This is a genomic window from Paraburkholderia lycopersici, from assembly GCF_900096975.1.
Lineage (GTDB): Bacteria > Pseudomonadota > Gammaproteobacteria > Burkholderiales > Burkholderiaceae > Paraburkholderia > Paraburkholderia lycopersici.
Window position 1 is genome coordinate 1 of sequence record NZ_FMYQ01000033.1, and the last position, 56,719, is coordinate 56,719.

At 64.3% G+C, this 56,719-nt stretch carries 51 protein-coding genes and 1 tRNA gene (1 of these 52 cut by a window edge); 19 read left to right on the plus strand and 33 right to left on the minus strand.

Going from position 1 to position 56,719, the window contains the following annotated elements; translation table 11 throughout:
- Nucleotides 1–224 precede the first annotated feature (224 nt).
- The 5 genes from BLU17_RS33355 to BLU17_RS27270 all read right to left on the minus strand — a co-directional run bounded on the left by BLU17_RS33355 (nt 225) and on the right by BLU17_RS27270 (nt 4,821).
- A complete protein-coding gene (locus BLU17_RS33355; protein ID WP_176929211.1) occupies nt 225–398 on the minus strand; it encodes a hypothetical protein in 174 nt (57 codons plus the stop codon).
- A gap of 331 nt (nt 399–729) precedes the next feature.
- Nucleotides 730–2,082 carry an MATE family efflux transporter gene (locus BLU17_RS27255; RefSeq protein WP_245747033.1) on the minus strand — a complete coding sequence of 451 codons (1,353 nt, stop codon included), beginning with the start codon at nt 2,080–2,082 and terminating at the stop codon, nt 730–732.
- The gene (locus BLU17_RS34015; protein ID WP_245747034.1) at nt 2,079–2,387 is read right to left on the minus strand and encodes a DUF2288 domain-containing protein; all 309 of its coding nucleotides are present in this window, start codon (nt 2,385–2,387) and stop codon (nt 2,079–2,081) included. The genes BLU17_RS27255 and BLU17_RS34015 overlap by 4 nt, the downstream gene beginning before the upstream one ends.
- Before the next feature lie 661 nt (nt 2,388–3,048).
- Nucleotides 3,049–3,759, minus strand: a complete 711-nt coding sequence (locus tag BLU17_RS27265; protein ID WP_092004130.1) for a peptidoglycan DD-metalloendopeptidase family protein — start codon at nt 3,757–3,759, stop codon at nt 3,049–3,051.
- Between the two features lie 147 nt (nt 3,760–3,906).
- Nucleotides 3,907–4,821, minus strand: coding sequence for an aldose epimerase family protein (locus BLU17_RS27270; RefSeq protein WP_092004133.1), 915 nt, complete (start codon nt 4,819–4,821; stop codon nt 3,907–3,909).
- A gap of 486 nt (nt 4,822–5,307) precedes the next feature.
- Between BLU17_RS27270 and BLU17_RS27275 the strand changes: the two genes are divergently transcribed.
- The gene (locus tag BLU17_RS27275) at nt 5,308–6,138 is read left to right on the plus strand and encodes an undecaprenyl-diphosphate phosphatase (protein WP_092004136.1); all 831 of its coding nucleotides are present in this window, start codon (nt 5,308–5,310) and stop codon (nt 6,136–6,138) included.
- 140 nt (nt 6,139–6,278) lie between these two features.
- Nucleotides 6,279–6,355 (plus strand) — tRNA-Arg (locus tag BLU17_RS27280).
- A gap of 247 nt (nt 6,356–6,602) precedes the next feature.
- Here BLU17_RS27280 and BLU17_RS32715 read toward each other — a convergent pair.
- The 11 genes from BLU17_RS32715 to gspG form a co-directional block, all read right to left on the minus strand.
- On the minus strand, nt 6,603–6,971 hold the full coding sequence (locus tag BLU17_RS32715; RefSeq protein WP_143189357.1) for a hypothetical protein: 369 nt from the start codon (nt 6,969–6,971) through the stop codon (nt 6,603–6,605).
- Nucleotides 6,964–8,115 (minus strand): DUF6402 family protein, encoded by a 1,152-nt coding sequence (locus tag BLU17_RS27285; RefSeq protein ID WP_092004139.1) that lies wholly within the window; start codon nt 8,113–8,115, stop codon nt 6,964–6,966. The genes BLU17_RS32715 and BLU17_RS27285 overlap by 8 nt, the downstream gene beginning before the upstream one ends.
- A gap of 186 nt (nt 8,116–8,301) precedes the next feature.
- Nucleotides 8,302–8,895, minus strand: coding sequence for a plasmid pRiA4b ORF-3 family protein (locus tag BLU17_RS27290; protein ID WP_092004142.1), 594 nt, complete (start codon nt 8,893–8,895; stop codon nt 8,302–8,304).
- Nucleotides 8,896–8,897: 2 nt separating this feature from the next.
- Nucleotides 8,898–10,439: an IS66 family transposase gene (tnpC, locus tag BLU17_RS27295; protein WP_092004308.1), complete on the minus strand. Its 1,542-nt coding sequence runs from the start codon at nt 10,437–10,439 to the stop codon at nt 8,898–8,900.
- 41 nt (nt 10,440–10,480) lie between these two features.
- Complete coding sequence (gene tnpB / locus BLU17_RS27300) at nt 10,481–10,828, minus strand: IS66 family insertion sequence element accessory protein TnpB (protein ID WP_092004145.1); 348 nt, start codon at nt 10,826–10,828, stop codon at nt 10,481–10,483.
- Nucleotides 10,825–11,169: an IS66-like element accessory protein TnpA gene (gene tnpA, locus BLU17_RS27305; protein ID WP_245747035.1), complete on the minus strand. Its 345-nt coding sequence runs from the start codon at nt 11,167–11,169 to the stop codon at nt 10,825–10,827. Before tnpA ends, tnpB begins: the two co-directional genes overlap by 4 nt.
- Nucleotides 11,170–11,188: 19 nt before the next feature.
- Complete coding sequence (locus BLU17_RS27310) at nt 11,189–12,103, minus strand: hypothetical protein (protein WP_092004151.1); 915 nt, start codon at nt 12,101–12,103, stop codon at nt 11,189–11,191.
- 285 nt (nt 12,104–12,388) lie between these two features.
- Nucleotides 12,389–12,616, minus strand: a complete 228-nt coding sequence (locus BLU17_RS32720) for a hypothetical protein (protein WP_143189358.1) — start codon at nt 12,614–12,616, stop codon at nt 12,389–12,391.
- Nucleotides 12,616–13,218 carry a hypothetical protein gene (locus tag BLU17_RS32725; protein WP_143189359.1) on the minus strand — a complete coding sequence of 201 codons (603 nt, stop codon included), beginning with the start codon at nt 13,216–13,218 and terminating at the stop codon, nt 12,616–12,618. Before BLU17_RS32725 ends, BLU17_RS32720 begins: the two co-directional genes overlap by 1 nt.
- A gap of 664 nt (nt 13,219–13,882) precedes the next feature.
- Entirely contained in the window at nt 13,883–14,269 is a 387-nt protein-coding gene (locus BLU17_RS27325) for a hypothetical protein (RefSeq protein WP_092004160.1), read from the minus strand.
- Nucleotides 14,270–14,294: 25 nt separating this feature from the next.
- On the minus strand, nt 14,295–15,020 hold the full coding sequence (gspG, locus tag BLU17_RS34650; protein WP_425434150.1) for a type II secretion system major pseudopilin GspG: 726 nt from the start codon (nt 15,018–15,020) through the stop codon (nt 14,295–14,297).
- Nucleotides 15,021–15,099: 79 nt separating this feature from the next.
- Here gspG and BLU17_RS27335 point away from each other — a divergent pair, with 79 nt between their 5' ends.
- Nucleotides 15,100–15,474, plus strand: a complete 375-nt coding sequence (locus BLU17_RS27335; RefSeq protein ID WP_092004166.1) for a helix-turn-helix domain-containing protein — start codon at nt 15,100–15,102, stop codon at nt 15,472–15,474.
- 105 nt (nt 15,475–15,579) lie between these two features.
- On the opposite strand, the gene BLU17_RS27340 is transcribed toward BLU17_RS27335, so the two are convergent.
- Nucleotides 15,580–16,599: a site-specific integrase gene (locus BLU17_RS27340; RefSeq protein WP_092004169.1), complete on the minus strand. Its 1,020-nt coding sequence runs from the start codon at nt 16,597–16,599 to the stop codon at nt 15,580–15,582.
- Nucleotides 16,600–16,905: 306 nt separating this feature from the next.
- Between BLU17_RS27340 and BLU17_RS27350 the strand changes: the two genes are divergently transcribed.
- Nucleotides 16,906–18,027 carry an acyltransferase family protein gene (locus BLU17_RS27350; protein ID WP_092004172.1) on the plus strand — a complete coding sequence of 374 codons (1,122 nt, stop codon included), beginning with the start codon at nt 16,906–16,908 and terminating at the stop codon, nt 18,025–18,027.
- Nucleotides 18,028–18,111: 84 nt separating this feature from the next.
- On the plus strand, nt 18,112–19,275 hold the full coding sequence (locus BLU17_RS27355; protein ID WP_143189360.1) for an acyltransferase family protein: 1,164 nt from the start codon (nt 18,112–18,114) through the stop codon (nt 19,273–19,275).
- Between the two features lie 230 nt (nt 19,276–19,505).
- Here BLU17_RS27355 and BLU17_RS27360 read toward each other — a convergent pair whose 3' ends face one another.
- A complete protein-coding gene (locus BLU17_RS27360; RefSeq protein ID WP_176929212.1) occupies nt 19,506–21,089 on the minus strand; it encodes an acid phosphatase in 1,584 nt (527 codons plus the stop codon).
- A gap of 285 nt (nt 21,090–21,374) precedes the next feature.
- On the opposite strand from BLU17_RS27360, the gene BLU17_RS27365 reads away from it, so the two are divergent.
- From BLU17_RS27365 to BLU17_RS27375, 3 genes are all read left to right on the plus strand, one after another.
- On the plus strand, nt 21,375–22,793 hold the full coding sequence (locus tag BLU17_RS27365; RefSeq protein ID WP_092004178.1) for a cytochrome-c peroxidase: 1,419 nt from the start codon (nt 21,375–21,377) through the stop codon (nt 22,791–22,793).
- A gap of 219 nt (nt 22,794–23,012) precedes the next feature.
- Complete coding sequence (locus BLU17_RS27370; protein WP_092004181.1) at nt 23,013–23,402, plus strand: hypothetical protein; 390 nt, start codon at nt 23,013–23,015, stop codon at nt 23,400–23,402.
- Nucleotides 23,403–23,409: 7 nt separating this feature from the next.
- Nucleotides 23,410–23,859 (plus strand): NUDIX hydrolase, encoded by a 450-nt coding sequence (locus BLU17_RS27375; RefSeq protein ID WP_092004314.1) that lies wholly within the window; start codon nt 23,410–23,412, stop codon nt 23,857–23,859.
- Nucleotides 23,860–23,945: 86 nt separating this feature from the next.
- Here the strand turns inward: BLU17_RS27375 and BLU17_RS27380 are convergent, their stop codons facing one another.
- Entirely contained in the window at nt 23,946–25,664 is a 1,719-nt protein-coding gene (locus BLU17_RS27380; RefSeq protein WP_092004184.1) for a glutamine--tRNA ligase/YqeY domain fusion protein, read from the minus strand.
- 133 nt (nt 25,665–25,797) lie between these two features.
- On the opposite strand from BLU17_RS27380, the gene BLU17_RS27385 reads away from it, so the two are divergent.
- On the plus strand, nt 25,798–26,364 hold the full coding sequence (locus BLU17_RS27385) for an RBBP9/YdeN family alpha/beta hydrolase (protein ID WP_281247870.1): 567 nt from the start codon (nt 25,798–25,800) through the stop codon (nt 26,362–26,364).
- A gap of 14 nt (nt 26,365–26,378) precedes the next feature.
- On the opposite strand, the gene BLU17_RS27390 is transcribed toward BLU17_RS27385, so the two are convergent.
- The gene (locus BLU17_RS27390; protein ID WP_092004190.1) at nt 26,379–27,599 is read right to left on the minus strand and encodes a CaiB/BaiF CoA transferase family protein; all 1,221 of its coding nucleotides are present in this window, start codon (nt 27,597–27,599) and stop codon (nt 26,379–26,381) included.
- A 312-nt stretch (nt 27,600–27,911) separates the two neighbouring features.
- On the opposite strand from BLU17_RS27390, the gene alaS reads away from it, so the two are divergent.
- A complete protein-coding gene (gene alaS / locus BLU17_RS27395) occupies nt 27,912–30,536 on the plus strand; it encodes an alanine--tRNA ligase (protein WP_092004193.1) in 2,625 nt (874 codons plus the stop codon).
- Between the two features lie 77 nt (nt 30,537–30,613).
- On the opposite strand, the gene BLU17_RS27400 is transcribed toward alaS, so the two are convergent.
- Entirely contained in the window at nt 30,614–31,552 is a 939-nt protein-coding gene (locus BLU17_RS27400; RefSeq protein WP_092004196.1) for a LysR family transcriptional regulator, read from the minus strand.
- Between the two features lie 97 nt (nt 31,553–31,649).
- Between BLU17_RS27400 and BLU17_RS27405 the strand changes: the two genes are divergently transcribed.
- From BLU17_RS27405 to BLU17_RS27415, 3 genes are all read left to right on the plus strand, one after another.
- Nucleotides 31,650–32,870 (plus strand): YbfB/YjiJ family MFS transporter, encoded by a 1,221-nt coding sequence (locus BLU17_RS27405; RefSeq protein ID WP_092004199.1) that lies wholly within the window; start codon nt 31,650–31,652, stop codon nt 32,868–32,870.
- Between the two features lie 270 nt (nt 32,871–33,140).
- Nucleotides 33,141–33,671 carry an NUDIX domain-containing protein gene (locus tag BLU17_RS27410; protein WP_092004202.1) on the plus strand — a complete coding sequence of 177 codons (531 nt, stop codon included), beginning with the start codon at nt 33,141–33,143 and terminating at the stop codon, nt 33,669–33,671.
- 51 nt (nt 33,672–33,722) lie between these two features.
- On the plus strand, nt 33,723–34,199 hold the full coding sequence (locus BLU17_RS27415) for an acyl-CoA thioesterase (RefSeq protein WP_092004205.1): 477 nt from the start codon (nt 33,723–33,725) through the stop codon (nt 34,197–34,199).
- A 178-nt stretch (nt 34,200–34,377) separates the two neighbouring features.
- On the opposite strand, the gene BLU17_RS27420 is transcribed toward BLU17_RS27415, so the two are convergent.
- The 3 genes from BLU17_RS27420 to BLU17_RS27430 form a co-directional block, all read right to left on the minus strand.
- Nucleotides 34,378–35,292 (minus strand): ATP adenylyltransferase family protein, encoded by a 915-nt coding sequence (locus BLU17_RS27420; RefSeq protein WP_092004208.1) that lies wholly within the window; start codon nt 35,290–35,292, stop codon nt 34,378–34,380.
- Between the two features lie 6 nt (nt 35,293–35,298).
- On the minus strand, nt 35,299–35,784 hold the full coding sequence (locus BLU17_RS27425; protein ID WP_092004211.1) for an adenosine-specific kinase: 486 nt from the start codon (nt 35,782–35,784) through the stop codon (nt 35,299–35,301).
- Between the two features lie 168 nt (nt 35,785–35,952).
- Complete coding sequence (locus BLU17_RS27430; protein ID WP_092004214.1) at nt 35,953–37,215, minus strand: MFS transporter; 1,263 nt, start codon at nt 37,213–37,215, stop codon at nt 35,953–35,955.
- A 434-nt stretch (nt 37,216–37,649) separates the two neighbouring features.
- On the opposite strand from BLU17_RS27430, the gene BLU17_RS27435 reads away from it, so the two are divergent.
- Nucleotides 37,650–39,332: a methyl-accepting chemotaxis protein gene (locus BLU17_RS27435; RefSeq protein WP_092004217.1), complete on the plus strand. Its 1,683-nt coding sequence runs from the start codon at nt 37,650–37,652 to the stop codon at nt 39,330–39,332.
- Nucleotides 39,333–39,408: 76 nt separating this feature from the next.
- Here BLU17_RS27435 and iolB read toward each other — a convergent pair whose 3' ends face one another.
- From iolB to BLU17_RS27470, 7 genes are all read right to left on the minus strand, one after another.
- Entirely contained in the window at nt 39,409–40,212 is an 804-nt protein-coding gene (gene iolB / locus BLU17_RS27440; protein ID WP_092004220.1) for a 5-deoxy-glucuronate isomerase, read from the minus strand.
- Nucleotides 40,209–41,123: a myo-inosose-2 dehydratase gene (gene iolE / locus BLU17_RS27445; protein ID WP_092004224.1), complete on the minus strand. Its 915-nt coding sequence runs from the start codon at nt 41,121–41,123 to the stop codon at nt 40,209–40,211. The genes iolB and iolE overlap by 4 nt, the downstream gene beginning before the upstream one ends.
- A 33-nt stretch (nt 41,124–41,156) precedes the next feature.
- A complete protein-coding gene (iolD, locus tag BLU17_RS27450) occupies nt 41,157–43,148 on the minus strand; it encodes a 3D-(3,5/4)-trihydroxycyclohexane-1,2-dione acylhydrolase (decyclizing) (protein WP_092004227.1) in 1,992 nt (663 codons plus the stop codon).
- Complete coding sequence (locus tag BLU17_RS27455; protein ID WP_092004231.1) at nt 43,145–45,145, minus strand: bifunctional 5-dehydro-2-deoxygluconokinase/5-dehydro-2-deoxyphosphogluconate aldolase; 2,001 nt, start codon at nt 45,143–45,145, stop codon at nt 43,145–43,147. Before BLU17_RS27455 ends, iolD begins: the two co-directional genes overlap by 4 nt.
- Before the next feature lie 35 nt (nt 45,146–45,180).
- Nucleotides 45,181–45,990, minus strand: a complete 810-nt coding sequence (locus tag BLU17_RS27460) for an ATP-binding cassette domain-containing protein (protein ID WP_092004234.1) — start codon at nt 45,988–45,990, stop codon at nt 45,181–45,183.
- 16 nt (nt 45,991–46,006) lie between these two features.
- The gene (locus BLU17_RS27465) at nt 46,007–47,170 is read right to left on the minus strand and encodes an ABC transporter permease (protein WP_092004238.1); all 1,164 of its coding nucleotides are present in this window, start codon (nt 47,168–47,170) and stop codon (nt 46,007–46,009) included.
- A gap of 196 nt (nt 47,171–47,366) precedes the next feature.
- Nucleotides 47,367–48,428, minus strand: coding sequence for a sugar ABC transporter substrate-binding protein (locus tag BLU17_RS27470; protein WP_092004241.1), 1,062 nt, complete (start codon nt 48,426–48,428; stop codon nt 47,367–47,369).
- Nucleotides 48,429–48,694: 266 nt separating this feature from the next.
- On the opposite strand from BLU17_RS27470, the gene BLU17_RS27475 reads away from it, so the two are divergent.
- The 4 genes from BLU17_RS27475 to BLU17_RS27490 all read left to right on the plus strand — a co-directional run bounded on the left by BLU17_RS27475 (nt 48,695) and on the right by BLU17_RS27490 (nt 52,073).
- Entirely contained in the window at nt 48,695–49,585 is an 891-nt protein-coding gene (locus BLU17_RS27475) for a MurR/RpiR family transcriptional regulator (protein ID WP_092004244.1), read from the plus strand.
- A complete protein-coding gene (gene iolG / locus BLU17_RS27480) occupies nt 49,578–50,606 on the plus strand; it encodes an inositol 2-dehydrogenase (protein ID WP_092004246.1) in 1,029 nt (342 codons plus the stop codon). Before BLU17_RS27475 ends, iolG begins: the two co-directional genes overlap by 8 nt.
- A 49-nt stretch (nt 50,607–50,655) precedes the next feature.
- The gene (locus BLU17_RS27485; protein ID WP_092004249.1) at nt 50,656–51,711 is read left to right on the plus strand and encodes a Gfo/Idh/MocA family oxidoreductase; all 1,056 of its coding nucleotides are present in this window, start codon (nt 50,656–50,658) and stop codon (nt 51,709–51,711) included.
- 134 nt (nt 51,712–51,845) lie between these two features.
- On the plus strand, nt 51,846–52,073 hold the full coding sequence (locus BLU17_RS27490; RefSeq protein WP_028208042.1) for a sulfurtransferase TusA family protein: 228 nt from the start codon (nt 51,846–51,848) through the stop codon (nt 52,071–52,073).
- A 75-nt stretch (nt 52,074–52,148) separates the two neighbouring features.
- Here the strand turns inward: BLU17_RS27490 and galU are convergent, their stop codons facing one another.
- Nucleotides 52,149–53,030 carry a UTP--glucose-1-phosphate uridylyltransferase GalU gene (gene galU, locus BLU17_RS27495; protein WP_092004252.1) on the minus strand — a complete coding sequence of 294 codons (882 nt, stop codon included), beginning with the start codon at nt 53,028–53,030 and terminating at the stop codon, nt 52,149–52,151.
- An 81-nt stretch (nt 53,031–53,111) separates the two neighbouring features.
- On the minus strand, nt 53,112–55,979 hold the full coding sequence (locus tag BLU17_RS27500; protein WP_092004255.1) for a valine--tRNA ligase: 2,868 nt from the start codon (nt 55,977–55,979) through the stop codon (nt 53,112–53,114).
- Between the two features lie 223 nt (nt 55,980–56,202).
- Here BLU17_RS27500 and BLU17_RS27505 point away from each other — a divergent pair, with 223 nt between their 5' ends.
- On the plus strand, nt 56,203–56,719 hold the beginning of the coding sequence (locus tag BLU17_RS27505) for a UvrD-helicase domain-containing protein (protein WP_092004258.1). The gene runs 1,856 nt beyond the window's last position; 517 of the gene's 2,373 nt are visible here — the first part of the coding sequence; the start codon lies at nt 56,203–56,205; its stop codon lies beyond the right edge, outside the window.

Sequence of the window (56,719 nt, forward strand, 5' to 3'; positions counted from 1 at the left end):
ATTGCCCGTGTGAAAGTAGGTAATCGTCAGGCTCCTCATGCCGTAACGTCCAGAACCCCGGTCTCTCCGAAAGAGAACCGGGGTTCTGACGTTTGATCGGTGGGAATGACACATCCGACCCGCAGACTGTGCCGGCTACAGCCAAACCACCCCCACGGCTAGCCCGATTAGCCGCGCGGAAATTCAGGCAAGGAGCGCGTAGCCAGGCACCCGCGCCTTCGGCTTCAGTGTCTGCGGCGAACCCGGTCGAGCACATGATGCTCGGCCAGCCAGTGATGCATCATGCCTTCGCCGTTGTGTTCTTTCCGGTACGCGCGCGATTCGAAAATCGATAGCCCGAGCAGCACCAGCAAACCCACAGCCAGACCGATCAGACCCGCAATAGTTTCGGCGTCCATGGCAGCCTCCGTCGATTGCAGCCATGCTCCTATCTTAGGACAGTGTCGCGACAGAAAAAATAGCGGGTTCAACTGCGTGGCGTGGCGATACGTACGAACCCTAACCAGCTCACCAGCTAGAAAGGATTTCCGCAGATGTACCGAGCTTACCTGGCCTTCGCGGCGGCCGTCTTGCTTTCCGCGTGTGCCGACAACGCAACGACCCGCCACCATGGCACTCCACCGCAAGATCCGCCTGACTACCATGGCGTGCCGACCGACAACCGGCCGCCAATGATGATTGACAATCCACCGCCCGCTCAGTGATTGCTTCACATGAGTGCCAGCCGGCCTAACGGAACGAAGCAGAGGCACGTCCCATCGCGCCGCTGATGCGCGGCAGCAGGGGAGAGAGCGTGAGACCGCGCGACGCCATGAACACGAGCAGGGCGATCCACAGGCCGTGGTTGCCGAACGTTCCGATCAGTGCCCATGACGCGCAAAGAAATACGGCCAGCGACACTGCCATCGCGTGCATGAGTTCACGGGTGCGGGTCGCCCCAATGAACACGCCATCCAGCAAGAATCCCCAAACCGAAACGAGCGGCGAAAGCGCAGCCCAGGGCAGGAACGTCCGGGCGGCGGCACGTACCGCTGGCTGGTCGGTCAATTGCCCGATGATCCACGGTCCGCACGCCCAATAGACTGCAGCGAAGCCGAGCGCACCCAGTGCCGACCAGAGCAAATTGACCTTCACCGCCTGACGGAACGCGTCGCGATTTCCCGCACCAATCGCCGCACCGACCAGCGCCTCGGCGGCATGGGCGAATCCGTCGAGGCCGTATGCCATGAACGTTTGAAAGTTGAGGAGCAGAGCGTTGGCGGCAAGAATGGTATCGCCTTGTTTCGCACCCAGATGCGCGAACCATCCGAACGAGCCGAGCAGGCACAGCGTGCGCAGGAAGATATCGCGATTGAGCGCAATAAGCCGCCTGATCGCAGCAGGCTCGAGCACGGCGCGCAACGCGATCGGCGCGAGCCCACGCGGGCGCAGCGTCCACAGTACGCATGCGCCGAAGACGAAGCCGAGCGTATCCGCAGTCGCCGTTGCCGCGCCGATGCCGGCAATGCCCCACTGCAGCCCGTACACATAGGCGAGCACGGCAATGACGTTCGTCAGGTTGATGAAGACCTGCGAGGCGAGGGCAATACGCACGCGTTGGGTGCCGAGCAGATAGCCGAGCACGACGTAATTGGCCAGCGCGAACGGCGCCGAGCCGATGCGTGCCGCGCAGTAGATCCAGGCATTGCCCTGCACCTCGGCGCTCCCTCCAATGGCCGCGAGTGCATAACGGATCAAGGGCGACTGGATCAGCAGGATCGCGCCGCCGATTAACAATGCGAGCAGCAGCGCACGCACGACGTTTGCGCGCAATGCGGCGAAATCGCGGGCGCCATAGGACTGCGCCACGAGGCCCGTTGTTCCCATGCGCAGGAAACCAAAACCCCAGAATACGAAGTTGAAAAAGAGTCCGCCCAGCGCGACGCCGCCCAGGTCGGCGGCACTGCCGAGGTGGCCGGCAACGGCGGTGTCGACGGCGCCGAGTATGGGCTGCGTGAGATTGGCAAGGACGATGGGAAACGCTAGCGTCAGCACGCGCCGATGCCAGCCGCGCTGATCGGGCAGGGCCTCGGCGCTGCTCAAGCGCGTTCCTGCACGCACACCCACGGCGAGACGACAACCGCCCACAGCTCTGGCTTGCGCGCCGCGTAATCGGCGGCGGTTTCCGCCGGCATGCGTTCGACGAGGCCCGACGACAACCATTGGGTAACGACGACGCTGTTGTCGTTGGCGATAGCCTCGGCCACGCTAACGAGGTCCAGGTCGCGCGCCACGCTCAGCAGCTTGCCTTGCGCGAAGAAACGTTCGAGATCCTGCCAGTCGATTTTGGCGGTTTCGCCGAGCAGCTTGGCGTACAGTTGGCTGGGATTGGCGTCTTCCATGGTCATGATCGTGGAGAGGTCGTTGCGGCCGATACTATAAACGATAGTCACGCCTCGTGATGCTCGGTCGGGAGACGAGCGCATCACAGATGCATTAATCAGATTAATAGTCGGTTGCTGGGCGTGATTCGATAAAATACAGACAATTGGACAGCTTAAATCAGGTAAACATCTGATCTAAGTGAGAGACGAATTAGTGTTTCAAATCTGGACATTCCGTCGGGATAAATGCGCTGTTGCGTGCGTTCGCCCACTAAAGCCGCCGGTTTGGAAAATGCGGACGCGTTGCGCCTTAAACAGGCTGATTCGACGCTGCAAGACGGATCATGCAAACAATCCTGCTTGGTCTGCAAGTCCCGGCCAGCAAGCACTTTCGCGGCTTCGCGGCTTGTCGGAGCGTGCCATTGCGAAGCGCGTTTTCGCGCGCGGCTCAAGTTGATTCGGCGTCCTGATTCGTCATCGAAAAGTGATGCGGTACATAATCCGTGCGCCGTAGCACATATTCGGTCTAATTAAGTGATTGCACAGCAGGAAGCCGATTGATAGATTGCGATTCGGCGCATGGTAAACCGGTCCTTTGCCGATATGCGCCAAACCCCCGTTAGCCCGGCACCATGCCGGGCTTTTTTTCGACCATCGATTGTGCTGGGGGCTGTCGCCTCTTCGGTTAGCGCGCGGGCAATTCGCGCGTCGGGTCGATCGAGCGCCCTTGATAACGGAGCTCGAAGTGCAGCATCACCCGGTCGTTGTCGCTGCTGCCCATTTCCGCGATTTTCTGGCCCTGAGCGACGCTCTGGCCTTCCTTCACGAACAAGGCCTGATTATGCGCATAGGCTGTCAGGTAGTCGCCGCTGTGCTTGATGATCAGCAGATTGCCGTAGCCGCGCAAACCGTTGCCCGCGTAGACCACCGTGCCCGGCGCCGCGGCGACGACCGGCGTGCCCGCCGCGCTGGCGATGTCGATGCCCTTCGAGTCGCGGCCGTCGAAATTGCGGACGACCTGGCCGCTGGTCGGCCAGACGAGCGAAATCGACGGAGCGGCAGCCGACGCCGCGCCAGGCGACGCGTTGGCTGCGTCGGCCGTCTCGCGCGGGGCGCTCGCAGCCGGCGGGCGCGGCGCAACGCTGGTGCGCGCGGTCGCCGCGCCGGCCGGCGGTTCCACGCGCAGGACCTGGCCCACTTCGATGGCGTCCGGGTTCGACAGATTGTTCCAGCGCACGATGTTCTGCACGGACTGGCGATTGCTGCGCGCGATCTTGTAAACCGTATCGCCGCGTTCGACACGGTAATAGCCGGGGCTGACCGGCGCCGATCCGCAGGCGGCGAGCAACGCGACGAGCGCTGCGCACGCGATCCGTCTGATTCCTGATGCCAACATTGAACCTCGCATGACGCTGCCTTGCGACGGAACCACGACCGCCGCACCGGCAAAACGCCCGATTTTAGCGGGTTTGGCAGCGCAACTGGGGTTTCACCTGACGAATGTCTGACAAAGGCGGCTGTCGAAGGCGCTCAGATGAATCGATCAGTCTGCGGACGTCTCGACGCCAATGCGCAGCGCCGTCGTCTCCGCATGGCCCGGTGCGAGCCAGTGCAGACCGAGTCCGTTGTGAATCGCGTCGGGCAGCCCAAGCCACGGCTCGACGCAGTAGAAGTCCGAGCCGGCGGCTTCCGTCCACGTCGTCACCGCGTACCAGGGAAGCGAGCCGGGCCGGTTCAGATCGATCGTCACGCGTCTGCCGAGTCCCGCCGTCACGAGGCGTACGGGCGTGGCGGGTGGCGTCGGTTCGAGCAGATGGAAGCGGTCGATGATGCTTGCGTCGTCGAGCCGGTATTGCGCCGCGCCGGGCTCGGCCGTACTGATCGAACCGTCCGCGAGCTGGTAGCGGCGCTGCGTGGGCGGCAGTTCGAGCGTGGTTTGCGCACGCAGGGTATGCGGCAACGCGAAATAGAAGTGATGGCCCGCGTACCAGGGGAGCGGCTCAGGGCCGGTATTGGTCGCCGTCAACGTCACGTCGAGCGTGTGTGCGTCGGCCAGCCTGTAGGCCGCTTCGAAACGGAAGGCGAACGGGTAGCCGGTGCGCGTGGCGTCGGAATCGACCAGCGTCATGCGTATGCCGTGACCGTCGTCGTCGGTTTGCGCGGCGAAAGGCAGGTCGCGCGCGAAGCCGTGCATCGGCAAATCACGGACGACGCCCTCGCCGTCGCGCCACCGGCCAATCTGGCCATCGACGCGATGACGGCCGAGGAAGGGGAACAGCAGCGGATTACCGCCGCGCACGCGCGCCGGCTCGGCCCAGTTCGCATCGTCGGGCCACGCGATGACGGGCTGGCCGTCCACGTGCCAGGAAAGCAACCGCCCGCCGGCCCACGGTGCGAAACGCAGCGTGGACGCGCCGCGGGACAAGGTGAGGATGTCGTGTTGCGTGTGAGCGTTCATCGGTGGGCCCTGGAATAGTGGACGGGGACGCAGCGCGCCGGGAAGGCGGATTTTGCGCCGCTTTCGCATGCGTGAAAACCCTCGTCGGGAAAGCCTGGGTTTTGTCGGGGAACGGGAGTCGGGATAATCCGCATGATCGTGCGCTAGCGCACAGAGAATTTTGGCAGGAGACCCCCATGGATCTTGCAATGGCAATGAGCATGGCGCTGTTCAGCCTCTTTGTCGGCAGCAGCGCGTACTTTTTCTACAAGATGGCGCGCTGAAGCGGCCGCGATCCGCCCCCTCCTCATCGTTATTGCGCGAATCGCACGCGCTCCCGACAGAATCCCTGCGTTCGCAGCCAGTTTTGTTGCGATGCGGTAACTTTTCCGACAAATAAGTCTGGAAGCTTGGCGCTGCAATTCAGCCCAGGCATAATCGGTGCGCTTTGCCGCACCGACTCCGCGACGGTCCGGCCCCTTACACCACCATTACGAGGATCCGCGCGTGAGTCTCTGGTTTCTATTCTTCCTGAGCGTGTTGCAAGGCGTCACCGAACTGTTTCCCGTGAGCAGTCTCGGCCATACGCTGCTGGTGCCGGCGCTTTTCGGCATGCACATCGACAAACATGCGCCGCAACTGCTGCCGTTCCTCGTCGCACTGCATCTGGGCACGGCTGTCGCGCTGCTCTGGTATTTCCGTCAGCGCTGGGTCGAGCTGATCGGCGGCTTCTTCGGCTCGCTGTCCGGGCGCAAGAACGATGATGGCCACATGATGTGGGCGCTCATTATCGGGACGATTCCGGCTGGCCTCGTGGGGCTCGTGCTCGAAAAGCACATCGAGGCGATCTTTCACGATCTGCGCATCGTCGCCGCGGCGTTGATGGTCAACGGCGTGCTGCTCTGGTTCGGCGATCGTCTGCAACGCACGCGCGCGCATCGACCGCCAGAGAAGCTCACGTTCCGCCAGGCGTTCTTCGTCGGCCTCGCGCAGATCGGTGCGCTCGTTCCCGGCTTCTCGCGCAGCGGTCTCACGATGATCGCCGGCAACGCGGCAGGCCTCACGGCGGAAAAGGCGGCGGAGTTTTCGTTCCTGCTCGGTACGCCGATTATCTTCGCGGCGGGCGTGCTCGAGTTGCCCAAACTCTTCCATGCGCGAGATCAACTGATGACCGCGCTGGTGGGCGGCGTGCTCACGGGCATCGCAGCGTGGCTCAGCGTGAAGTTCCTGATGCGCTATTTCGAAGGGCGCGGGCGCCTCGCGTCCTTCGGCGCGTACTGCCTGATCGCGGGCGCGGTGTTCCTGGGCTGGTTCGCCCTGCACCAGCAGCCGGTCTGATCCGGGGCGAACGCGCTGGGGCGGGGGGGGGGGGCGCTAAAAGTGGCGGGTGAAAGGTGCAAGGCGCGACCGCGAGAGACGATCGCGGTATAATCCAGCCCCGCCTTCGCAGGCCCGCATGCGGCTTCGCGCATGCCTACGCGACAGTAGCTCAGCTGGATAGAGCATCGGCCTTCTAAGCCGAGGGTCGGGGGTTCGAGCCCCTCCTGTCGCGCCAATAAAATCAAAGGGTTACGGCGTTTTCGCGTGTAACCCTTTTGTCTTTTCTGGCTTCGTGTAACCACCATGTAACCCGCAGGCGTCAATACGGGCGTTCGCGACAATCCATCACATGGCGCGAGTACACATCACCCGCTAGCTGTCACAGCACCGCCCGATGATGGAAACGTGGGCGCGGCATGTCGGGCGTTGTAGGCATTGGAACAGGGATCAATGAAAAGCCGCGCACAGGGCGCGGCAAGCAATCACGGTAGGTGCGCCATCAACCGGTCATACAGAGTTGGTGGTAGGTGGATAAAAGCGTCTTCATCGCCCCCTCTTGAGAACAGTACTTCATCCTTATCCCACCATTGATCTGGCACTTCCGGTGCAGGCGTATTAAATCGCCTTCTCACCAACAATTCCCCCGTCTTTGAATCGTACACTCGGCCAAGATATAGTGGGTTCACCAAATGATTCCAGGAAATCACACATCGTTCGGCAATATAGCGACCATCCGGCGATGTGGCTCGTACACATTCGCTTGCTTCTGAGTCTGGTTTATAAAGCAGCCACGCAAAGCTAACGACAGGTGCCGCTATGATTGTGCAAATAATCAGTGCTTTCTTAATCATCGAGATACACCCGGATCGGCGGATCGCACGGAACAAACCTGTAATCCGAGTAAACATAGAAGTCCCCGCCCCGTTGGTGTTTCAGTGCCCATTTCCTGAAGTCACTGTCATGAACCGGGTAGTACACGCTCCCATTCGGGGTGCGGACGGGATAAGACGTGTAAAGTGAAGACACACCAAGCGCTGCTGCCGCGCCATTGTAGGGAACAACAATTACGCCATCCTTGCTCCAGTGTCCAAGGTACTGTGACGGCTTGCCTGGTTCGTCTGTAAAATCAAAGCTGTCTTTGATATATACGTAAACGCCGCTAACCTCCATGATGCCGCCACTGATCGAATGGGCGTAGCCAATGGCGGCATAAATATTAAACGAACCTAACGCACCGTTAAGGTCCGTTGGTACGCCGTTATTTTTATAAGCCGAGACATATTCGCTTGCCTTTTGAAAAAAAGTACTCCCGACGCCAACAAGTTGAAACTGGAAATGACGATGAAGGCTAGACAGTTTTCCGCCGCACGCTTCCCAAGTATTGATGTTTGCATGCGCGCGATACTTCTTTAACATCTTCCTCAATGTATCTCTTGCGGCAGGATTGCGGATTTTCTCATTAATCAGATAATCATATCCCAGCCTCGCCTCTTCATATTTCAATACCCAATCAAGTTTGACAGTTGTCGTATCGTACATACTCGGCGGATACGGCTCACCCTTCTGGTTAATCTCTGCTGCAACATCCTTCTCCGTTGGGCCATAGTTCAGTTCACCCGCGAACCACCGTTCCATGAGCTTCGCCGCGTGCGGCTGAAATTCCTTGCGCATCGCGCCGGGTATTTGCTGGATATCGAACAGCGGCACGGCCATATAGTCCTTCTTCGCAGGCGGCGCTTTAGGCGGATCAGGGGTGTCGAGCCACTTCTTGAAGCGTGAAAAGGTATCCGCGACCTTAATAATGTCGCTCGCCATTTTGGCCGCCGGGTCAGGCTTGGGCGCAGGCGGGGCCTTCGGCTCGGGCATCCTCGGCAAGGCAGGCGGGGCCTTGTCCATTGACAGACTCGCCTCGTGCACAATCCGCGCGCCTTCCTTCTTGCTCCAGCGCCACAACAGCTTGTTGATCTCGTAATAAGAGAGTTCACTACCCGCCATAACGTGCCCATCCAAATTGAGGTTGAATCCCCGCCAAGGTGCGGAAGCACAGATTCACCGCGTACCCTGGCATCCCGGTTTCTGCGCTCCAACGGAACGCACGAACCCAAACTCAATCATTCACAAGGCAGCGAACGCCCGATATCAGACAAATACGTAAGCGACATTTGGCGGCCGTCTTGACGATCAGAATTTGATCTCGAAGAGGCGTTCGTTGACGTCCGGAAGGTCAAAGGCAGAGGGATCGAAACTGCCGCCACACCAGTCGAGCAACCGCTGGTGTTCTTCGTGGCCGGGATCGATGATCGCGTCGAGGAATTCGATGTAGCCTGGTACACCGCCAACATCTTCCGGCGGACAGGCATTGCGGCCGCCCAGGCAGATGGGCGAGCGCAACTCAGGATCAGGCGGCAGGACCTTCTCGACCTTCACACGGTGCTGCCAGTTGTCACCGTAATCGTAGATGTAGGTGAATGACTTCAGCGCACCGAGCGCACGGCCCAGGCTCACCCGCGCTTCGTTGAGCATCGGCGGGTCACTCGGGAAGTCCGGATCGGGCATCCCGTAGTTGTCGTCGCCGAACACGAATTCGTGCAGGTGACCACCATCCCAGCCCATCGCCCACAGCAGTACGACGTGCAGCTTGGGCAGCTTGATCGAGGCGGGGACCAGCACCCGCCTCCAGACCGCCGGCTTCAGATACTTCAGCTCGATGTGAAGCTGATAGACCGGTACCGGCGAATTGACCGCGCGTAACGCGGGTTTGCGAGTTGATGCCATCGTCACGCAGCCTGCTGGAGCGGTTGCTCCACCGGCATCAAATGCCACGGCAGCAACTCGTCAATCCGGTTGATGGGATGATCGGCGATCCGCTCGAACACCGTACGCAGATACACATACGGTTCGATGCCATTCAGGCGTGCCGTGCCGATCAGGCTGTAGATGACCGCCGCACTCTGTCCACCGCCGTCAGAGCCGGCGAACAGATAGTTGCGCCTGCCGAGAACCAGCGGCCTGATCGATCGTTCCGCGGTGTTGTTATCTATCTCGATGCGGCCGTCTTCACAGTAGCGCACCAGCGCAGGCCAGTTCCCCAGCGCATACCGGATCGCCTTGCCAAGACCCGACTTCACCGAAACCTGCGCGAGCGTATGTTCGAGCCAGTCCTTCAGTGCGCCTGCGACCGGCAATGCCCGCGCCAAGCGCACTGACTGCCTGACCTCCGGCTTGCGGTCGCGCACCTCGCGCTCGACGGCATACAGCGCCGCGATGCGGCTGAGTGCCTCCTGCGCCACCGGCGAACGCTCCAGTTCGTACAGGTCGTGGAACTTGCGCCGCACATGCGCCCAGCACGCTGCCTCGATGATCGTGCCATCGCGGTACAGCGCGTCGTAGCCACTGTAGGCATCCGCCTGCAGGATGCCTGACCATCCCTGCAGATGCATACGGGGTCGCTCTCCCTTGCGGTCGGGCGAGTACTGGTACCAGACCGCCGGGGGTGCCCGGCTGCCCGCCGGCCGGTCATCGCGTACATACGTCCACAACCGTGCCGTACGTGTCTTGCCGCGTCCGGGTTCCAGCACCGGGACGGGAGTGTCATCGGTATGGATTTTTTGCGCCTCGCGCACATATCGGCCAACGGCATCCGCCAGCGGCTGCAGCAGTGCGGCGGACTCCCGAACCCACGAGGCCAACGTGGCACGGTCGAGTTCGATGCCGGCACGTCGATAGATTCCTGCCTGCCGGTACAGCGGCGTATGGTCGGCGTACTTGGCGACTACCACCTGCGCCAGCAGGCCGGCTGCAGCCATGCCGCGTGCGATCGGGCGCGACGGCGCCGCTTCCTGGACGACCTTCGCACAACGGCTGCAGCTCAGCCGGGGACGCACGTGGCGGATCACCCGGAAGTACCCCGGCACGTAGTCCAGCATCTCGGAGGCGTCTTCACCCAGCTTGCGCAGCCGGGCGCCGCATTCGGGGCAGTCGCAATGCTGCGGCTTGTGTTCAACTGTATCGCGCGGCAGGTGCGCAGGGAATTCGCGCGAGCGGCGGCGTAGGGGGACCACCGGCGCTGTCGTGTCTACGGGTTCATCCGACACTGGTTCTGGCGCTGGTGCCGGCACGGCATCCTGTTGCGGCAGTGACCCGTCACAGAGTGCGAGCTGCAGTTGTCCCGTCAGTGCTGCCATGCGCTCCGACGAGCGTCCGTACTGCCAGCGCTTCAGACGCGAGATCTCCGCGAGCAGGCGCGCGATGGTTTCTTCGCGCGCGACAAGCATGCGCTTGAGCGTGTCGATATCGTCGGGGAGTCGGCTGACTGGCATATCCAGAAGTTTACCAGGCACGCGCAGGAGCGGGGGCAACTTTACGCGGCGCATGTGGGCTTCCACGTCCATTCGGGGCGTCGCCAGTCGATACCTTCGAGCAGCATCGATAGTTGTGCTGCCGACAGGTGGATGCATCCCGCGTCGGCCTGCGGCCAGATGAAACGGCCTCGCTCCAGGCGCTTGACGTACAGGTTCATTCCATCGCCACTCCACCACAGCAGCTTGACCAGATCGCCCCGGCGACCACGGAAGGCGAACACGTGGCCCGAGAACGGGTCTTGCTCGAGCGTCACCTGCGCCAGTGCAGCCAGACCACCCATGCCACGTCGCATGTCGGTGACGCCTGCGGCGAGCCAGATGCGGGTGCTGGTCGGTAGCGCGATCATGCCGGCCTCAGGCAATGCAGCACCAGTCGCAGCTGGGCCGGGTCGACCTTCCCGCTTACTCGCACGCGTGCGCCATTGAGCTCGATCTCGATACCTGACGTCGCGGCTTCCTGTGCGCGCAATGGCAATTGCACTGTCGGCCCCGGTAGCGGCGAAACCGCCATCGAACCATCCGGCGACATCGCTACCGGAACGAACACTGCCGTCTCGTTCGCGCTCACCGTCTTGTTGCCCAGCAAACCGGCACGGTACTGCCTGCGCCACTTGAACACCATGTTCGGATTCAGGCCGTGCGACTGCGCGAGCTTCGCCACCGAGATGCCCGGCTCGCTCGCCGCCATCGCAACTTCAAGCCGGAATTCAGGCGCGTAATTTGGCCGCCCCTTGCGGCTTCCGGCACAGTCGATCTCTGTCATCAAAGTGGTCCCCACTACTCGAAGTGATGGACATCACTTTGGACACTCTCAACGTCGACGTCGATACGGCCTTCAAATGACGCTTACCAAGCCAGGACACGGCGACATATTCGTCCAGTAACTTGTGAGCGGCGGTAGCGGTCTTCTCGCCTTCGCAGATCAACACGTCAATGTCAGGGTCGCGCGACAGCCTACTCAGGCCAAACAAGGGCCGAGTAGCACCCGTGATCCCCTTGTAGCGCCATTCCCGGGTGCCGTCCGCATTCTCACAGTACGTCATCGGCATGGCTTTCTTGTCCGCCGAACGCACGACATGAAGCATGTCACGGCCCTCCACATCCCTATACGTGTAGACCTTCGAACCAGCAGGTAGGAATTCGTCCACAGCAGGAGCGTCATCGGGCACCGGGACAATGGGCGTCCATTCCGGCACCGCCTCGGCATATACTTTGGGCGGCTGCTGAAGCAAGGTAAGCGCGCCATTCCTTACCTGTTCACAAAGATCGCGGTGGGCTTCTGCGCATTCGATACCCTGAATGTGCGCGTATAGGCTCACCATACCCTTGCCACCGCCCGATCCATCGAAGTCGTGCCATAGGCCGGACTGGAGGTTGACCGACATTGAACGATTCGATGCCGGGTGAAACTCCCCGGACACGGTTTCGCCCGCGCCGTACCACGCTGCCATACATTCCTGAATGTCGAGCGTAGAAAGATCCGCAAAGGGTTCTCCGTCTTTTACGTCATCGAATGACTGGGTGCGACTTGCGTGGCGGCGGGCCAAGGCACCGGGGGGCTGCTCAGTTTCAGGGGCCGCATTCTCGGCCTGCTCTGCTTGCAGCTTCTTGTGTGCTTCCATTAATGGGCTGCTCATAAAACTTCACCATAGATTCGAATGTGGTGACGGCTATCCGCGACGCAATGGATACGCAGAAGGTTGACCCCTCACCTTGTCGCCGCCATAAAATATCCGCACGGGGTCGTGCAGCGTGTCTTCACACAGGTCATTAGCCATTTGCGGCTCTCACTAATGAAATTAATGAAATCTTGATGGTTGGCGGCACCAAGCATCGGTTAAGCGCAGAAGTGGTTTGGAATCAATTGCTCGGATGGTATGGATTTTTGTAGCAGTTTATTGCGCGCCTCAAGGTTTGATTTTCTCGAATGGTTTCAATACGCCAAGGTCACGCGCCCAACCTTCAAGATTAGCGTGCTGCTCGATGGCATTGTATTGGTTCACGACGTAGTAGCGCCCAAGGTTGCCGAACCACGGCGAGGATTCGCGACAAACTTTCATACGCGAACCCTCGCGCGCAAGCACACGATTAACGCGCTGGAGTGCCGCACGCTCGGTGACGAGTATCTTCTCCATTACGCGGCCTCCCCATAAAGATCACCAAAAGTCGGCTGATAGTACGCACGCGCGTTGTGTTTGCGCTCATATGCCTCATCCTTCAGGCGGTGTTCGCTTAACCCAGTAGTGGAGTTGTGCTGGTATTCCGTCCACACCCTGACTACATACCGCGAAAACTTCCGGGTAACCATTTCGCTATACTGGGCCCTCGCTGAAACCGCTACAAGGTCGTTGACCAAAACGTATAGGAGACAGTGAAGATTCCAAAGCTCCACCGATGCATGCCTGGCATCATACGCGGTGCCATTGGAACGAAGCGCTCTACGAGGGGCCGCGCCGTACCGAAGCACGCGAGCACACGCTTTACGAATGTCGCGTGCCAGAAGATAGATTCTCAGATGGTCGGCACACCTTCCGGAATCAATGTATCTATCCGAAGTCATACGTTCAGAATAATCCGGGTGCCACGGGGCGATCTTAGTAATGAGCGCGGGCGTACGAAAACGATCAAGGCGTTTGGCGTGATACGGGCCAAATGCAAACAAGGCATCAGCGAACAGATTTACTGCACTGATTTCCGCGCGAATCTCATCATTCGACAAAATAGCGTTCTTTTCCATAATCTCTGGGTGATCCTTGAGTTAGTGAGTTAATGAATGCCTGAGTACGGGACGCAGTATATCGGCGCGAAAATGGCGCGCAACAACTCTTTAGTCTGAGAAAATGTACCTGCTAACTAAATCAACGACTTAATGTTTTTTACAGACCCTCGTCAATATGGTTAAACTGAAAAATTCGCTAAAATTGTTGTCAATTTCCAACGGCTCGCATTGCAAGAATTTTTAACTGCCATCCGAAAGTCAGTGGTAAAGAGTGTCGGTCGAGGTCGCTAGAAGGAGCGCCAGAAGGTCTACAATTTCCGCTTCGCATTTGAAATCCCCCGTGCGCCCAGCGATTTCAAGCATGCCGCTCAATCGCCGAACTGCGGAACGGAACATTTCCGGGCTGCACTCACCCCATACCATTCGGTCCTGAAGGTTGAGCATGACGGGTCTAGCGCGCCTGCGTTGTGCGAATACGATCGCGGGGGAAAGGCATTCAGTCGCGGCGGGAATTGGTTCTCAGATGGGGGATTCAGGCGGCGGCGGACTGGGAATCGAAGATGGTGGAACATTCTATGGAGCTAATGTAACGCACGCCAACGTGCCTATTTGGAGCGGTGCTGCGCCTTGCGGCGCGGGTTCAACACGAACGCGCGCCGCACACGAGTCGCGCAACAGCTAGCTATTGCATGCTGGCCAGGGCGTTTTGGCAGTTGGTGGCGTCCCCGTGGTTCATTAGAACAGGGGTGATCATGCCGCCGAAGTCGCCAACGATTTTCGCTTTTACGTCGTGATCGGCGCAGTGCTGGGCTACGGCGAGTGCCCCTTTGTCCCTGACCGCTTGCCGAAGGCCCGCTCTCAGGTGCGTAATGTTCGCCTGCATGCTTTCGCGCAGTTTGGCCGCGCCTGCCGGGTCGTTGAAATCGCCCCAACGGGCGAGGTCGGCGGTGCAAGCTTCCATCGTGCGCGCAAGCTGTTCACAAGCGGGCGGGATTTCCTGCCCATTGGCGGCACCGCAAAGCGCGGATGCAAGGCAGAAAGCGACGACGGCGCGGATCGTATTCTTCATTTTTGAATGCACGTTGTTCCTCGCTTCATTGGCCGGACGTTTCGAAGGAACCTTTCTCGACGTACGTCTTTTCAAGCGCTCGTACGTCGTCTTGCCACGAACCCATGATGAGGGGGTGGTAGCTGTCGGAGCCAGGCCCGAAGCTGTACACGTCGAGGTCGTAGCCGTGATTGCCCGGATTCGTAAGCTGGTAGGGTCGGCCCCACGGGTCTTTGGGAAGGTCCGTCAAGTAGCCGTTTTCCTTCCAGTTGGTGGGAATCGGCTCGGTGGTCGGCTTCTCGATGAGTGCTTGTAGGCCCTGCGCTTGGGTCGGATACGCGCCGTTGTCGAGCTTGTAAAGCTTCAACGCGGTCGAGATGACGGCAATGTCTTGCGCCGCCGCGAGCCGCTTGATTTGATACGTCCGATCCTCTTCGGTGGCAGCGCCAAGGTGTGATGCGATGGAGTTCACGCAATTCGGATCGGTGCGCAGTTCGCCGGGGTTGGCGCTACAGGCCGCCAGCGCCTTTTGTCGTAGCCCGATATCCTGGCTGAATTCGTCAACGGTAAAGACGCGATCCAGGTCGGCGACTTTGGTTGCGGGTTTGCAGGCTGTGAGCGCCACGGCAAGTGGCAGTAACGCGAGTACGCCGAGCGTATTTTTCGTTCTTCGTTGCATGTTGTTCCCCGTTTTGCTTGGCGCTCGAATCGAACAAAGCTGCGCCGATTGATGTTTTGTGGTTTTCTCGACATATTGTGTCGAGAGCAACATTTTAAGATGTTATCTCGTGCGGGGTGGTCGAGTCACTATCGGTGTCGAAATTTTGTGGTTCTCGACACGGAGTGTTGGTATGAAAGCATCCGCGACCCAGGAAGGGGCGTTCGCAAAGCGGATAGGTCAGGCGTTAGCCCGTGCGCGCCTCGATGCAGATCTGACGCAGGAACAGGCAGCGGAAGCGCTGGGGGTGAACACGGAAACGATCAGCCGGTTTGAGCGCGGTCATACTGCGCCGCCTCTGTTTCGTCTGTTTGAGCTTGCCGACGTCTACGGTGTGCCGCCCGAGACATTGATTGCGGGTGGCGAAGGGCGTTCGCTCGATCCGGCCCGTGACGTTACTGCCCTGATGGGAAATCTGTCGCACGGAGATCGGGAGTTTGTTCGCGAATGGGTTGCGGCGATGTGCGAGCGTCTTGCAAAAGCCAGGCCGGGAACGACTAAACGATAGTGCCCCGCAAACAACGCGGTGATGAATGCGGGTCGGCTGGTAGCCCAACGCACGGTTGGGTCAACTTCTACGGCACAGGGCGGCGGCATGGGGAGCATCTATCGCCTATCCGAGCTTCTTTGCCAAATCCTCGGCGCGCAGATGCGTGTATCGCTGGAGCATCGAGAGCGTCTTGTGTCCGGTGATGCTTGCGACTTCGATCACGTTCAATCCGCGCTCGAAAAATGTGCTCGTTGCTTCGTGCCGCAAATCATGCAGCCGGATATCGATGAGCCAGCGAGCATCAATGGGTCGATCCCACACCCGGCACGTCGATTCGTACACCTTTCGTGCCCGTCGCACAGCGCGACAGAACGCCCGCGAGGCTGCGCTGTCAGTCATGGCGAATGGTTCCGTACACCCGGCGGCCTTGCGGGCCTGAAGGACGGCTAGCGCAGCCGTGGACAGTGGCACGTCACGAGGCGTGTCGGTTTTTGTTACGGGCAGGTGGGCCGTACGTCGGGCAAGGTCTATATGTTCCCATTGGAGCGCCACGATTTCACCACGCCGCATTCCAGTGGCGACAGAGAACAGTACGAGATCGCGCAGTAGCGGGGATTCGGTGGCGTCGATGATCGCCCGTACCTCGGCGGGTTGAACGCGACGGTCGCGGCCTTCGGGCTTGCGTGGCTTGATAACCTTGGGCACCCCACCGGGCAGAACGATGCCCCATTCCTTCGTCGCGAGTGTAAACACCCGATTTAGCAGGTTCAACTCGTGGATCACGGTCTGCGGCGAGATGGACTTCAGCCGCCTGTCCCGGTACTCGACCAACACAGGCGAGGTCAGGGCGGTCAGCTTGTACGGACCTAGCGCGGCGCGCACTGTCCGTGCTCGCCCCTTGTCGCTGGCGTGGCTGCGCTTGGCAGGCGACACGTCTCGCATGTAGCGGTCGAGAAGGTCCGCGATGGTCGTGCTCTCAGCTTCGTTCCGGTTGACGAACACGCCGCCGTCCATTTCTGCCTCGACTGAGCGCCCCCATGCCGCAGCGTCAGTGCGAGTCGAGAACTTCTTGGACTGGTGCGGAAATCCCTTCCTGCGGACCTGACAGAGCCATCCGTCGGTGCGCTTGGTAATCGTTGCCATACGGCCTCCAAAGAGACCGCCGAGTGTGACTGACGTGTGACTGACGTGTGACTGAAGCAGCCTTAGCTGGATAGAGCCCGCGCCCAGCAAGGCGCGGCCGCCGAAGCGGATCGGCCTTCTAAGCCGAGGGTCGGGGGTTCGAGCCCCTCCTGTCGCGCCAATAGATTCAAGCACTTGGCCCGGTTTCTTATGACCGGGCTTTTTGCTTTTTGGATGCTGCTGCAAGGGCAAGTGCGCTGCCCGTTTTGAGGGGCCGAGTGCGAGCGGGAGTAAAATTCCCCGTCCAACGGAATCGACATTTTCATCATGCGGACCATCCCGGGCCAAAAAAACCAGGACATCCAATGCCTTCGCGCCATCGCGATTATCGTGGTGATGGCGCAGCATTTTCGTGGTCGACTCCCGAGCCCACGCGCATACCTCGAAGCCTTCCACTATGTGCAATTCTGGACAGGAGTGGATATATTTTTCGCAATCTCCGGCTTCCTGGTATGCAAAACCTTCCTCGCCGGGCTTGAAGGTGCTGGAAGCCGGCAGGAAGCATTCATTGACTTCTGGATTCGCAGAGCTATACGTCTGCTTCCTGCCCTCTACTTCTGGCTTGCAGTATCGGTAGCGGTTTCCGGTTTGCTTTCGACCATCGCGTACCATGAGCTAGGCAAGGTGCTCGTTAGCGCACTTTCGGCCGTACTAGCCGTTTCAAACCTATATTGGGCTCATTGCGTACAGACGGACATCCAATCCTGCGGCAACGCCGACTTCAATGGCGTAACGTGGTCGCTTTCCCTGGAGTGGCAACTTTATGCAATATTGGCCTGCACCTTGTTTATTGGTGGCCGACGAGCAGCGTTATTCATTCTCCTGATTCTCTCGGCGTTGCTTTCTTTCTACCCACTGGAAATCTTTTCGTATCCCTGGGCATTTCGGCCGCTCGCATTCACGCTCGGAGTCATTGTTTATCTAGCCATAGAACGCGTGCCATCATTAGCAGAGACGATCAGTTATGGAACATGCCGATTCCTGCTTTTAGTCGGCCTGGCGCTTTGCCTCGCGGGCCCAGTTTTCGTACCCATCCGCGCCGGCCTCCTTGTCATCGGACTAGGCGCCGTGCTTTGCCTGATTTCCTCCCTAAAGGGAAATTCATATTCGGTTAGTCCATTTGCGCGCCCGCTCATATGGGTAGGAGAGCGATCTTACTCAATCTATCTTTGTCATTTGCTTTGCATTCTGATCACACATCAGTTGATAGAGACATACGGGTATCTCTCAATAACCGCGGGTCACGTGGTGCTCTCGATAGCCATATTCATCGCTATGACGCTTGTGCTTTCTGATCTTTCTTACCGGCTGATTGAGCAGAGACTCGGCATCTTGTTCCACAGGAACTACGCGAAATCGACACGAAGGCGCCGCCCACAGTTGCAATAAGGCAATTGCCTTGTCGCCGGCTTCGCCACTCCGAGGCTAAACGATATGATCCTGTAAAATCCGGGAGTGCTTAGGGATTACTCCATGGCGTCGAGACAAGATAACGTTGGGAGGGCCAGTTACATCGATGCGTTGCGCGGCTTCGCTGCGCTCACGGTCGTAATTGCGCATCTCACGATTACATGGAGGCAGCCTGGCCCCATTGAAGCCGCAGTCATCGAGTCACCGCTTCGCATCCTGTGGGGAGGGCATCAGGCCGTCATCCTCTTCTTCGTGCTCAGTGGATTCGCGCTGACGCGCATGATAGATGGAATGCCGGGCTATTCGTACGGTCGCTATTTCTGCGCGCGAGTCGTTCGGCTCTACATTCCGTATCTTGCATCTCTGACTATTGCGCTAGCCGGCTATGCCGTGCTGAAGAAGCTGGGCTTCAATTGGCCCGCCGGATGGATGGACGTGGTCGGCCCGACATCCGATACACGAACGCTGGTTGAGCACGCGATGATGATCGGTCCGCTCGACATCCGGGCAATCAACCCGCCGATCTGGACCATCGCGGAAGAAATGAGGATCTCACTGATTTTCCCGGCGATATTGATGCTGGTGAAGCGGTTCGACTTCAAGGCGGTAATGGCGGCGTATGCCACGTCGCTCACAATCGCGTGGGTCGGACTGCGCTTTAACGATACGTTCCCGGTATGGAACGCACAGCTCGGTCCGCTGATTCACTACACGACGTTCTTCTTTCTCGGATCGTGGCTCTCATACAACGTATCTGAATTCGGGGCGTGCGTTGAGCGGAAAACAGCGCTTCGATGGTCGCTCGGTATCCTCGCTGCGCTTCTATATGCATACTCGTTCGATTCGCCATGGGGTTACACGGCGCGACTACTGGGCGACCTCTCAATCGGCATCGCGTCGGCTCTCGTTATCGTTCTATGCCACGCGTCGACCGTATCCCTGTTTGCGAAACCGGGCGCATGGCTGGGGCGCATATCATTCAGCGTCTATCTCAACCATATGCTCGTCCTGAACATGGCGCTCATCGTGCTGATGCCAAAACACGGTGCGATTGCCGTCTGGCTTGCGACGATTCCATTGGCGTTGTTGGTTAGCCAGGCTATGTGCACGTTGTTCGAGCGTCCTTCGATCAAGCTGAGCCGGTTTTTTTCAAAGAGCCGCGCAAGGAAAATCGCGTCTATGCCGTCGCGGTTTTCGTTGAACGATGCTGTTCGTAGACGACGTTGACGATCGCGACGACATTGGAAGGCGTATCGTCAGAGAACTCAATTGCCCGGTTGGGTTGAATGGGAAATGTGCGCTGGTGATCGAAACATGATGGTTGTCCAATGGAGACTAAAGATCGGATTCGCGCTCCATGGATGGCTGGGAATCGCCCACGCAAAAAAGACGGGCAGCCCGAGGGGTGCCCGTCAAACCGGATAGCCGACTATCCGGTAATCGATGGTCCTGTGCGCTTAGAGCTTGATGTCGAGTGCGTTGGTCAGATCACCCATCGCCTGGCCGCCGTTGCTCTTGAGCGCGGCGTCGCGGTTCGCGAGGCCAGGCAGCGTGGGCAGCGAGTAGCGGCGCGTGATGAGGCGCAGGATCGAAGTCGTGTCGTACTGCGTATGATCGACGTAGCCCTTTTTCGCATACGGCGAGATGATCAGCGCCGGAATACGCGAGCCCGGACCCCAGCGGTCGCCCTTCGGCGGCGCGACGTGATCCCAGAAGCCGCCGTTTTCGTCGTAGGTGACCACCACGACCATGTTGTTCCACTGCGGGCTCTTCTGCAGGTGCGCAATGACATCGGCGATATGCTGATCGCCGCTCGTCACGTCGGTGTAGCCGGGATGCTCGTTCAGGTTGCCCTGCGGCTTGTAGAACGCGACCGCGGGCAGCGTGCCCGCGTCGATGGCTTTGATGAATTCCGTGCCGTCCATGCCGCCGTCGAGCAGGTGCTTCGCGCGCGCGTCGGTGCCCGGTGCGTAGTTCGAGAAGTAGTTGAACGGCTGGTGGTGTGGCTGGAAGTTCGGTGCTGTCATGTTCGCGCCGTAGATCACGCCCGACGTGCTGTTTTGCGCCGCGCTCAGAGCCGCGCCCCAGGCGCCGCCGTACCAGGCCCACGTCACGCCCGCGTTCGAAAGCAGGTCGCCGATGTTCTGCGTCGTCTGCGCGGGCAGCGTGCTCGCGTTCGACGGATCGGCAAGGTTCGGGTCGCCGCCCGAGGCCGCCGGGTTGCCGCTCGGCTGGTACGGCGGCTGCATCGTATTGACCGCGTAGAAGTCCGGCGTGAGATTGCCCGACTTCACGAACTTCGGCGCGCCGGCGAGTGCCGACGTCGGCGAGTTCGAGGCAAGCGTGAGCGAAACGCCGTCGGCGTCGACGGCCGAGATCGTCGGCTTGGCCGGATTCGTGTCCGCGTTCGCGTAGTACGGCGTGCACGCGCAGATCAGCCACTGGTGGTTCAGGAACGAGCCGCCGAACGCGCCCATGAAGAAGTTGTCGGCGAGCGCGTATTGCTGCGCGATCTTCCACAGCGGAAGCTTTTCGGCGCTCGTCGTGTAGTGGCCCATCACGAGACCGCCCGAATCCCCATAGGCGGCGAACATGTCGTTCTTGCCGCCGTGGATCTGCATCTGGTTCTCGTAGAAGCGGTGATAGAGGTCGCGCGTCGTGACCGAAAGCGGCACGTTGTAGCCTTTCGGGTCGTCGATGGCGAACGGCGCGTTCGGCATGTTCTCCGTCATCGCGGCGGTCACGACGGGCGTGACGCCGATTTGCGTGAGGCCGCTCCAGACGGTCGGCAGCGTGGCCAGCACAGAGCCGTCGCGGTCGAGCTGCTGCGCGCTTTGCGCGCTTACGTTCTGCAGGCCGTTGGCGCCGGGGAAGCTGCCGTAGAGGTTGTCGAAGCTGCGGTTTTCCGCATAGATCACGACGATGTTTTTCACCGACGAAAGGCTGGGCTTGCTGCTGTCGTTGCCGCCACAGGCCGCGACGGCCACTGCCGCGGCCGCTATCGCGATCGGCGTCGCATAGAACCATTTTCTGTTGATCATTTTTTCTCTCTCGCGTTGGGGCCCGCGTGGAGGCCGGCGCGAATGACACCGGCCTTCGGGCGAGGCGCAGTGTCGCAACGGAATTTGACAGCCAGATGTAAATAATTACATTTAGCTTTTTCTATCCCTGTGAATACATGACATCAGTCTTACTGAATGTCATTGAAGCGACATGTTTCCGACATACGCTTTCGCGGCTTCGATGCGTAACGGACGCGCATCGGCATTCACACACGCAGCAGCGCGGCGCCTCGCATGCGCGCGCTTGCGCTTCGGGGATCAGGCATGTTGCGCAGACTGACGCGCCGCTCGGCGCAAACACGGGTTCGAACGCAGACGCGATCGCACGAAGGCGCTCGCCGCCGCGGCAGGGCGTTCGTGGCGGCCGCGGTGCTCTCGTCGCTGCTGGCGGCGTGCGATGGCGGTACGGCCAGCTCCGCCGGCGCAGACGCGGCGACAGGCGCAACGGCCAACGCGGCCCGCGCGCACGACGCGGACGCGAATCCGCGCGCCGCGCAGGCCGTGAAACTGATGAAGATCGCGGTGCCCGCGCAAAGCGGCCAGTCACGCGCCGAGGTCTATGCGCAAGTCCGGCGTATGACCGCGCTCGGCAAGCAGATGTTCTTCGATCCCTCGCTGTCGGGCTCGGGCAAGATGTCGTGCGCGTCGTGCCACAGTCCCGACCATGCGTTCACGCCGGCCAACTCGCTCGGCGTCCAGATGGGCGGCGCGGACATGCGACGCCAGGGCATGCGCGCGGTGCCGACGCTCAAGTATCTGCAGGCGGTGCCGGCGTTCGCGGAGCACTATCACGACTCCGACGACGAAGGCGACGAAAGCGTCGACGCGGGTCCGACCGGCGGTCTCACTTGGGACGGCCGCGTCGATCGCGCTTCGGACCAGGCGCGCATTCCGCTGCTCTCGACGTTCGAGATGGCGAGTTCGCCCAAAAAGGTAGCGGCGGCGGTGCGCGCGGCGCCGTACGCGGGAGCCTTTCGCGAGGCGTTCGGCGCGCGCGTTTTCGATGACGACGACGCGACCTGGAAGGCCGTGCTCAAGTCGCTGGAGACGTTCGAGCAGTCGCCGGAGGTGTTCTATCCGTACACCAGCAAGTACGACGCGTACCTGGCCGGCAAGGCCACGCTCACGGCCGCCGAGATGCGCGGCCTGCAACTCTTCAACGACGAGAAGAGGGGCAATTGCGCGAGCTGCCATATCAGTCAGCGTGCGAAGGACGGCTCGCCGCCGCAGTTCAGCGACTTCGGCCTGATCGCCGTTGGGGTGCCGCGCAACCGCGCGCTGGCGGTGAACCGCGACCGGCGCTTCTACGATCTGGGCGCATGCGGTCCGGAGCGCACCGATCTCGGTCACCGCGCGGAATTTTGCGGGCTCTTTCGTACGCCCACGCTGCGCAACGTCGCGCTGAAGCAGTCGTTTTTCCACAACGGCATCTACCATTCGCTGGAGGACGTGCTGCGCTTCTACGCGCGGCGCGATACGAACCCGGAAGCGTTCTATCCGGTGGTGAAGGGCAAGGTCGAGAAGTTCGACGACCTGCCGCGGCGCTACTGGGCGAATCTCAACACCGATCCGCCGTTCGATCGCAAGCCCGGCGACGCGCCGGTGTTCAGCGACGCCGAGATCAAGGACGTGATCGCGTTCCTCGGCACGCTTACCGACGGATGGCAGCCGGGCGCGCATTGAGCGTGCACGGATCGACTGCGAGGTTCGGGCGGGGCGCCTCCGGTTGCGGCGCTTGCGTGTCATGCGCGATGAAGGACATCAAGCCTGTGCGGGTGAGAGCCGGCGGGCGCGATGCGGCAGAATCGGGCCGCTTGGCGCCGGGTCCTGCCGGGCAGGCAAAAAAGGGGCGCGTGTTATGCTTTTCGCCGCTATGGATTGGCCCATCAAGGAGAACACGCAATGTCCACCAACCCGTCCCGAACCCTGCGCGCCCTGAGCGCGACGCTCTTTCTCACGATCGGCATCGGCGCGCATGCCGCCAACCTGGGCTTTCTGCAAAATACGCCCATGTCGTTCATGAACCAGGCCGACTACGCGTCGCTGCAGAAAGCCGTGCACGACGCCGTCGCGAACAAGGCCGATGGCGAGAGCACGACGTGGTCCAACGAGGGCTCGCGCAACAGCGTGCGCGTCAACTCGACCATCACGCCGTCGAATACGCAAAAGGAAGGTGACAAGACCTGCCGCGACACGGAGGTCGTCCTCAACGCGAAAGGCCAGTCGATGACGCTGCGTCCGCACTTCTGCCGCACGGGCGAAGGCGCGTGGGTTTTCCAGAAGCAGCACTGAGCGCGTGGTGAACGGCAAGATCGTTTCGTGCGGCATCGTGCTGCTCGACCCGGATGGCCGCGTGCTGCTCGCGCACGCAACCGGCACGAATCACTGGGACATTCCGAAAGGGCAGGGCGAACCCGGCGAGACCGAGGCGCAGAGCGCGCGTCGCGAAATGATCGAGGAGACCGGCTTCGACGTCGCGGCGTCGCGGCTTGTCGATCTCGGGCGCTTTGCTTACCGGCGCGACAAGGACCTGCATTTGTTCGCCGCGCGCGCGAAGGCCGATGAGCTCGACCTCTCGCGCTGCGTTTGCGTGTCGCTCTTTCCGCGTCGCGAGGACGGCGTGATGATCCCGGAAATGGACGCCTGGCGCTGGACCGCGCCGGCCGAAGTCGACCGTTACGCGAGCCGCAGTCTCGCGCGGCTGTTCGACGCGTCGCTCTCGCTTGCGGACTTGCATCGCAGACTGTGATGCCTGCTGCCAGTCGCCGCCGAACATGAAAAAAGCCCGCACGAATCCGCGCGGGCTTTTTGCTTGCCGGCAGGCGCGACCGAGCCTTACTTGCCCCAGCTATCGCGCAAACCGACGATGCGGTTGAACACCGGCGCACCTGGCTTCGAATCGTAGCGGTCGGCGACGAAATAGCCGTGGCGCTCGAACTGATAGCGGTCTTCCGGCGCGGCGTCGCGCGCGCCGGGCTCGAGATACGCGTGCACCACGCGCTTCGAATCCGGATTGAGCGCTTCGAGGAAGTCGCGCCCGCCCGCGTCAGGCTGTTCTTCGCGGAACAGACGGTCGTAGAGACGCACTTCCGCCGGGCACGCGTGCGGCGCGCTGACCCAGTGAATGTTGCCCTTCACCTTGTAGTTGTTCGCGCCTTCCGTGCCCGACTTGCTATCGGGGAAGTAGTTGCAGTGCACGGCGATCACGTTGCCGTTCTCGTCCTTGTCCGCGCCCGTGCACTCGATCACGTAGCCGTAGCGCAGCCGCACCTTGTTGCCTGGGAACAGGCGGAAATAGCCCTTCGGCGGCGTTTCGTTGAAGTCGTCGCGTTCGATCCACAGCTCGCGCGAGATCGGGAACGTGCGCACGCCGCGCTCCGGGTGATGCGGATGCACGGGCGCCGTGCATTCCTCGCTCTGGCCTTCCGGATAGTTGTCGATGATGAGCTTGAGCGGATCGAGCACGGCGGCCGTGCGCGGCGCCTTGTCGTCGAGGTCGTCGCGCAGCGCGCCTTCGAACACGCTCATGTCGATCCACGAATCGACCTTCGTCACGCCGATGCGCTCGCAGAAAAGCTGGATGCTCTCGGGCGTGAAGCCGCGGCGCCGCACGCCGACGATGGTCGGCATGCGCGGGTCGTCCCAGCCGTCCACGTGACCCTCGGTCACGAGCTGCAGCAGCTTGCGCTTGCTCGTGATCGCATAGGTGAGGTTCAGGCGCGAAAACTCGATTTGCTGCGGCAGCGGGCGCGCGAACACGCCGGCGTCGGCCAGTTCGTTGAGCACCCAGTCGTAGAGCGGGCGATGGTCCTCGAACTCGAGCGTGCACAGCGAATGCGTGATGTTTTCCAGCGCGTCCGAGATGCAGTGCGTGTAGTCGTACATCGGGTACACGCACCACGTGTCGCCGGTGCGGTAGTGATGCGCGAAGCGGATGCGGTAGATCACCGGGTCGCGCATGTTGAAGTTCGGCGACGCCATGTCGATCTTCGCGCGCAGCACGTGCGCGCCCTCGGCGAACTCGCCGGCCTTCATGCGACGGAACAGGTCGAGATTCTCCTCGACGGAGCGATCGCGGAACGGCGAGTCCTTGCCGGCCTCCGTGGCCGAGCCGCGATTCGCGCGCATCTCTTCCGGCGACTGGCTGTCCACGTACGCCTTGCCGCGCTGGATCAGCAGCTCGGCGAACTCGTAGAGCTTGTCGTAGTAGTCGCTCGCGTAGAAGAGATACTCGCGGTCGGCCTTCTTCCACTCGAAGCCTAGCCACGTGACGGCGTCGATGATCGAGTTGACGTATTCGACGCTTTCCTTCTCCGGGTTCGTGTCGTCGAAGCGCAGGTGGCACACGCCGCCGTAGCTCTTCGCGACGCCGAAGTTCAGGCAGATGCTCTTCGCGTGGCCGATATGCAGATAGCCGTTCGGCTCAGGCGGGAAGCGCGTCTCCACGCGCTGGCCCCACTTGCCCGACTGGTTGTCGTCGTCGATGATGTTGCGGATGAAATTGGATGCCGCAGGCGCGTCCGTGCGGTCGGCGTCTTTACGTTCGGTATTCATGCGAAAAGGGAAGTCGTTCGAGGGCGCCCGGAAAAAGGCCGCCCGATGGTGTCTTCCATTCTACCTGACGCGACCCGCTGTGCCAGTCCCGGTGCCGGATCGTCGCGCGAACCACGACAGGCGAGGAAAAAAAGTGACGACGAGCGAAACGCGCGTGCTGGTGCTGCCGGGCTACATGGACTCGGGGCCGGGGCACTGGCAGACGCGCTGGGAGGCCGCGCACGCAGGCTTTACGCGGGTGCGGATGCCCGACTGGATGCGTCCGGACTGCGAGGCGTGGTGCGCGGCGCTGGAGGCGGCGGTGGCCAACGCGCCCGCGGGCGTGCGGCTCGCCGCTCACAGCCTCGGCTGCCTGACCGTGGCGCATTGGGCGGCGCGCCACGCGAGCGACGCGACGCGCGAGAAGGTGGCGGGGGCGCTGCTGGTCGCGCTGCCCGATCCGCACGGCCCTGAGTTTCCGCGCGAAGCGACGGGTTTCGAGCCGGTGCCGCTGGCGGCGCTGCCGTTCGCAAGCGTGGTCGTTTCGAGCCGCGACGATCCGTACGGCGGCGCGGCGTTTTCGCGGCGCTGCGCGCAGGCATGGGGCAGTCGCTGGATCGACATCGGCGCGCGCGGACACATCAACGCCGAAAGCGGGCTCGATGACTGGCCGCAAGGCGTGGCGTGGCTGATGTCGACGGGCAAGGGCTGCGCGGGCTGAGCGCGCCGCGCGCGTCAAACCACGCCCTTGCCCCGCAGCGCCGCCACCTGCTCGTCGCCATATCCGAGCACGTCGCGCAGCACCGCGTCGGTATGCTCGCCGAGCGTGGGCGGATGGCTCGCCACGCGCGGCGGCGTTTCGCTCATGCGGATGGGGTTGCCCACGAGCCGCGCCGTGCCGCCCGAGGGATGCGGTACATCGACCTGCAGGCCGCGCGCGACTACCTGCTCGTTCTCGAACACCTCCGCGAGATCGTTGATCGGCCCGCAGGGCACGCCCGCGGCTTCGAGCGCGCCGATCCAGTCAGCTTTCGTGCGGGCGCGGACCAGTTCGGCGACGATCGGCACGAGCGTATCGCGGTGGCGCACGCGCTCCGGGTTCGTTGCGAAGCGCTCGTCGTCGGCCAGATCGGGCCTGCCCGCCACCTCGACGAATTTTCGGAACTGCCCGTCGTTGCCCACGGCGAGGATGATCCAGCTGTCGCGGGTCTGGAACGCCTGGTAGGGCACGATGTTCGGATGCGCGTTGCCCCAGCGCGCCGGCGGCTTGCCGCTCGCGAGGTAGTTCGAGTTCATGTTCGCGAGCATGGCCACCTGCACGTCGAGCAGCGCCATGTCGATGTACTGGCCGACGCCCGTGCGGTCGCGGTGCGCGAGCGCGGTGAGCACGGCGACGGTCGCGTACATGCCAGTCATGAGGTCGGCGATCGCCACGCCGGCCTTCTGCGGGCCGCCGCCCGGCAGCGCGTCGCGCTCGCCGGTGATGCTCATGAAGCCGCCCATGCCCTGCACGATGAAATCGTAGCCGGCGCGCGACGCATACGGCCCCGTCTGGCCGAAGCCCGTGACCGAGCAGTAGACGAGGTCCGGCTTAACCTCGCGCAGCGATTCGTAGTCGAGCCCGTATTTCCTCAACTGGCCGGCCTTGTAGTTCTCCAGCACGACATCGCTTTGCGCGGCCAGCTCGCGCACGATGCGCTGCCCCTCGGGCGAGGCGATATCCACCGTCACCGAGCGCTTGTTGCGGTTCGCGGCGAGGTAATAGGCGGCTTCGGCGGTGTCGCGGCCGTCGGGCGTCTTCAGGTACGGAGGCCCCCAATGGCGCGTGTCGTCGCCTGCGCCGGGGCGCTCCACCTTGATCACGTCGGCGCCGAAGTCGGCGAGCGTTTGCGCGCACCACGGTCCGGCGAGGACGCGGGTGAGATCGAGTACGCGGATATGGCTGAGAGCGCCCATGCTGTGTCTTCCAATGTCGTTCCGAGGCAGGCCAAAAGCGCGCTGCGCGCAGGCCGATGCCGGCAATAGTAAGCGATCGGCGTCGCGCACGCCATTTTTCGGTACATTGTTCCGCACTGCGGAACAATTCTCCGTGGCTCGTGCCTGTCCGTCTCCTGGCGCACACGCGCAATCCGCGCTTGCCGCGTCGCCGCGCGCGTGCGGCGATCCCGTATAATCGTTCGATTCAGCATCGGGGTTTTCGCCACCGGCCGGCCCCCGACCAGGACAAGATTCAGCACAAGACGCCCCGAGAAGGACCCAACGCACGCCATGAAAGCCGCCGAAATCCGCGAGAAATTCCTCAAGTTCTTCGAATCGAAGGGCCACACGATCGTGCGCTCGTCGAGTCTCGTGCCGGGCAACGACCCCACACTGCTCTTCACCAATTCGGGCATGGTGCAGTTCAAGGACGTGTTCCTCGGCACCGACAAGCGCCCGTACACGCGCGCCACGACCGCGCAGCGCAGCGTGCGCGCGGGCGGCAAGCACAACGACCTCGAGAACGTCGGCTATACCGCGCGCCACCACACGTTCTTCGAGATGCTCGGCAACTTCTCGTTCGGCGACTACTTCAAGCGCGACGCGATCCACTACTGCTGGGAACTGCTGACGAAGGTCTACGCGCTGCCGCCCGAAAAGCTCACGGTCACCGTCTACCAGGAAGACGACGAGGCCTACGACATCTGGGCGAAGGAAATCGGCGTTCCGGCCGAACGCATCATCCGCATCGGCGACAACAAGGGCGCGCGCTACGCCTCCGACAACTTCTGGCAGATGGCCGACACCGGCCCCTGCGGCCCGTGCTCGGAAGTGTTCTACGACCACGGCCCGGAAATCTGGGGCGGCCCTCCGGGATCGCCCGAGGAAGACGGCGACCGCTTCATCGAGATCTGGAATCTCGTGTTCATGCAGTTCAACCGCGACGCCCAGGGCAACATGACGCCGCTGCCCAAGCAGTGCGTCGATACGGGCATGGGTCTGGAGCGTCTCGCGGCCGTGCTGCAGCACGTGCACAGCAACTACGAGATCGACCTGTTCCAGAACCTCATCAAGGCCGCCGCGCGCGAAACGAACACGCCGGACCTCACGAACAACTCGCTGAAGGTCATCGCCGACCACATCCGCGCGTGCTCGTTCCTGATCGTCGACGGCGTGATTCCCGGCAACGAGGGCCGCGGTTACGTGCTGCGCCGCATCGTGCGCCGCGCGATCCGCCACGGCTACAAGCTCGGCCAGAAGAGCGCGTTCTTCCACAAGCTGGTGGCCGACCTCGTCGCGGAAATGGGCGCGGCCTACCCCGAACTCGCCGAAGCGCAGCAGCGCGTGACGGACGTCCTGCGTCAGGAAGAAGAGCGCTTCTTCGAGACCATCGAGCACGGCATGTCGATCCTCGAAGGCGCGCTGGCCGAACTTGAAGCCGCGGGCGGCAAGACGCTCGACGGCGAACTCGCGTTCAAGCTGCACGACACCTACGGCTTCCCGCTCGACCTCACGGCCGACGTCTGCCGCGAGCGCAACGTGACGGTGGACGAACCGGCCTTCGACGAGGCGATGGCGCGCCAGCGCGAACAGGCGCGCGCGGCGGGCAAGTTCAGGATGGCGCAGGGCCTCGACTACTCGGGCGCGAAGACCACGTTCCACGGCTACGAGGACATCGCGTTCGACGACGCGAAGGTCGTCGCGCTTTATGTGGACGGCGCGTCGGTCAACGAAGTGAAGGCCGGCCAGGACGCCGTGGTCGTGCTCGACCACACGCCGTTCTACGCGGAGTCGGGCGGCCAGGTGGGCGACCAGGGCGTGATCTCGAACGCGAGCGTGCGCTTCGCCGTTGCCGACACGCTCAAGGTGCAGGCCGACGTGAGCGGCCACCACGGCACGCTCGAACAGGGCACGCTGAAAGTGGGCGACGTCGTGAGGGCGGAAATCGACGCGGTTCGCCGCGCCCGCACGGCGCGCAACCACTCGGCCACGCACCTGATGCACAAGGCGCTGCGCGAAGTGCTGGGCCAGCACGTGCAGCAAAAGGGCTCGCTCGTCGACGCGGACAAGACCCGCTTCGACTTCGCGCACAACGCGCCGCTGACCGATGACGAAATCCGCCGCGTCGAGCAGATCGTCAACGCCGAAGTGCTCGCGAACGCGCCCGGCATCGTGCGCGTGATGTCGTACGACGACGCGGTGAAGGGCGGCGCGATGGCCCTCTTCGGCGAGAAGTACGGCGACGAAGTGCGCGTGCTCGACCTCGGGTTCTCGCGCGAACTCTGCGGCGGCACGCACGTCGCGCGCAGCGGCGACATCGGCCTCTTCAAGATCGTGATGGAAGGCGGCGTGGCGGCGGGCATCCGTCGCGTGGAAGCGATCACGGGCGACAACGCCGTGCGCTACGTGCAGGACCTCGACGCGCGCGTCAACGCGGCCGCCGCGGCGCTGAAGGCGCAGCCTTCGGAACTCACGCAGCGCATCGCACAGGTGCAGGACCAGGTGAAGTCGCTGGAGAAGGAACTGGGCGCGCTGAAGTCGAAGCTCGCGTCGAGCCAGGGCGACGAACTCGCGGGCCAGGCCGTCGAGGTGAACGGCGTGCATGTGCTGGCCGCGACGCTCGATGGCGCGGACTCGAAGACGTTGCGCGAGACCGTGGACAAGCTCAAGGACAAGCTCAAGAGCGCGGCGATCGTGCTGGCGGCCGTCGATGGCGGCAAGGTCAGCCTGATCGCGGGCGTGACCGCCGAGGCGAGCAAGAAGGTGAAGGCCGGCGAACTCGTGAACTTCGTGGCCCAGCAGGTGGGCGGCAAGGGCGGCGGCCGTCCCGACATGGCGCAGGCCGGCGGCACCGAGCCGGCCAACCTGCCGGCCGCGCTGGCGGGCGTGAAGGGATGGGTGGAAGCGAAGCTGTAAGCGGCGCGGCGGCATTCAGGCCGCCTTGCGTTGAAGAAGGGCTGCCCGCGAGGACAGCCCTTTTTGTTTGGTGCGTCTTACGCCGTTTTCAGGCCCTCGGGCGCGGCCGTAGCGGCGCCCGACGGCAACGCGGCGCTGCCCGCGCGCTGCGCGTGCGCCAGCAGCGCCTCCTTCAAGGCGCCGAGCGCGGGCGAAAAGTGCCCGCGGCGCCATGCGAGCAACGTGTCGATCTGCCCGGACTTGCCGAGCGAGTGAATCGTGACCTCATCGGCGCCGCGCTGCAGTTCGAGCACCGAGCGCGGCGCGACCGCCACGCCCGCGCCGGCCGCGACGCAGGCCACGATCGCGTGATACGAGCCCAGCTCCAGCACGCGCGAAGGCCGGATGCCGTGCTCCAGATACCACCGCTCGACATAGCCGCGATACGTGCAACCGCGCTCGAACGCCACGAGCGTGGAAAGCGCGATGTCGGTGGGCTGCCGGACCGGCCCGTGGCCGCGCGGGGTGAGCATCACAAGCTCCTCGCGATAGACCGGCACGTGCTCGAACACCTCGGGGTCCGGCGGGCCGTCGAGCGGCCTCGCGATCAGCGCGGCGTCCACTTCGTATGCGCGCAGGCGCTCGATCAGCGTGCCGGTCGTGCCGGTCTCCAGTTCGAGCGTGACCTCGGGCCACGCCTGGTGATAATGCGCGAGCAGGGCCGGCAGCCGGCTTGCCGCAGCGCTCTCCATCGTGCCGAGCCGCAGGCGTCCCGTTGGCCGTCCGGCCTTCAGCGCGTGGCGCGCTTCGTCGGCGAGCGCGAGCAGGCGCTCGGCATAGGGCAGCAGCGTTTCGCCGGCGGGCGTGAGCACGAGGCGGCGGCCGTCGCGCGTGAAGAGCGGCGTGCCGAGCTGATCTTCGAGCTGCTTGATGCGCGTGGTCACGTTCGACTGCACGCGGTTGAGCTTCGTGGCCGCGCGCGTCACGCCGTTTTCGCGCACGACCGCCCGGAAGATCGCCAGTGCGGCGAGGTCCATGATTCTCTCCTCGGGATGGATTCGTTCATCATAATTCATTTTTCGAGAACGATTCGATGACCTACGATGGAACGCACCGGTTTTTCCATCTCCGCTCATGAACGATTACGCTTCCCACGCCGCCCACGTTTCCGAACCGCGTCCGCATGCCGGGCGTCGCGCGGCGCTCGCCTGCATGGTGACGCTAGCCGTGGCGCTCGGTGTCGGGCGTTTCGCCTTTACGCCGCTTTTGCCGCTCATGTTGCACGGTGGCGCGCTGGACCTGCGTCAAGGCGGCTGGCTCGCCTCGCTCAACTACGCCGGTTATTTCGTCGGCGCGGTCAGTTGCGTCGCGCTGCGCCTCGCGCCCGCGAAGATCGTGCGCGCGGGCCTCGTGGCCACGGTGCTCCTCACGCTCTCGATGGGGCTCACGCAGCAGTTCTGGACCTGGGCGGCGGTGCGCTTCGTGGCGGGCGCGGTCAGCGCGTGGACCTTCGTGTTCGCCTCGCAATGGGGCCTGCGGCGGCTCGCGCAACTGGGCGCGAACGAGTGGGGCGGCGTGATCTATACCGGGCCCGGCTTCGGCATCATCGCGACGGGGCTTTGGGTCAGCGCGGCGGGGGGCCTGGGCGCGCGGGCCGGCTGGATCGGCTTCGGGCTGATCAGCGTGCTGCTCGCCGTCGTCGTGTGGCCGGCGTTCGGCGAGGACTCGCGCGCGTTGGCGCCGCGTCCCGGCGCGGGCGCAAAGGCCAGCCACGCGCACGAGGCGCACGAAGGCCGCCGCGCCGACGCCTTCTGGCTCGTGCTGCTCTACGGCGTGCCCGGCTTCGGCTACATCATCACGGCGACCTTCCTGCCCGTGATCGCGCGCCACGCGCTGCCCGGCTCGGCGTGGCCCGATCTGTTCTGGCCGATGTTCGGCGCGGCGCTGATCGGGGGCGCGCTGCTTGCGGCGCGGCTGCCGCTGCATTGGGACAATCGTCTGATGCTGGCGGGCTGCTATGTGCTGCAAGCCGTGGGCATTGTGCTCGGCATCGTCTGGCCGAACGCCGCGGGGTTTTCGTTCGGCAGCGTGCTGATTGGCCTGCCGTTCACGGCGATCACGCTCTTCGCCATGCGCGAGGCGCGCCTGCTGCGCGGCGAACGGGCGGCCGCGCTGATGGGCTACGCGACGGCCGCCTACGGCGTCGGGCAGATCGCGGGACCCCTCGTGGCCGCGCCGCTCGCGACGTCGACAGGGTCGTTCTCGCCGTCGCTTTCGCTCGCGGCGGGGGCGCTCGTGGCCGGGGCGTTCGGGCTGGTATGGCGGGCGTGGTGCAGCCGGGAAGCGGCGCGTTAGCGTCGTGCCGGAAACGGACCGGTCCTTGCGCGGACGGCCCGTTCGTTTTGCGCCGATGCGCGCCGCGCAGCGTGCCGGAAATCGTCGGCCGTCGGTGCCGATGACGGCGCGCAGGCATTACTCCGCTGACATTACTCATCTCGCCCCTTTCGCCGACGCCGCGCGCCGACTCCGATAGCGCACTAAAATAGCCGTTTCGCGCGGGCGGCGAGCGTGCCCACCGGGCCGCGCGGCCCGCTTTTAGCGCCATCGATCCACGCCAGTTCCGCCATGAGCGACTACCAGTTTTGCCCGCGCTGCGCCTCGCGCCTGACCGAGCGCGCCGATCCTGTCCACGAAGGCGGCCGTGTGCGTCTGGCCTGCCCGGACGTTTCGTGCGGCTATGTCTACTGGAATAACCCGCTGCCCGTCGTGGCCGCCATCGTCGAGTACGAGGGCCGCATTCTGCTCGCGCGCAACGCCGCCTGGCCCGAAAGCATGTTCGCGCTCATCACGGGTTTCCTCGAAAACGGCGAGACGCCCGAAGAAGGCATCGCGCGCGAGGTTCACGAGGAGACCTCGCTGCGCGCCGAAAGCGTCGAACTGGTCGGCGTGTACGAGTTCATCCGCAAGAACGAGCTCATCATCGCGTATCACGTCAAGGCGTCGGGGACGATCGCGCTTTCGCCGGAACTGCTCGAATACCGGCTCGTCGAACCCGCGAAGCTGCGGCCGTGGCGCGCGGGCACGGGCCTGGCGCTCGGCGAATGGATGCGCCGTCGCGGCCTGCCGTTCGAATTCGTCGAGCGTCCCGGCCAGTGACGGCCGCGCGACGCTCGCCGCCAAACCTCGCAGTCTCTCTGGATCACGCCGATGAACCGACCCGTCACCGTCGCCCGCTCCGGGTATCGCCATTTCCTGCCGATCGGCACGCGCTGGATGGACAATGACGTCTACGGCCATGTGAACAACGTCGTTTATTACAGCTACTTCGACACCGTGGTGAACGAGTATCTGATTCGCGCGGGCGCGCTCGACATCGAGCACGGCGCGACGATCGGGCTCGTCGTCGAGACGCAGTGCAACTACTTCGCGCCGCTCGCGTTTCCCGAACGCCTGGAGGCGGGGCTGCGGGTCGCGCGGCTCGGCTCGTCGAGCGTGCGCTACGAGGTCGGACTCTTCCGCGAAGGCGAGGCCGCGCCCGCCGCGCAGGGCCATTTCGTGCACGTCTACGTCGACCGGGCGTCGCGCCGGCCCGTGAGCGCGCTGCCCGATGCGCTGCGGGCGGCGCTGGAGCCGCTCGTCGTGGCGCGCGAAGCCGCCAAATCCGGCGAGACGGCGCGGCCCTGAGCGCGGTCGCGGCAGACGCAACGAAAGCCGCGGACGCAGCCCGCAACGGTCCAGGCGCGACGCCGGCCCGCAGGCCCTCGTCATCGTGACCGACGTGACCGACGTACTCGACGGCATCGGCTCCGGTGCCGCTGCGCCTGCTGCTGTCCGCCGACGAAGCGAGCCGACAACGTGTATCTCAGCGCCGCACGCCCACGCGCCCGAGCGCATTCATCGGCCCGAGTTGCGCGAGGGTCTGCAACTGCGCCGCGTTGCGCACGAAGAACGAGCCCGCGAAGCCAAGCGAATTCACCGATATACCCTCGACGCATTCTGCCGAGCGCGGCACCGCCAGCATCCAGCGGCGCGTGACGAGCAGATTGTAGGGCGCCCCTTGATACGCGACGCCGCCTGCATGGACGGACGGCACGTCCACCGCATCGAGCAGCGCGCGATAGCAGCCGAGCGCAACGCGCGCAGCATCGTCCGGCGTGGCGGAGCGCAGGCCGGGATCGAACCGCGCGAACGCATGGCGAAACCTGAGCCCCGGCACGATCGCAATGGGATGTGCGCCTTGTGCCGCCTGCGCGTCGCGGAACAGCGCCTCGACCGGCGCGTGATTCGCCTCGTCGCCCGTCGCGGCCGGCACTTCGCCGCCGAGCGGCAACGGGACCATCTGCAGATGCTTGTGTGCCTGGCTCGCGCCCGCGGCCGCGCCGCCGTTGTAAAAGCCAAGGCCGTCGATCTCGCGCATCGCCGCTAGCAGCGCGGAGAAGTCCGCCGCGTCGAGCAGCGCCTCCTGCGGCTCGTAGCTGCGCGTCACGATCAGCAGATGCTGGTCGATCACGTTGAACTTGTTGAGGAGCGCCACATGCGTCGGCGAGAGATCGGCGACGAAGAGGTCGCGCTCGTAGGGCAGAAACGGATCGCGCGGCGGCCGGGTGTGCGGCGTGAGGCGCGCCGCCTCCTTGCGCGCGAGGTTTTCCGCCACGCGCACGGCGAAACGCACGCCGCCGTCGTCGATGAACGTGTGCGCTGTTTCGATCGGATGGAGCGCGCCGCAGGCAAGCGCGTGCGCGGTCTGCCGCTCGATGGCCGCGCGCAGCGAGCCCATCGGCGCTCAGGCCTTGTACCCGATTGCGCGCAGCAGGTCCTTGCGCCAGCGGACGTCGTCCTCGGCCTCGACGCCGAGCGGCGGCATGCCGTCCACCACGCCGACGATGCCGCGGCCGCGATCCGTCTCCGCGACCAGCACCTGCGTCGGGTTCGCGGTGGCGCAGAAGATGCGGCAGACCTCGGGCACGCCCTTGATGGCATTGAGCACGTTGATCGGGAAAAAGCCGTCGCCCAGAAAGACAATGAAGCAGTGCCCCGCGGCGATGCGCAGCGCGTTCTGCGTGGCCATTTCGATCAGTGCGTCCTGAGTGCCCGAGCGCCGCACGAGCCGCTTTCCCGATGCCTCGCAGAAGGCGAGCCCGAACTGGATGCCGGGCACCGTGCCGACGAGCGCCTCGTGGAGATCCTCGACGGACTTGATGAAATGCGTCTGGCCGAGGATGAAGTTGGTGGCTTCGGGCTTTTCGATCTCTACCGTGGACAGTTGCATGGCGAACCTCGCGGGCGGGGCGTCTCGAAAGCGGCCGCCTTTTGCCCCGCCTCGGGCGGCGCCGCCATCATCAAGCCTAGTACGAAGTCGCGGCGAGGCAAAGCGTGCGCGGGCGCACGAGGCGAAACGGCCGGCCGCCTGAGCGCCGCCTGGCGCCCGAGGCGGCGCTCAGGCCGCTTTCTTCGCGCGCTTGCCTTCCACGTCGGGCAGGAACACGGTGAGGATGCCGATGAGCGGCAGGAACGAGCAGACCTTGTAGACGAAGGCGACGCTCGTGGCATCCGCCAACTGGCCGAGCACGGCCGCGCCGATGCCGCCCAGGCCGAACGCGAAGCCGAAGAAGAGGCCCGCGACCATGCCCACCTTGCCCGGAATCAGCTCCTGCGCATAGACGAGGATGGCCGAGAACGCCGAGGCCAGCACCACGCCGATGATGACCGTGAGCACGCCGGTCCAGAACAGGTTGGCGTAGGGCAGGAGCAGCGTGAACGGCGCCACGCCGAGAATGGAGCCCCAGATTACGTACTTGCGGCCGATGCGGTCGCCCACCGGGCCGCCGATGATCGTGCCTGCCGCGACGGCCGCGAGGAACACGAACAGATGGATCTGCGCGGCCTGCACGGTCAGGTGGAAGCGGTCGATCAGATAGAACGTGAAATAGCTGTTGATGCTCGCGAGGTAGAAGTACTTCGAGAACACGAGCAGCACGAGAATGCCGATGGCAGCCGCCACGCGGCCGCGTGAGAGCGCGGCGTGAGGTGTGCCGGCGCGCTTTTTCTTCATGGCCGGATGCGCTTTGTACCAGCGGCCGATCTGCGTGAGCACGACCATGCCGACGAGCGCCGCCGCCGAGAACCACGCGATGCTGCGCTGGCCGTGCGGAATGACGATCGCCGCGGCGAGCAGCGGACCGAGCGACGAGCCCGCGTTGCCGCCCACCTGGAAGAGCGATTGCGCAAGACCGTGACGGCCGCCCGACGCCATGCGCGCGACGCGCGACGACTCCGGATGGAACACCGAGGAGCCGCAGCCCACCAGCGCGGCGGCGCAGAGCAATACCGCGAAACTCGGCGCGACCGACATGAGCAGCAGCCCGCAGAGTGTGAAACCCATGCCGACGGGCAGCGAGTACGGCAGTGGGCGCTTGTCGGTATAGACGCCGACGAGCGGCTGCAGCATCGACGCCGTGATCTGGTAAGTCAAGGTGATGAGGCCGATCTGCGTGAACGACAGCGAGAAGTTGTCCTTGAGCATCGGGTAGATGGCCAGGATCAGCGACTGGATCATGTCGTTGAGCAGGTGCGAGAAGCTGATCGCGCCCAGCACCGTGTAGACGGTGCGTTGCGCGGCGCCGCTGGCGGCGGGCGCGGCGGCCGCGGACGAACCCGCGACGGCGCCCGGCAGGGCGCGCTTGTCGAGACTGGTTTCCATGTTGTCGGTAGCAGCAGAGAGTATTCAGCGGGCGCCGCTCCGGGAAGGCGGCGGCGACGGCATGAAAGGACAGGTATAAGAGTTATGAGCGCAGTGTAATGTGTCTCGCTTGAACCGTACGGACAAGATTTGTCGAGAATCGGACATGGCGGCCGGCCTTGGCTCTGCGGCCAGGTGTCGCGGGGGAGGGCGCCGGTTCCCGAAATTCATCGAAGAATTTTGGCGTTTCTTTTTGGCCATGTATAACCCGCCGGTACGCGTGCCCACGAGGCGCGCAAATACGGGGCCGGTTGAGGGACCGCATGAGGCGCAGCAACGTTAAAGATTGCGCGCCGATGTGCCGTAGACCGGAGTTGAGGCGTAGCGCATATCACGAACGGTGGCGTTGGGCCGGCCAACAAAGTAGCTGCAGGATAGCTGCAGGAGACCGACAAATGAAAGCAGTAACGCAAGGCGGCAGCCATGCGAGCTTCGTGCCGCAGGACCCGGCGGGACGCACGACGGGCGTGCAGCAACGCAACACCGGGCGCGCGGGCGTCGCAGCGGGCAGCTCGCGACTGTCCGTAAAAGCGACGCTGCGTCTTGCCTTCGCGCTCGTGCTGATCGGCACGCTCGCCATCGGCGCCATTTCGCTCGCGCAGATCAGCCGCCTGAACGGCTCGACGCAATCGATCTACGAGCAGGGCTACGTGGCGAGCCGCGCGGCCGAGGAAGCACGCGGCCATGTGCTGCGCGCAAGCCGCGCGCAGAAGATGCTGCTTACCGCGACCACGGCGCGCGAGCGCGACGAGCTGGGTCAGGACGTCGACAAGGATCTCGGCGCGCTCGCGCGCGGGATGAGCCAGTTGCAGCAATACGCGCAGGAGCAGGGTGGCGACGCGCTCACGTTGCAAAAGAAGCTCGCCGATGCGACCACGGCGTGGAGCGGCCACGTGCGGGATTTCGTGACGCTCGTGAAGCAGCAGCCGCTCGACCTCTCGCAGATGAGCTGGCAGGTGGGCACCCAGGACGTGTCGCTGCTCGTCGAAACCGGCAAGCTCGAAACGCTCGTCGACGACCTCGTCGCGCAGCGCGGCACGGCCGCCAAGGCGACGATCGAAAAGGCCGGGTTCATCTTCAGGTCGTCGTTCGTGATGATGGCCGTCGCGACCGTGGCGATGTTCGTGCTCGCGTTTTTCGTGAGCGAGTGGGTCGTGCGCCGCATCGCGCGGCAACTGGGCGGCGAGCCCGCGCACGCCAAGGCGATCGCCGCGCGCATCGCCGCCGGCAATCTCGCGCAGCCCGTGGCGGTTCACGCACGCGACGCGTCGAGCATGCTGGGCGCGCTGCGCGACATGCAGAGCGGCCTGTCGACGACGGTGGCCGAGATCGCCGCGAGCGCCGAAGCGATCGCCTCCGCATCGGGCGAAATCTCGACGGGCAATCTCGACCTCTCGCGCCGCACGGAGGAGCAGGCCATGGCGCTCGAGCGCACCGCGAGCAGCATGGAGCAGCTCACGTCCACGGTGCGCCTGAACGCCGAAAACGCCGAGCAGGCCAGCACGCTCGCGGGCAACGCCTCGGCGATCGCGGAAAAGGGCGGCTCGGTGGTGGGGCGCGTGGTCGCGACGATGCAGGACATCAACGACAGCGCGAAGAGCATTGCGGACATCATCGGCGTGATCGAGGGCATTGCGTTCCAGACCAACATTCTCGCGCTCAATGCCGCTGTCGAAGCGGCGCGCGCGGGCGAGGAAGGGCGCGGATTCGCGGTGGTGGCGGGCGAGGTGCGCAGCCTCGCGCAGCGCAGCGCGGCGGCGGCCAAGGAGATCAAGACGCTCATCGGCACCTCGGTCGAGCGCGTGGCCAACGGTTCGACGCTGGCGCAGGATGCGGGCTCGACAATGGACGAAGTCGTGAAGGCCGTGAAGCGCGTGAACGACATCATCGGCGAGATTTCGGCGGCTTCGCGCGAGCAGCGCGCGGGCATCGAGGAGATCAGCCGCGCGGTCACGCAGATGGATGCGGGCACGCAGCAGAACGCGGCGCTCGTGGAAGAGGCCACGGCTGCGGCGCAGTCGCTCGACGATCAGGCGAAGGTGCTCAAGCGCCTCGTGGGGAAATTCCGGCTGGCGTGAGCGTCGCCATCGGGTTTGCTCGAGCAGCGAAAAACGCCGCGTGCATCGACACGCGGCGTTTTTTTATGGGCGCGCGTCACGTCGCGTCGCGCCCGATGATCCACTCGTGCGCGGGATCGTTGTGGAAATGCCATTCGCGCGTCGGCCCCGCCATCACGTTCAGATAATAGGAATCGTAGCCATACGGCACGACCACGGGATGATAGCCGCGCGGCACCATGACGACGTCGTGATCTTCCACGGCCATCGTTTCGTCGAGATCGCGCGCGTCGGTGTACACGCGCTGGAACGCGAAGCCCTGGCGCGGATTGAGCCGGTGATAGTAGGTTTCCTCGAGCGCGCTTTCCTGCGGCAAGCGGTCGGCGTCGTGCTTGTGCGGCGGGTAGCTCGACGAATGTCCCGAAGGCGTGCGCACTTCCACCACGAGCAGCGATTCCGCAGGCTCGGTTTGCGGCAGGATATCGCATACGTAGCGCGTATTCGCGTTCTTGCCGCGCGTGGAACGCTTCATCTGCGCGGGCTCGATGAGGCGGACGGGCAACGTACCCTTTGCGGGCGCGCTCGCCACGCCTACTTCGGCGTCGCGCGTCGCGCGCACGGTGGCCTTCACGCCGGGCGACACGTAGAGCGCATAGGGCGCGGTATCCTCGAACACGCTGTCGCGCGAGCCGAGACCCGGCCAGCGCGCGCCGCCGGCCTCGATGTCCACCGCGCCCGAGAGCACGACGATGCAGCTCTCGCGATCGGGCTCGGCCACGTAGACGACTTCGTCGGCCGCGAGCCGGTATGCGGCGAATCCGACATAGCGCCAGTCGGCCGTGGCGGGCGTGACGCGCGCGATCGTCTGGCCCTCGCGCGCGGCCTTGACCAGAAGACTCATGCTGCCTCCTTCGATTCGGTATCCGTAGCATCGACGAGCGCGCGCAGCGTTCGATAACCCTTTTGCGCGTATTCGTATGGCGGCGCGATCACGGGGTCCTGCTCGGCTTCGACGACGAGCCAGCCACGATAACCGTGGCGCTTCAGGCGCGCGACGATCGCGGGGAAATCGACGGCGCCGTCGCCGGGCACGGTGAACGCGCCAGCGAGCACGGCGTCGAGAAAGCTCCAGTTGCGGTTGCGCGCAAGCTTCACGACGGCGGGGCGCACGTCCTTGCAGTGAACGTGGCACACGCGCGCGGCGTGCTTGTCGAGTTCGGCAACGGGGTCTCCGCCCGCGAACGTGATATGGCCCGAGTCGAACAGCAGTCCCACGGCGTCGCTCGTGCGCGCCATGAGCCTGTCGACGTCGGCGGGCGTTTCCACATAGGCGCCCATGTGATGGTGATAAGCAAGGCGCACGCCGCGCGAGAGCGTGTGGCGCGCGAACGCATCGAGCCGTGCGGCGTATTCGTCCCAGTGCTTCTCGCTGAAAAAGCGCGGACGCTGATAAAGCGGACGCGGCGCGCCCTGGATCGAATCGGCCACTTCGCCGTAGACCATCACGGTCGCGCCGTTCTGCGCGAGCAGATCCAGATGCTTCTCGACGGCGGCGATCTCGTCTTCCACGCCGCGCCGCGCGAGCATGCCCGAATACCAGCCGGAGACGAGCGACAGGCCGTATTGCGCGAAGAGCGCCTTGAGCGCCTGCGGCTCGCGCGGAAACTTGTTGCCGAGTTCGAAGCCCTCATAGCCGATCTCGCGGCCCTCGGCGAGCGCCACGGAAAGCGGCGTCTCGCCGCCGAGCGAGGGCAGGTCGTCGTTCATCCACGACAGCGGGTTGATGCCGATGCGTACTTCAAATGCGCTCATGTGCGCTCCTCGATGTCTCTGTCGTCGGGCTCGTCATGCATTGCCGGGTTCGCCGTCGCCCGCGGGCGTGTCGTCGGCCGCCTGCGCGCGGCCTGCGCGCTCGGCGAGACGTTCTTCGTAGCGCCCGCGCGCCTCGCGCACGGTCGCGCGCGTGGACACCTCGGGCACCGCGACTTCCCACCACCAGCCGCCTTCCGCAGTCGTGCGCGCCGGGTCGGTGTCGATACAGACGACGTAAGTGCGCGACGCGGCCCGCGCGCGTTGCAGCGCGGCTTCGAGTTCCGCGACGTTGGCCACGTGCTCGGCCTGCGCGCCCAGCGAGCGCGCATGCGAGGCGAAGTCGATGCGCGGCGCGCCGAGCGGTCCTTGCGCGCAGTCGTCGAAGAGGTTGTTGAACGGCGCGCCGCCGCAGGCCTGCTGCAAACGGTTGATGCAACCGTAGCCGCGATTGTCGAGCACCACGACGATGAGCTTCGCGCCCAGCATGACCGAGGTGGCGATCTCGCTGTTCATCATCAGATAGCTGCCGTCCCCCACCATCACGATCACTTCGCGGTCGGGCCGCGCGAGCTTTGCGCCGAGGCCGCCCGCGATCTCGTAGCCCATGCACGAGTAGCCGTACTCGACGTGATAGGCGCCCGGCCGGCCCGCGCGCCAGAGCTTGTGCAGCTCGGCAGGCAGCGTGCCGGCCGCGCACACGACGATATCTTCGGTATGCGAACGACTGGACGAGCGTTGCACGGCGCCGATCACGTCGGCGTCGTAGGGCAGGCAGTTGCGTTCCTGCGGCGCGTGGGTGAGGCGTTCCACACATTCGCGCCACTCGCCGGCGAGGCGCTGGGCGCGGGCGGTCCAGCTGGCGTCGGCGCGCCAGTCGACCAGCTCGCCGTCGAGCATGGCGAGCGCTTCGCGCGCGTCGGCCTGCACCGCGAGGCCGTTGTACTTGAGCGCATCGAAGCCGTTGGCGTTCACGCCGATCACGTGCGCGTCCGCAAAGAGCGAGTTCGAGCCGGTCGTGAAGTCCTGCAAACGCGTGCCCACGGCGAGCACGCAATCGGCGTCGCGCGCGAGTTCGTTGGCGGCGGGCGAGCCCGTCACGCCGATCGCGCCCACGTTCAGCGGATCGTCCCACGCGAGCGACCCTTTGCCGGCCTGCGTTTCGGCAACGGGAATGCCGCGCGCGGTGGCGAGCGTCTGCAGCGCCTGTGAGGCGCGCGAATAGAGCACGCCGCCGCCCGCCACGATGAGCGGGCGTTTCGCGCGATGCAATTGCGCGAGCGCCGCGTCGATCTCGGCCCGAACAGGCGCATTCGCGTGGAAAGTCACGAGGCGCGGCGTAAAGAAGCTCGCCGGATAGTCCCACGCCGTGGCTTGCACGTCCTGCGGCAGCGCGAGCGTGACCGGCCCGCAGAGCGCCGCGTCGCAGAGCACGCGCAGCGCGCGCGGCAACGCGCTCAGCAGTTGCGCGGGATGCGCGATGCGGTCGAAATAGCGCGACACCGGCTTGAGCGCGTCGTTGGCGGAAACGCCGCCGTCTTGCAGGTCTTCGATCTGCTGAAGCACGGGGTCGGGTTCGCGCGAGACGAAGACGTCGCCAGGCAGCAGCAGCACGGGCAAGCGGTTCACGTGCGCAAGCGCGGCCGCCGTGACGAGATTCGTCGCGCCTGGGCCGATGGAGGTCGTCACGGCCATCATGCGGCGGCGAAAGTGCGCCTTTGCGTAAGCGATCGCGCTGTGCGCCATGGCCTGCTCGTTGTGCGCGCGCAGCGTCGGCAGTTCGTGGCGATACTGATAGAGCGCCTCGCCGATGCCGGCCACGTTGCCGTGGCCGAAGATCGCGAACACGCCGCCGAAGAGCGGCTCGGTGCGGCCCGAGCCGTCTTCGCTCGCCACGCGCTGCGCGGACAGATAGCGTACGAGCGCCTGTGCCGCCGTGAGGCGGACCGTGTTCGCGCGTGCGCCGGCCGCCCCGTTTTGCGGACTTTCCTGCGCGGCATGATCGCGAGGAGCGATGCGTTGGTTCATGCGGCTTTCTCCTCATGCTTGTCGTGCGCGCCGCCCGCTTCGGCGCGTGCGGCGCGCCAGGCGTGGATCAGCGTTTCGAATGCGCGGCGCGTGCGGGCGATCACCTCGTCGTCGCCGATCTCGCCGGCGAGCCAGGCATGGCTCGGCTCATGGAAGATCGAGCGGCCCACGGTGAAGCCGCGGCAGGTGCGCGATGCGGCCGCCGCGCGGAACCCTTCCGCGAGCTGGTCGATGGGCGCGGAGAGCCCGAGCAGCACGACGCCGCGGCAATACGGATCGCGTTCGGCGAGCAGTGCGTCGATATCGCGCCACTGGGCGGCGTCCATCGGTTCGAGCTTCCACCATTCCGGGTAGATGCCGATGTTGTAGAGCCGCTTGAGCGCGCGATAGACCGTATCGGGCGCGTTCGGCGCGCCGTTGCGCTTCGGTGCAATCACTTCGAGCAGCAGTTCGTGGCCGCTCGTCTGCGTCGCATCGTAAAGCGCGCGCAATTGCGCTTCCTGTTCGAGGCGCTGTTCGACGGGCTCGTCGGGATGGAACTGGACGAGGCACTTCACCGTCTGCTCGATGGGCCAGGCGGCGAGCGTCGTACCGATCGAGCGGCCCTGGTCGAAGACGAGCGGCACGGAGCCCGGCAGCTCGACCGGACGGCCGATCCACCAGCCGCGGCCGCTTGCGGCGTTGAGCGCGTCCTGACCGTAGCGGCCATCGATCAGGACCCCGACGCGTCCCTGCAGGCCGAGCGTGCGCTCGGTCTGCGCGACCGCTTCGACGAAGAGATGCTTCAGGTACGGGATGCGCGTTTCCTCGGCGCCCGTCTGCTGCGCGAGATCGAAGAACTGGTTGCGATGATCGAACGCGAAGCCCAGCACTTCGTCGCGCGGCGTGCGTGCGGGCGTCACGCGATGCAGGCGCGCGAGCGTCGCGTCGCGATCGGGCCGGCGCATGCGCACGGGGTCGGCGGCGGCTTCGCGCAGGAAATAGTCGAGTTCGACGGGCGTCGGCATGGCGGGTGCGCAGCCATGGCGCGAGACGACCAGCGCGCCGCACGCGTTGGCCGCGCGAGCGCAGTCCTCGAGCGACGCATCGCGCAGCCAGCCCGAGAGGAAGCCCGAGGCGAACGCGTCGCCTGCGCCGAGCACGTTGAGCACCTCGACCTCGACGCCGCGCTGCAACGGCAGATCGTCGAGCGAGGCGGGCACCGTACCTTCCACGATCTGGCAGCCGAGCGGCCCGCGCTTGACGAGCAGCGTCGCGTCCGTTACTTCGCGCACGCGCTTGAGCGCGTCGACCAGTGTTTGCTTGCCGCCGGCAATGCGGAACTCCTCCTCGGTGCCGATCACGAGGTCGAATAGCGGCAGGATGCGCTGCAAATGCGCGCTCACGCCTTCGCTCGCGACGAAGCGCGTCTCGCCGTCGGCCTTGCCCGCGAGACCCCACAGCACCGGCCGATAGTCGATGTCGAGCACGGTACGCACGTCGTTGCGGCGCGCGTGGTCGAGCGCCGCGAGGCTCGTGCGGTTCACCTGCCCGGTCGAGAAGTGCGTGCCCGTGACGAGGAGCGCCTTCGAGGAAGCGATGAAGGCTTCGTCGAAGTCGCTCGCATCGACGGCCATGTCGGCGCAATTCTCGCGGTAGAAGATGAGCGGGAATGTGTCGCGGTCCTTGAGACCCAGCAGCACGAGCGCCGTGAGGCGTTCCGGGTCCACGCGCACATGGCTCGTGTCGCAGCCTTCCTTCGCGAGCGTTTCGACGAGAAAGCGCCCCATGTGGTCGTCGCCGACGCGCGTGAGCATCGCCGACTTCAGGCCGAGCCGCGCGCAGCCGAATGCGATGTTCGCCGACGAGCCGCCCAGGTACTTGGCGAACGTGGAGACGTCTTCGAGCCGCGCGCCCACCTGCTGCGCGTAAAGGTCGACGCCGAGGCGGCCGAGGCAGACGATGTCGCGGGTGCGCCCGGGGGCGAAGCGACCTGGAGTTGAACGGTTGAGAGCCATGTGTATTCCCGTTGGGTTCTGTGCCGTGCGCGCGCTCAGATGGCGGCGCCGTCGAGCTCGGCGATCATCTTCTGCATTTCCGCGCCACCCGCCATCATGTCGAGCACTTCGTTCTTGCTGATGGTGTCCTTCGTGTAGGTGCCGAGCGAGCGGCCGCGGTTGAGCAGCGTGAACGAGTCGCCGATAGGGTAGGCGTGGTGCACGTTGTGGGTGATGAAGATCACGGAAATACCCTTGGCGCGCGCCGCGTGAATCAGCTTGAGCACGTTGAAGCTCTGCTTCACGCCCAGCGCGGCGGTGGGCTCGTCGAGAATCAGCACGCGCGCGCCGAAGTGAATGGCGCGCGCGATCGCGAGACACTGGCGCTCGCCGCCCGACATCGTGCCGATGGCCTGATGCGGGTCGCGCACGTTGATGCCCATTTCGGCGAGGCGTTCCTTCGCGATCGTTGCGCTCGCATCGAGATCCATCACGTTGACGAAGCCGAACAGCTTCTTCTGCGGCTCGCGGCCCATGAAGAAGTTGCGCGCGACCGAAAGCAGCGGCACGAGCGCGAGATCCTGGTACACGGTCGCGATGCCGAGATCGAGCGCGTCCTTTGGCGAATCGAACCGCACGGGCTTGCCGTCCACGAAATACTGACCCGAGGTGGGCTGGTGCACGCCGGCGAGCGTCTTGATGAGCGTGGACTTGCCCGCGCCGTTGTCGCCGAGCAGGCAGTGCACTTCGCCGCGCTTCAGGCGCAGCGTCACGCCGTTCAGCGCGATGACCTTGCCGAAGTACTTGCTGACGTTTTCGAGCGCGAGAATCGTGTCGCCGCTCGCGGTGTCGAGGGTATCGGACATGTTGAGAGCCTCCGGCTTACGATTGTGCGACGCGGCGGCGCACATAGTGATTGAACAGCACGGCAATGAGCAGCATCACGCCGAGGAACACGCGGAACCAGTCCGAATCGATGTTCGTATAGGTGATGCCGATCTGCACGACGCCGAAGATGAGCGCGCCGAACGCGGCCCCTATCACCGAGCCGTAGCCGCCCGTGAGCAGCGTGCCGCCGATCACCGCGGCGATGATCGCTTCGAACTCCTTCTGAAGGCCGCGGTCGGCGGCGGCCGAGCCGATGTCGCACACCTGGAGCACGGCAAAAAGGCACGAACAGAACGCAGTGAGCATGAAGAGCGAGATCTTCACGCGCTTCACGGGCACGCCGACGTTCTTCGCGGCGTTGGCGTCGCCGCCCACGGCGAGAATCCAGTTGCCGTAGCGCGTTTTGGCGAGCACGAACGCGCCGATCGCGACGAGCGCGAACCACCAGAGAATCACCTTCGGCACGCCGGGTACGAGCGGCTGGCCGTTGTCGAGCATCTTGCCGATGCCGACATGCGCGAGCGCGACGAAGAGACCCTTGAACGCGGTGCCGTGAAAGAGCAGGTTGGTCACGTAATCGGCCTTGGCCACGTCGCCCACGCCCGAGACGATCGTGCGGTCGGCGAACATGATCGAGAGCGCGAGCGTGAGGCCGCGCAGGATGAACAGGAATGCGAGCGTGACGATGAACGAGGGCAGACGCGTGCGCATCACGAGGTAGCCGTTGAGCGCGCCGAGCGCGATGCAACCGGCGAACGCAAAGAGAATGGACAGCGCGATGGGCCAGTGGAAGTACATGGTCGGGATCGCGACCATCATGCCGGCGAAGCCGATCATCGAGCCGATGGAAAGATCGAACTCGCCGGCGATCATCAGCAGGCACGCGCCGACGCTCAGGATGCCCAGGTAGGCGGCGACCTGGGACCAGTTCATCACGCCGTCGAGATCGAACATGCCCGAGCTGCCCGCGCCGATCGCGAAGACGGCGAAGACGAGGACGGCGCCGGAAATCGCGGCGAATTCGGGGCGGCCGAGCAGGTGGCCGAACCACGATTCGCGGCGCACGCGTTCATCGCCTGCGCCAGGTTGCGGCGTGGCGGCGTCCTGGGCGCCGCTATCCTGCGCGTGCGAGGGGAAGTGTTTGCCGGCTACACCCATGATGTCTCCTTTGTCGACCGGAGCGGGCGCCCGCGCGCGTGCTCCGGTCCCATGCAATGGCAAGCCCGAGCGCGGTCCCCGCAAGCAACTGCCATGCGGTAAAGGCAACCCGGCGATTGGTGCGCGGCGAGGCTGGCGAGAGGCGATGGGCATCGGAAGATGCTGGCCGTCGCCGCGCGTGGCTGACGAAAAAAACCTAGCGATACTGACCAGCGTACTTCACGACCTTGTCGAGATTCTCCTTCGTGATGAAGCCCGGGCCCGAGCGGATATTGCGCGGACCGTACGAAGGCTGCAGACCATAGGTTTCGAGGCGCTGCTTGAACTTCGGATTCGCTTCGAGGATCTGGCGGATCTTCTGCGGGTCGGTCGTGTGCTCCTTCTTCACGATCGCGAGCACGGCCACCGGGATATAGCCCTGCAGATACGGCTGCTGGTCGATGGCGAACTGGATCGTGCCTTCGCGGATCGCTTTCGCGATGTCGTCCGAGAAGTCGAACGTGCAGAAGTAGATCTTGCCCGCGAGGCCCATCTGCTGAACCGCCTTGAGCGTGGCCGCGGCAGGCACCGGGCCGAGCGTGAGGATCGCGCCCGTATTCGGATGATTGCGCAGATACGCGCTGACCTTCGACTGGATTTCGGTCGGGTCCTGGCCGGAGTCGATCGTCGAGGACTTGTAGTCGACGCCGAGCGCATCGGCAAAGCCGCGGCAGCGTTCGAACGAGACGGCATTGGTGGCGAAGTGGTTCACGCACAGGAACGACTTCACGCCCGCTGCTTTGGCCTTTTCGCCGGCGGCGTGGCCCGCCACATATTCGGGCTGGCCCACGTGCATGATCGCGCCGAGCTTCGCGCTTTGCTCCTCGGTGCCCGAATTGATCGTCACGAGCGGGATCTTCTTTTCGGTGACTTTGCCGATGGAGCTCTTGAGCACGTCGTAGTCGGCGATGGTGACGATCACGCCGTCGTAGTTGCGCGCGGCGGCCTGCTCGATGAGACGGGACATGTCGGCGATGTCGCCGTTGGGCGGATTGCGATAGTCGGTCTCGACGTTCCAGTCTTCGTCGGCCTGCTTGATGGCGTTCTTGATCGTGTTCCACCACGAGTCGGAATCGGGCGCATGGCTGATGAGCACGAAATGCGCGTCCGCGGCTTGCGCCGTTTGCGCGCCCAGCATGCCCGCGCCGCTCAGTCCCGCTGCCAGCGTGAGCGCCGCGGCCAACCTTCGGAGCATGGTCTTGCCCTTGCGTTGTGTCATTGTCTCCACCTTTCTCGGTCTGTCGTTCGTTCTTGGGGTGAGCGTCGCGGCCGCGTGCCGCTGTCATGCGTGCGCTTGCTGCTGCGCTCATGGACAAGATTAGGACATCGCCTCACGACTTGCAACGAAAATTTCATCGTAAATAAAAATGGAAAATCTGTTCCATTCGTGCGGGGTGCTGCCTATAATCGGCTCCGTCGACATGCCGTGGAATGCAAGCCGGGCAAGGCTTTGCGGCAGTGCGGCAACCAGCAAGGAAAACGATCATGGCGGATGACACAACCGACGCCGTAGCGGGCGTAGACGAATTGATGCAGCGCATCGCGCAGGACTACGAGGCGTTGCCGCGTCAGCTCAAAAGCATTGCGACTTACATCGAGCAGAACCGCGCGAGCGTGATGATGGACCGCACGAGCGACATTGCCGCGAGCTGCGGCGTCCATCCCTCGGCGGTGGTGCGTTTTGCGCAGCGCTTCGGCTTCTCGGGGTTTTCCGATCTGCAAGCGGTGTTTCGCCAGGCCTATGCCGGGCAGGGCGCCTCGGCCACGAGCTATCAGCAGCGCATTCGTCAACTGATCGACGCGAAGGAGGGCGAGGCGAACGCCGACATGGGCGGCGCCGTGGCGCGCGAGTTCATCGGCGCGTGCCGCGGCGGCCTCGACGAGCTCGAAGCGGGGCTCGACGGCGCGCAGTTCGACGAAGCCGTGAAGATGCTCGAACAGGCCGACAACATCTACGTGATCGGCGTGCGCCGCTCGTTTCCGGTGGCGAGCTACATCGTCTACGCCCTGCAGCACACGCGCAAGCGCGTGCATCTCGTCTCGGGCCTCGGCGGCATGTATCACGAACAGATCCGCAGCGTGAAGAAGGGCGACGTCGTGATCGCCATCAGCTTCGCACCCTATGGCAAGGAAACGCAGTACTGCCTGCGCGCGGCGCAGCAACATCACGCCAAAACGCTCGTCATCACCGACAGCCAGCTTTCGCCGCTCGCGCGCCACGCGAACGCGCAACTCTACGTGAAAGAGGGGAGCGCGTTCGCGTTCCGCTCGCTCACGAGCACCTTTTGCCTGTGCCAGGCGCTCTTCATCGCGCTCGCGTACCGGCTCGAACTCAACGTTGAAGAATCGACCGACACCGGAGGATACGATGACTGATGGAGCAAGCGGAGCAAGCGCGGGCAGGACGCTGGACGTGGCGGTATTCGGCGCGGGGCGCATCGGCCGCATTCATGCGGCGAATCTCGCGCGCCAGCCGGGCGTGCGCCTCAAATACGTGATCGACGTGAACCGCGAAGCGGCGGCCGCGCTCGCCGCGCAGCACGGCGCGCAGGTCGTCGAAGGGGACGCCGTGTTCGACGACGCTTCGATCGGCGCCACGGTGATCTGTTCGAGCACCGATACGCATTCCGAACTGATCTTGAAGTCGGCCGCGGCAGGCAAGCACATCTTCTGCGAGAAGCCCGTCGATCTCACGATCGCGCGCGCGCGCGCCTGCGCCGAGGCGGTCGAGCGCGCGGGCGTGGTGTGCATGATCGGCTTCCAGCGCCGTTACGATCCTACATTTGTCGCGCTCAAGACGCGTCTCGAAGCGGGCGAGATCGGCACGCCGGAAATGCTGATCGTGACGAGCCGCGATCCGGGCGCGCCGCCCGTGGAGTACATCAAGCGATCGGGCGGCATCTTCAAGGACATGCTGATCCACGACTTCGACATCTTCCGCTGGATTCTCGGCGACGAAGCGCAGACCGTGCACGCCACGGGCAGTTGCCTTTCCGATCCGGCCATCGCCGACGCGGGCGACATCGATTCGACGGCGGTCACGATCCGCACGAAGCGTGGGCGCCTTTGCCAGATCAACACGGCGCGTCGTGCGGCCTATGGCTACGACCAGCGCTTCGAGGTGCTCGGCAGCGAGGGCATGCTGCAGGCCGGCAACATGAAACCGACCGAAGTGGTCGCGTGGTCGAAGACTTCGGTGGCGCAGGACGTTCCCGAGGCGTTCTTTCTCGAACGCTACCGCGCCGCTTACGCGCGCGAAATGGCGCACTTTCACGAGGCGGTCACGCAGGGCGTGCCGTTGCGCACGACGGTCGCCGACGGCCTGAAGGCGCTCGAACTTGCCGAGGCCGCCGCGTTGTCGTGGCGCGAGGGACGTGCGGTGACGGTGGGCGGCTAGGCGCGGCGTGAGCGCATCGGCTCAAACGGCGCAATCGAGGAGACGACGAATGCAGGCAATCGATCGAGCCCGGCCGCTGCGCCTGGGCGTGGCGGGACTCGGAAGGTTGGGGCGGCGGCATGCGCAGAATCTGGCGTATCGCGTGCCGGGCGCGACGCTCGCGGCGGCGTGCAGCCCGCTCGAAGCGGACCTCGCCTGGGCGCGCGAGGCGTTGCCCGTCGCGCGCCTGTACGGCGACTACGCCGAACTGCTCGCCGATCCATCGATCGACGCCGTGTGGCTCGTCACGCCTTCGGCGCTGCACGCCGGACAGATCGTGCAGGCGCTCGAAGCGGGCAAGCACGTGTTCTGCGAAAAGCCGCTTTCGCTCGACGTGGCCGAATGCGAGCGCGTGGTGAGCGTGGCGCGTCATCACGCGCAGCTTCAGGTGACGATCGGCTTCATGCGCCGCTTCGACCCGAGTTATCAGGATGCCTATGCAAAGGTGCGGGCGAACGCGATCGGCAGGCCGTTTCTCGTGCGCTCGCAGACCTGCGACCTCAACGACCCCGAGGGCTTCTTCGTGCGCTTCGCGCCCACTTCGGGCGGCATCTTCCTCGACTGCACGGTGCACGACATCGACGTTGCGCGCTGGCTGCTCGGCAAGCCGCGCGCCACGCGCGTCTTTGCCGCGGGCGCGATCGCGCTGCACGAGGGCCTGCGCGAGGCGGGCGACGTGGACAACGGCGTGGCGATCTGCGAGTTCGAAGGCGGACGCCTCGCCATGTTCCATGCGTCGCGCACCATGGCGCACGGCAACGACACGTCGAGCGAGGTGATCGGCACGGCTGGCGCGCTCGCCATCGGCCGCGTGCCGCGGGCAAACCGCGTCGAGATCTACGATGCGGGCGGCGTGCGCAGCGAGTGCACACCCACGTTCTTCGAGCGTTTCGAAGAGGCGTTTCTGATCGAGGCACAAGCGTTCGCCGCGGCGGTGACGGCGCGAAAGGCCGGCGCCGCCGATGAGGCGGGGCAGGGCGCCACCCTTGAAGATGCGCTGGAGGCCACACGCATTGGCCAGGCGCTGCGCGAGTCGCTGCACACAGGGTTGGCGGTCACGCTGTGAACGATGCGGTGAAGGGACGCTGAGCGGCCGCTGGCGTGGCTGCGGTAAAATCGACGCTATTGCCAGCGTCGTCACCCTTCCCGAGCCCCTGCGGATGGCGACGGCGCCTCACCGAAGGATCAACGCCGATGCAGATTCAGGTTCACAAGGAAGTGGATGCGCGCGGGCTGAACTGCCCGCTGCCGATCCTGCGCGCCAAGAAGGCGCTCGCCGATATGGAAAGCGGCCAGATTCTCAAGGTCCTCGCGACCGACCCCGGTTCGCAGCGCGATTTCGCCGCGTTCGCGAAGCAGACGGGTAACGAGATCGTCGAAAGCTCGCAGCAGGACAAGACGTTCGTGTTCCTGATGCGCCGGCGCTAAAAGCCGCAGCTGGATAAAAAATGGCGCGCGTGGGAACGCGGGCCATTTTCTTTGCGGCGACGACGCAAGGGCGTCTTAGCCTTCGAGCACCGGCTTGCGCGTACGCAGATACTCCTCGAAGTCGGCGCCCACCTCAGGGTGGCGCAGCGCGAACTCCACCGTCGCCTTCAGGTAGCCGAGCTTGCTGCCGCAGTCGAAGCGCGTGCCGTGATACTTGTACGCGAGGACCTGCTCGTCGGCGAGCAGCGACTGGATGGCGTCGGTGAGCTGCAGTTCGCCGCCGGCGCCCGGCTTGATCGAGCGCAGGTGATCGAAAATGCGCGGCTTGAGCACGTAGCGGCCAACCACGCCGAGATTCGACGGCGCGACTTCAGGCGCCGGCTTCTCGATGATGCCCGAAAGCTTGACGATCGAGTCCTCCCATTCTTTGCCGTCGACGATGCCGTACGAGCGCGTTTCCGAGGGCGGAATCTCTTCCACGCCGAGCACCGAGCTATGGTAGTGGTCGAACACCTCGACCATCTGCTGCATTACGGGCGGCGTGCCGTAGAGCAGGTCGTCGGCGAGAATCACGGCGAACGGGTTGTCGCCCACGAGCTTTTCCGCGCAGAGCACGGCGTGGCCGAGGCCGAGCGCTTCGGGCTGGCGCACGTAGAAGCAGTCCACGTTGTTCGGCTTGATGTTGCGCACGAGTTCGAGCAGCTTGTCCTTGCCGCGCGCCTCGAGTTCGGCCTCGATCTCGTACGACTTGTCGAAATGGTCCTCGATCGCACGTTTGCTGCGCCCGGTCACGAAGATCATTTCGGTGATCCCGGCGGCGACGGCTTCCTCCACCGCGTACTGGATAAGCGGCTTGTCGACGACAGGCAGCATTTCCTTCGGGCTCGCCTTCGTGGCCGGAAGGAAGCGCGTGCCGAGACCCGCCACCGGAAATACCGCTTTTGTCACTTTCAGCATGTCTTTAGTCCCTGTCCTGGTGCTCGCGTGGCGCCGCGGGTGCGATGCCACGCGCTACAGTCTTGCTTGCCGAATTGGCTATCAGGCCGGCAACCGCGCAAGTTGCACGGTCAGCTTGTCCAGCGTTGCCTGGTATTCTGCCAGTCTTTTCTGCTCCTGCTCAACGACTGCTGGCGGGGCTTTTGCGACAAAACTGTCATTTCCGAGCTTCGCCTTGCACTTCGCCACCTCGTTGGTGAGCCGGGCGATTTCCTTCGACAGGCGTTCGCGTTCGGCTGCAACGTCGATTTCCACCTTCAGCACGAGCTTGTCCGTGCCTACGATAGCAACCGGCGCGCCTGCCGAGGCTGCGTCGAGCGCTGCTTCGTCGACGATGATCTGGACCTCCGAAAGCTTCGCAAGCGCTTGCGCATAGGGCGCGAACGTCGCGAGGCGCCCGGCGTTGCCCGTGGCGAGCAGCGGCACCTTCGTGGCGGGCGAGAGGCCCATCTCGCCACGCAGGTTGCGACACGCGTCGATCACGGCCTTCAGGTCGGCGGCCCACTGCTCCGCCGCTTCGTCGATCTTCTTCGTTTCGGCCACCGGGTAACGCTGCACCATGATCGATGCCTCGCCCTCGGCGGCACCTTGCGGCCATGCGTCGGTGAGCGGCGCAACCTTCTGCCAGAGCGCTTCGGTGATGAACGGAATCACCGGGTGCGCGAGGCGCAGCACCGTTTCCAGCACGCGCAGCAGCGTGCGGCGCGTGGCGCGCTGCTGCTCGGGCGTACCGGTCTGGATCTGCACCTTCGCCAGCTCCAGATACCAGTCACAGTATTCATCCCAGACGAACTTGTACAGGGCATTGGCCACATTGTCGAAGCGATAGTCCGCGAAACCCTTTGCGACTTCGGCTTCCACGCGCTGCAGGAGCGAGACGATCCAGTGGTCGGCCTGCGAGAAGTGCGTGTAGCCGCCCGGCTCGCAATCACCCGGCGCGCACGGGCCCGGCTTGCTGAAACCGCAGTCGTGGCCTTCGCAGTTCATCAGCACGAAGCGCGTGGCGTTCCAGAGCTTGTTGCAGAAGTTGCGATAGCCCTCGCAGCGCGCGAGGTCGAAGTTCACGTTGCGGCCGAGCGTGGCCATGGAGGCCATCGTGAAGCGCAGCGCATCGGTGCCGAAGGCCGGGATGCCGTTCGGGAATTCCTTGCGCGTCTTCTTTTCGATGGTCGCGGCCTGCCTGGGATTCATGAGGCCGGTGGTGCGCTTGGCAACCAGCGTTTCGAGGTCGATGCCGTCGACGATGTCGATCGGGTCGAGCGTATTGCCTTTGCTCTTCGACATCTTCTGACCCTCGGCGTCGCGCACGAGGCCGTGCACGTACACGGTCTCGAACGGCACCTTGCCGGTGAAGTGCGTGGTCATCATGACCATGCGCGCCACCCAGAAGAAGATGATGTCGAAGCCCGTGACCAGCACGGAGGAGGGCAGGAAGGCCTTGAGCTCCGGCGTTTCCTGCGGCCAGCCCAGCGACGAGAACGGCACGAGCGCCGACGAGAACCACGTGTCGAGCACGTCCTCGTCGCGCTTGAGCGCGCCCCGGTAGCCTTTCGCTTCGGCTTGCACGCGCGCTTCTTCCTCGCTCTTCGCCACGAAGATCTCGCCGTTTTCGCCGTACCACGCCGGGATCTGATGGCCCCACCAGAGCTGGCGCGAAATGCACCAGTCCTGGATGTTCTCGAGCCACTGGTAGTAGGTCGTGGTCCAGTTTTCCGGCACGAATTTGATCTGGCCGCTGCGCACCACGTCGAGCGCGACTTCCGCGATCGACTTGCCGGGGTTGAACGTGCCTTCCGGAGCCGGCTTGCTCATCGCGACGAACCACTGGTCCGTCAGCATCGGCTCGATCACGACGCCCGTGCGGTCGCCGCGCGGCACCATGAGCTTGTGCGGCTGGACCGAGTCGAGCAGACCCAGCGCCTCGAAGTCGGCGACGACCTGCTTGCGCGCCTCGAAGCGGTCGAGGCCGCGGTACTTCGCCGGCGCGTTGTCGTTGATCTTCGCGTCGAGCGTGAGGATCTCGATCATCGGCAGGCCGTGGCGCAGGCCCACCTGGTAGTCGTTGAAGTCGTGCGCGGGCGTGACCTTCACGACGCCCGTGCCGAACGCGCGGTCCACATATTCGTCGGCGATGATGGGGATCTCGCGGTCGGCGAGCGGCAGCTTCACGGTCTTGCCGATCAGGTGCGCATAGCGCTCGTCTTCCGGGTGGACCATCACGGCCGTGTCGCCGAGCATGGTCTCCGGGCGCGTGGTCGCGACCGTGAGATAGCCCGAGTTGTCGGCGAGCGGATAGCGCAGGTGCCACAGGTTGCCGTTTTCCTCTTCGCTCGCGACTTCGAGGTCGGAGACCGCGGTGAGCAGCACCGGGTCCCAGTTCACGAGTCGCTTGCCGCGATAGATCAGGCCCTGTTCATAGAGGCGCACGAACACGTCGCGCACGGCGGCCGACATCTTGTCGTCCATCGTGAAATATTCGCGCGACCAGTCGATCGACGCGCCGAGGCGCCGCACCTGGCCCGTGATGGTCGAGCCCGACTGCTGCTTCCATTCCCACACGCGCTCGACGAACTTCTCGCGGCCGAGATCGTGGCGGGAGATCTTCTGTGCGTCGAGCTGGCGCTCCACGACGATCTGCGTGGCGATGCCCGCGTGGTCCGTGCCCGGCACCCACAGCGTGTTGTCGCCGAGCATGCGGTGATAGCGCGCGAGGCCGTCCATGATCGTCTGGTTGAACGCGTGCCCCATGTGCAGCGTGCCGGTGACGTTGGGCGGCGGCAACTGGATCGAGAAGTTGGGGCGGCCTGGCGTGAAGGTCGCGGCGGCGTAGCCGCGCCGCTCCCATTCGGGGCCCCAGTGGGCCTCGATCGTCTGGGGCTCGAAGCTTTTCGCTAGCGTGCTGTCGCTCATGGGTGGAATCTGCCGAAAAAGAGATGCGGAAACGTTCGATTATAAGGGGAAGTGCCGACGGAGCCGACGCCCCAGCCGATGCGGGGCGCACGGCGGAGCTTCGGCGCGCGGCGTCCGGGCTGCGCGAGCCGCCGGGTGCGCGCGCACTTATAATGGCGGTCTGCCACTCAACGGCGCGTCTTCGAAGCGCGCCACGCCACCGCATCACGTCCCTATTTCGCCCATGCCTGAACTGCTCGCGAACCTGAACCCCGAACAACTCGCCGCCGTCACGTTGCCCAACGAACCGGCGCTCATCCTGGCCGGGGCGGGCAGCGGCAAGACGCGCGTGCTCATCACGCGTATTGCGTGGCTGATCCAGCAGGGCATGGCTTCGCCGTCCACCATCCTCGCCGTGACCTTCACGAACAAGGCCGCGCGCGAAATGATGGGGCGCCTGCAGGCGCTGCTGCCCATCGACACGCGCGGCATGTGGATCGGCACCTTCCACGGCCTGTGCAACCGCATGCTGCGCGCGCATTACCGCGACGCGGGCCTGCCGCAAACCTTCCAGATCCTCGACACGGCCGACCAGCTTTCGGCCATCAAGCGTCTAATGAAGGGCCTGAACATCGACGACGAGAAGTACCCGCCGAAGAACCTGCAGTACTTCATCAACAACGCGAAGGAGCAGGGACTGCGTCCGAAGGACGTGGACGTGACCGACGACTTCAACCGCAAGTTCGTCGAGCTGTACGAAG

Excerpts from the sequence above, each read along its gene's own strand:
- BLU17_RS33355 (WP_176929211.1), bottom strand. The coding sequence starts at position 398 with ATGGACGCCGAAACTATTGCGGGTCTGATCGGTCTGGCTGTGGGTTTG.
- BLU17_RS34015 (WP_245747034.1), bottom strand. The coding sequence starts at position 2,387 with ATGACCATGGAAGACGCCAATCCCAGCCAACTGTACGCCAAGCTGCTC.
- BLU17_RS27265 (WP_092004130.1), bottom strand. The coding sequence starts at position 3,759 with ATGTTGGCATCAGGAATCAGACGGATCGCGTGCGCAGCGCTCGTCGCG.
- BLU17_RS27270 (WP_092004133.1), bottom strand. The coding sequence starts at position 4,821 with ATGAACGCTCACACGCAACACGACATCCTCACCTTGTCCCGCGGCGCG.
- BLU17_RS32715 (WP_143189357.1), bottom strand. The coding sequence starts at position 6,971 with ATGATTAAGAAAGCACTGATTATTTGCACAATCATAGCGGCACCTGTC.
- BLU17_RS27285 (WP_092004139.1), bottom strand. The coding sequence starts at position 8,115 with ATGGCGGGTAGTGAACTCTCTTATTACGAGATCAACAAGCTGTTGTGG.
- BLU17_RS27290 (WP_092004142.1), bottom strand. The coding sequence starts at position 8,895 with ATGGCATCAACTCGCAAACCCGCGTTACGCGCGGTCAATTCGCCGGTA.
- tnpC (WP_092004308.1), bottom strand. The coding sequence starts at position 10,439 with ATGCCAGTCAGCCGACTCCCCGACGATATCGACACGCTCAAGCGCATG.
- tnpB (WP_092004145.1), bottom strand. The coding sequence starts at position 10,828 with ATGATCGCGCTACCGACCAGCACCCGCATCTGGCTCGCCGCAGGCGTC.
- tnpA (WP_245747035.1), bottom strand. The coding sequence starts at position 11,169 with ATGGCGGCGAGCGAGCCGGGCATCTCGGTGGCGAAGCTCGCGCAGTCG.
- BLU17_RS27310 (WP_092004151.1), bottom strand. The coding sequence starts at position 12,103 with ATGGAAGCACACAAGAAGCTGCAAGCAGAGCAGGCCGAGAATGCGGCC.
- BLU17_RS32720 (WP_143189358.1), bottom strand. The coding sequence starts at position 12,616 with ATGGAGAAGATACTCGTCACCGAGCGTGCGGCACTCCAGCGCGTTAAT.
- BLU17_RS32725 (WP_143189359.1), bottom strand. The coding sequence starts at position 13,218 with ATGGAAAAGAACGCTATTTTGTCGAATGATGAGATTCGCGCGGAAATC.
- BLU17_RS27325 (WP_092004160.1), bottom strand. The coding sequence starts at position 14,269 with ATGAAGAATACGATCCGCGCCGTCGTCGCTTTCTGCCTTGCATCCGCG.
- gspG (WP_425434150.1), bottom strand. The coding sequence starts at position 15,020 with ATGTTGCTCTCGACACAATATGTCGAGAAAACCACAAAACATCAATCG.
- BLU17_RS27335 (WP_092004166.1), top strand. The coding sequence starts at position 15,100 with ATGAAAGCATCCGCGACCCAGGAAGGGGCGTTCGCAAAGCGGATAGGT.
- BLU17_RS27340 (WP_092004169.1), bottom strand. The coding sequence starts at position 16,599 with ATGGCAACGATTACCAAGCGCACCGACGGATGGCTCTGTCAGGTCCGC.
- BLU17_RS27350 (WP_092004172.1), top strand. The coding sequence starts at position 16,906 with ATGCGGACCATCCCGGGCCAAAAAAACCAGGACATCCAATGCCTTCGC.
- BLU17_RS27355 (WP_143189360.1), top strand. The coding sequence starts at position 18,112 with ATGGCGTCGAGACAAGATAACGTTGGGAGGGCCAGTTACATCGATGCG.
- BLU17_RS27360 (WP_176929212.1), bottom strand. The coding sequence starts at position 21,089 with ATGATCAACAGAAAATGGTTCTATGCGACGCCGATCGCGATAGCGGCC.
- BLU17_RS27365 (WP_092004178.1), top strand. The coding sequence starts at position 21,375 with ATGTTGCGCAGACTGACGCGCCGCTCGGCGCAAACACGGGTTCGAACG.
- BLU17_RS27370 (WP_092004181.1), top strand. The coding sequence starts at position 23,013 with ATGTCCACCAACCCGTCCCGAACCCTGCGCGCCCTGAGCGCGACGCTC.
- BLU17_RS27380 (WP_092004184.1), bottom strand. The coding sequence starts at position 25,664 with ATGAATACCGAACGTAAAGACGCCGACCGCACGGACGCGCCTGCGGCA.
- BLU17_RS27390 (WP_092004190.1), bottom strand. The coding sequence starts at position 27,599 with ATGGGCGCTCTCAGCCATATCCGCGTACTCGATCTCACCCGCGTCCTC.
- alaS (WP_092004193.1), top strand. The coding sequence starts at position 27,912 with ATGAAAGCCGCCGAAATCCGCGAGAAATTCCTCAAGTTCTTCGAATCG.
- BLU17_RS27400 (WP_092004196.1), bottom strand. The coding sequence starts at position 31,552 with ATGGACCTCGCCGCACTGGCGATCTTCCGGGCGGTCGTGCGCGAAAAC.
- BLU17_RS27405 (WP_092004199.1), top strand. The coding sequence starts at position 31,650 with ATGAACGATTACGCTTCCCACGCCGCCCACGTTTCCGAACCGCGTCCG.
- BLU17_RS27410 (WP_092004202.1), top strand. The coding sequence starts at position 33,141 with ATGAGCGACTACCAGTTTTGCCCGCGCTGCGCCTCGCGCCTGACCGAG.
- BLU17_RS27415 (WP_092004205.1), top strand. The coding sequence starts at position 33,723 with ATGAACCGACCCGTCACCGTCGCCCGCTCCGGGTATCGCCATTTCCTG.
- BLU17_RS27420 (WP_092004208.1), bottom strand. The coding sequence starts at position 35,292 with ATGGGCTCGCTGCGCGCGGCCATCGAGCGGCAGACCGCGCACGCGCTT.
- BLU17_RS27425 (WP_092004211.1), bottom strand. The coding sequence starts at position 35,784 with ATGCAACTGTCCACGGTAGAGATCGAAAAGCCCGAAGCCACCAACTTC.
- BLU17_RS27430 (WP_092004214.1), bottom strand. The coding sequence starts at position 37,215 with ATGGAAACCAGTCTCGACAAGCGCGCCCTGCCGGGCGCCGTCGCGGGT.
- BLU17_RS27435 (WP_092004217.1), top strand. The coding sequence starts at position 37,650 with ATGAAAGCAGTAACGCAAGGCGGCAGCCATGCGAGCTTCGTGCCGCAG.
- iolB (WP_092004220.1), bottom strand. The coding sequence starts at position 40,212 with ATGAGTCTTCTGGTCAAGGCCGCGCGCGAGGGCCAGACGATCGCGCGC.
- iolE (WP_092004224.1), bottom strand. The coding sequence starts at position 41,123 with ATGAGCGCATTTGAAGTACGCATCGGCATCAACCCGCTGTCGTGGATG.
- iolD (WP_092004227.1), bottom strand. The coding sequence starts at position 43,148 with ATGAACCAACGCATCGCTCCTCGCGATCATGCCGCGCAGGAAAGTCCG.
- BLU17_RS27455 (WP_092004231.1), bottom strand. The coding sequence starts at position 45,145 with ATGGCTCTCAACCGTTCAACTCCAGGTCGCTTCGCCCCCGGGCGCACC.
- BLU17_RS27460 (WP_092004234.1), bottom strand. The coding sequence starts at position 45,990 with ATGTCCGATACCCTCGACACCGCGAGCGGCGACACGATTCTCGCGCTC.
- BLU17_RS27465 (WP_092004238.1), bottom strand. The coding sequence starts at position 47,170 with ATGGGTGTAGCCGGCAAACACTTCCCCTCGCACGCGCAGGATAGCGGC.
- BLU17_RS27470 (WP_092004241.1), bottom strand. The coding sequence starts at position 48,428 with ATGACACAACGCAAGGGCAAGACCATGCTCCGAAGGTTGGCCGCGGCG.
- BLU17_RS27475 (WP_092004244.1), top strand. The coding sequence starts at position 48,695 with ATGGCGGATGACACAACCGACGCCGTAGCGGGCGTAGACGAATTGATG.
- iolG (WP_092004246.1), top strand. The coding sequence starts at position 49,578 with ATGACTGATGGAGCAAGCGGAGCAAGCGCGGGCAGGACGCTGGACGTG.
- BLU17_RS27485 (WP_092004249.1), top strand. The coding sequence starts at position 50,656 with ATGCAGGCAATCGATCGAGCCCGGCCGCTGCGCCTGGGCGTGGCGGGA.
- galU (WP_092004252.1), bottom strand. The coding sequence starts at position 53,030 with ATGCTGAAAGTGACAAAAGCGGTATTTCCGGTGGCGGGTCTCGGCACG.
- BLU17_RS27500 (WP_092004255.1), bottom strand. The coding sequence starts at position 55,979 with ATGAGCGACAGCACGCTAGCGAAAAGCTTCGAGCCCCAGACGATCGAG.